General features: G+C 55.3%; 49 protein-coding genes (1 of these 49 running past the window's edge). 20 read left to right on the forward strand and 29 right to left on the reverse strand.

What is annotated here, in order from left to right:
- The 7 genes in view from LQR33_RS15335 to mltG are tightly spaced (at most 60 nt apart) and all read right to left on the reverse strand, a layout consistent with a single transcriptional unit that may run on beyond the window.
- Positions 1–328, reverse strand: the start of a protein-coding gene (locus tag LQR33_RS15335) for an MBL fold metallo-hydrolase (protein ID WP_221665400.1). Its footprint begins 449 nt before the window's first position; 328 of the gene's 777 nt are visible here — the first part of the coding sequence; its start codon is at positions 326–328; the stop codon falls past the left edge of the window.
- 16 nt (positions 329–344) lie between these two features.
- Positions 345–728, reverse strand: coding sequence for a hypothetical protein (locus LQR33_RS15340; RefSeq protein WP_231469589.1), 384 nt, complete (start codon positions 726–728; stop codon positions 345–347).
- A 13-nt stretch (positions 729–741) separates the two neighbouring features.
- Positions 742–1512 (reverse strand): TatD family hydrolase, encoded by a 771-nt coding sequence (locus LQR33_RS15345; RefSeq protein ID WP_231469591.1) that lies wholly within the window; start codon positions 1510–1512, stop codon positions 742–744.
- Positions 1513–1572: 60 nt separating this feature from the next.
- Complete coding sequence (locus LQR33_RS15350; protein WP_021478797.1) at positions 1573–1944, reverse strand: PilZ domain-containing protein; 372 nt, start codon at positions 1942–1944, stop codon at positions 1573–1575.
- Between the two features lie 15 nt (positions 1945–1959).
- A complete protein-coding gene (locus LQR33_RS15355; RefSeq protein ID WP_221668372.1) occupies positions 1960–2964 on the reverse strand; it encodes a DNA polymerase III subunit delta' in 1005 nt (334 codons plus the stop codon).
- Positions 2964–3605 carry a dTMP kinase gene (gene tmk / locus LQR33_RS15360; protein WP_166439675.1) on the reverse strand — a complete coding sequence of 214 codons (642 nt, stop codon included), beginning with the start codon at positions 3603–3605 and terminating at the stop codon, positions 2964–2966. The genes LQR33_RS15355 and tmk overlap by 1 nt, the downstream gene beginning before the upstream one ends.
- Positions 3602–4594, reverse strand: a complete 993-nt coding sequence (gene mltG, locus LQR33_RS15365) for an endolytic transglycosylase MltG (RefSeq protein WP_166439676.1) — start codon at positions 4592–4594, stop codon at positions 3602–3604. Before mltG ends, tmk begins: the two co-directional genes overlap by 4 nt.
- Before the next feature lie 231 nt (positions 4595–4825).
- On the opposite strand from mltG, the gene LQR33_RS15370 reads away from it, so the two are divergent.
- The 7 genes from LQR33_RS15370 to LQR33_RS15400 all read left to right on the forward strand — a co-directional run bounded on the left by LQR33_RS15370 (position 4826) and on the right by LQR33_RS15400 (position 10944).
- Entirely contained in the window at positions 4826–5446 is a 621-nt protein-coding gene (locus tag LQR33_RS15370) for a DUF3313 domain-containing protein (protein ID WP_231469593.1), read from the forward strand.
- A 53-nt stretch (positions 5447–5499) separates the two neighbouring features.
- The gene (modA, locus tag LQR33_RS15375) at positions 5500–6228 is read left to right on the forward strand and encodes a molybdate ABC transporter substrate-binding protein (protein ID WP_231469596.1); all 729 of its coding nucleotides are present in this window, start codon (positions 5500–5502) and stop codon (positions 6226–6228) included.
- On the forward strand, positions 6225–6899 hold the full coding sequence (gene modB, locus LQR33_RS15380) for a molybdate ABC transporter permease subunit (RefSeq protein WP_166439679.1): 675 nt from the start codon (positions 6225–6227) through the stop codon (positions 6897–6899). Before modA ends, modB begins: the two co-directional genes overlap by 4 nt.
- A gap of 41 nt (positions 6900–6940) precedes the next feature.
- Positions 6941–7195, forward strand: a complete 255-nt coding sequence (locus LQR33_RS15385; RefSeq protein WP_231469598.1) for a hypothetical protein — start codon at positions 6941–6943, stop codon at positions 7193–7195.
- A gap of 173 nt (positions 7196–7368) precedes the next feature.
- Positions 7369–8901 (forward strand): flagellar filament capping protein FliD, encoded by a 1533-nt coding sequence (gene fliD, locus LQR33_RS15390; protein WP_166439681.1) that lies wholly within the window; start codon positions 7369–7371, stop codon positions 8899–8901.
- Between the two features lie 78 nt (positions 8902–8979).
- Entirely contained in the window at positions 8980–9669 is a 690-nt protein-coding gene (locus tag LQR33_RS15395; RefSeq protein WP_166439682.1) for a FadR/GntR family transcriptional regulator, read from the forward strand.
- 12 nt (positions 9670–9681) lie between these two features.
- Entirely contained in the window at positions 9682–10944 is a 1263-nt protein-coding gene (locus LQR33_RS15400; protein ID WP_166439683.1) for a CynX/NimT family MFS transporter, read from the forward strand.
- A gap of 64 nt (positions 10945–11008) precedes the next feature.
- Here LQR33_RS15400 and LQR33_RS15405 read toward each other — a convergent pair whose 3' ends face one another.
- Genes LQR33_RS15405 through LQR33_RS15415 form a run of 3 tightly spaced genes read right to left on the reverse strand, consistent with a single transcriptional unit; the run spans position 11009 to position 14760 of the window.
- The gene (locus LQR33_RS15405) at positions 11009–11530 is read right to left on the reverse strand and encodes a DUF2946 family protein (RefSeq protein WP_166439684.1); all 522 of its coding nucleotides are present in this window, start codon (positions 11528–11530) and stop codon (positions 11009–11011) included.
- Between the two features lie 39 nt (positions 11531–11569).
- The gene (locus tag LQR33_RS15410; protein WP_231177323.1) at positions 11570–14065 is read right to left on the reverse strand and encodes an ABC transporter permease; all 2496 of its coding nucleotides are present in this window, start codon (positions 14063–14065) and stop codon (positions 11570–11572) included.
- Complete coding sequence (locus LQR33_RS15415; RefSeq protein WP_166439686.1) at positions 14062–14760, reverse strand: ABC transporter ATP-binding protein; 699 nt, start codon at positions 14758–14760, stop codon at positions 14062–14064. Before LQR33_RS15415 ends, LQR33_RS15410 begins: the two co-directional genes overlap by 4 nt.
- On the opposite strand from LQR33_RS15415, the gene LQR33_RS15420 reads away from it, so the two are divergent.
- Positions 14759–15355: an arylesterase gene (locus LQR33_RS15420; protein WP_205692518.1), complete on the forward strand. Its 597-nt coding sequence runs from the start codon at positions 14759–14761 to the stop codon at positions 15353–15355. The genes LQR33_RS15415 and LQR33_RS15420 overlap by 2 nt on opposite strands.
- Before the next feature lie 127 nt (positions 15356–15482).
- Positions 15483–16706, forward strand: coding sequence for an MFS transporter (locus LQR33_RS15425; protein WP_166439687.1), 1224 nt, complete (start codon positions 15483–15485; stop codon positions 16704–16706).
- A 122-nt stretch (positions 16707–16828) separates the two neighbouring features.
- Here the strand turns inward: LQR33_RS15425 and LQR33_RS15430 are convergent, their stop codons facing one another.
- The 4 genes from LQR33_RS15430 to LQR33_RS15445 form a co-directional block, all read right to left on the reverse strand.
- Positions 16829–17443: a peroxiredoxin gene (locus tag LQR33_RS15430; RefSeq protein ID WP_166439688.1), complete on the reverse strand. Its 615-nt coding sequence runs from the start codon at positions 17441–17443 to the stop codon at positions 16829–16831.
- Between the two features lie 293 nt (positions 17444–17736).
- Positions 17737–19530, reverse strand: coding sequence for an aspartate--tRNA ligase (gene aspS, locus LQR33_RS15435; protein WP_231469600.1), 1794 nt, complete (start codon positions 19528–19530; stop codon positions 17737–17739).
- A gap of 78 nt (positions 19531–19608) precedes the next feature.
- Positions 19609–20262: a DUF502 domain-containing protein gene (locus LQR33_RS15440; protein WP_231177330.1), complete on the reverse strand. Its 654-nt coding sequence runs from the start codon at positions 20260–20262 to the stop codon at positions 19609–19611.
- 23 nt (positions 20263–20285) lie between these two features.
- A complete protein-coding gene (locus LQR33_RS15445; protein WP_021478778.1) occupies positions 20286–20549 on the reverse strand; it encodes an FmdB family zinc ribbon protein in 264 nt (87 codons plus the stop codon).
- A gap of 235 nt (positions 20550–20784) precedes the next feature.
- On the opposite strand from LQR33_RS15445, the gene fabI reads away from it, so the two are divergent.
- From fabI to LQR33_RS15460, 3 genes are read left to right on the forward strand one after another with little or no spacing between them, the layout of a single operon-like run.
- Complete coding sequence (gene fabI, locus LQR33_RS15450) at positions 20785–21582, forward strand: enoyl-ACP reductase FabI (protein WP_231177332.1); 798 nt, start codon at positions 20785–20787, stop codon at positions 21580–21582.
- A gap of 10 nt (positions 21583–21592) precedes the next feature.
- Positions 21593–22528, forward strand: a complete 936-nt coding sequence (locus tag LQR33_RS15455; protein WP_166439691.1) for a phosphate acetyltransferase — start codon at positions 21593–21595, stop codon at positions 22526–22528.
- Positions 22525–23676 (forward strand): acetate/propionate family kinase, encoded by a 1152-nt coding sequence (locus LQR33_RS15460; RefSeq protein ID WP_166439692.1) that lies wholly within the window; start codon positions 22525–22527, stop codon positions 23674–23676. Before LQR33_RS15455 ends, LQR33_RS15460 begins: the two co-directional genes overlap by 4 nt.
- A gap of 7 nt (positions 23677–23683) precedes the next feature.
- Here LQR33_RS15460 and LQR33_RS15465 read toward each other — a convergent pair whose 3' ends face one another.
- Positions 23684–24382 carry a glutamine amidotransferase gene (locus LQR33_RS15465; protein WP_221668683.1) on the reverse strand — a complete coding sequence of 233 codons (699 nt, stop codon included), beginning with the start codon at positions 24380–24382 and terminating at the stop codon, positions 23684–23686.
- Positions 24383–24558: 176 nt separating this feature from the next.
- Positions 24559–24822, reverse strand: coding sequence for a 30S ribosomal protein S20 (gene rpsT / locus LQR33_RS15470; protein ID WP_011137294.1), 264 nt, complete (start codon positions 24820–24822; stop codon positions 24559–24561).
- A 131-nt stretch (positions 24823–24953) separates the two neighbouring features.
- Between rpsT and murJ the strand changes: the two genes are divergently transcribed.
- Together murJ and queF are read left to right on the forward strand one after the other, a co-directional pair.
- Positions 24954–26489: a murein biosynthesis integral membrane protein MurJ gene (murJ, locus tag LQR33_RS15475; protein WP_231469602.1), complete on the forward strand. Its 1536-nt coding sequence runs from the start codon at positions 24954–24956 to the stop codon at positions 26487–26489.
- A gap of 46 nt (positions 26490–26535) precedes the next feature.
- Positions 26536–27369 (forward strand): NADPH-dependent 7-cyano-7-deazaguanine reductase QueF, encoded by an 834-nt coding sequence (queF, locus tag LQR33_RS15480; RefSeq protein WP_231469604.1) that lies wholly within the window; start codon positions 26536–26538, stop codon positions 27367–27369.
- Positions 27370–27435: 66 nt separating this feature from the next.
- On the opposite strand, the gene LQR33_RS15485 is transcribed toward queF, so the two are convergent.
- Positions 27436–28113, reverse strand: coding sequence for a pseudouridine synthase (locus LQR33_RS15485; protein ID WP_021478771.1), 678 nt, complete (start codon positions 28111–28113; stop codon positions 27436–27438).
- A 150-nt stretch (positions 28114–28263) separates the two neighbouring features.
- Between LQR33_RS15485 and LQR33_RS15490 the strand changes: the two genes are divergently transcribed.
- Both LQR33_RS15490 and LQR33_RS15495 read left to right on the forward strand, forming a co-directional pair.
- The gene (locus tag LQR33_RS15490; RefSeq protein WP_231469606.1) at positions 28264–28971 is read left to right on the forward strand and encodes an alanyl-tRNA editing protein; all 708 of its coding nucleotides are present in this window, start codon (positions 28264–28266) and stop codon (positions 28969–28971) included.
- A complete protein-coding gene (locus LQR33_RS15495; protein ID WP_231469608.1) occupies positions 28968–29660 on the forward strand; it encodes an MOSC domain-containing protein in 693 nt (230 codons plus the stop codon). Before LQR33_RS15490 ends, LQR33_RS15495 begins: the two co-directional genes overlap by 4 nt.
- A 54-nt stretch (positions 29661–29714) precedes the next feature.
- Here the strand turns inward: LQR33_RS15495 and dtpA are convergent, their stop codons facing one another.
- Together dtpA and LQR33_RS15505 are read right to left on the reverse strand one after the other, a co-directional pair.
- Complete coding sequence (dtpA, locus tag LQR33_RS15500; RefSeq protein ID WP_166439698.1) at positions 29715–31202, reverse strand: dipeptide/tripeptide permease DtpA; 1488 nt, start codon at positions 31200–31202, stop codon at positions 29715–29717.
- A gap of 435 nt (positions 31203–31637) precedes the next feature.
- Positions 31638–32555, reverse strand: a complete 918-nt coding sequence (locus tag LQR33_RS15505) for a LysR family transcriptional regulator (RefSeq protein ID WP_166439699.1) — start codon at positions 32553–32555, stop codon at positions 31638–31640.
- Between the two features lie 121 nt (positions 32556–32676).
- On the opposite strand from LQR33_RS15505, the gene lysA reads away from it, so the two are divergent.
- Positions 32677–33903 (forward strand): diaminopimelate decarboxylase, encoded by a 1227-nt coding sequence (lysA, locus tag LQR33_RS15510; RefSeq protein WP_231469610.1) that lies wholly within the window; start codon positions 32677–32679, stop codon positions 33901–33903.
- Positions 33904–33978: 75 nt separating this feature from the next.
- On the opposite strand, the gene LQR33_RS15515 is transcribed toward lysA, so the two are convergent.
- Positions 33979–34293, reverse strand: coding sequence for a BON domain-containing protein (locus tag LQR33_RS15515; protein WP_166439701.1), 315 nt, complete (start codon positions 34291–34293; stop codon positions 33979–33981).
- A gap of 200 nt (positions 34294–34493) precedes the next feature.
- Between LQR33_RS15515 and mltA the strand changes: the two genes are divergently transcribed.
- Positions 34494–35753: a murein transglycosylase A gene (gene mltA, locus LQR33_RS15520; RefSeq protein ID WP_231177345.1), complete on the forward strand. Its 1260-nt coding sequence runs from the start codon at positions 34494–34496 to the stop codon at positions 35751–35753.
- 54 nt (positions 35754–35807) lie between these two features.
- Here the strand turns inward: mltA and LQR33_RS15525 are convergent, their stop codons facing one another.
- Entirely contained in the window at positions 35808–36065 is a 258-nt protein-coding gene (locus tag LQR33_RS15525) for a hypothetical protein (protein ID WP_166439703.1), read from the reverse strand.
- A gap of 714 nt (positions 36066–36779) precedes the next feature.
- On the opposite strand from LQR33_RS15525, the gene LQR33_RS15530 reads away from it, so the two are divergent.
- Together LQR33_RS15530 and LQR33_RS15535 are read left to right on the forward strand one after the other, a co-directional pair.
- A complete protein-coding gene (locus LQR33_RS15530; protein WP_166439704.1) occupies positions 36780–36935 on the forward strand; it encodes a hypothetical protein in 156 nt (51 codons plus the stop codon).
- A gap of 881 nt (positions 36936–37816) precedes the next feature.
- Positions 37817–38431 (forward strand): response regulator transcription factor, encoded by a 615-nt coding sequence (locus LQR33_RS15535; protein WP_166439705.1) that lies wholly within the window; start codon positions 37817–37819, stop codon positions 38429–38431.
- 855 nt (positions 38432–39286) lie between these two features.
- On the opposite strand, the gene LQR33_RS15540 is transcribed toward LQR33_RS15535, so the two are convergent.
- From LQR33_RS15540 to LQR33_RS15575, 8 genes are all read right to left on the reverse strand, one after another.
- Entirely contained in the window at positions 39287–40237 is a 951-nt protein-coding gene (locus LQR33_RS15540) for an acyltransferase domain-containing protein (protein WP_166439706.1), read from the reverse strand.
- Positions 40234–41103, reverse strand: a complete 870-nt coding sequence (locus LQR33_RS15545) for a hypothetical protein (protein WP_221668691.1) — start codon at positions 41101–41103, stop codon at positions 40234–40236. The genes LQR33_RS15540 and LQR33_RS15545 overlap by 4 nt, the downstream gene beginning before the upstream one ends.
- Positions 41091–41909, reverse strand: coding sequence for an acyl carrier protein (locus tag LQR33_RS15550; RefSeq protein WP_231177349.1), 819 nt, complete (start codon positions 41907–41909; stop codon positions 41091–41093). Before LQR33_RS15550 ends, LQR33_RS15545 begins: the two co-directional genes overlap by 13 nt.
- 2 nt (positions 41910–41911) lie before the next feature.
- Entirely contained in the window at positions 41912–42151 is a 240-nt protein-coding gene (locus tag LQR33_RS15555) for a hypothetical protein (protein WP_221669131.1), read from the reverse strand.
- A 58-nt stretch (positions 42152–42209) separates the two neighbouring features.
- A complete protein-coding gene (locus LQR33_RS15560; RefSeq protein ID WP_269326265.1) occupies positions 42210–43586 on the reverse strand; it encodes an MFS transporter in 1377 nt (458 codons plus the stop codon).
- A 225-nt stretch (positions 43587–43811) separates the two neighbouring features.
- Positions 43812–46205, reverse strand: coding sequence for a beta-ketoacyl synthase N-terminal-like domain-containing protein (locus LQR33_RS15565; RefSeq protein ID WP_231469614.1), 2394 nt, complete (start codon positions 46203–46205; stop codon positions 43812–43814).
- A 17-nt stretch (positions 46206–46222) separates the two neighbouring features.
- Entirely contained in the window at positions 46223–48505 is a 2283-nt protein-coding gene (locus LQR33_RS15570) for a beta-ketoacyl synthase N-terminal-like domain-containing protein (RefSeq protein WP_166439712.1), read from the reverse strand.
- Positions 48498–57506 (reverse strand): SDR family NAD(P)-dependent oxidoreductase, encoded by a 9009-nt coding sequence (locus LQR33_RS15575; RefSeq protein WP_231469616.1) that lies wholly within the window; start codon positions 57504–57506, stop codon positions 48498–48500. The genes LQR33_RS15570 and LQR33_RS15575 overlap by 8 nt, the downstream gene beginning before the upstream one ends.
- Positions 57507–57671: the final 165 nt, after the last annotated feature.

The following is a 57671-nucleotide window of genomic DNA, read 5'->3' on the forward strand; positions in this document are numbered from 1 at the left end:
AAATGGTGAAGTCGTTGCCATACAGCGAGATCGGCCCCTTCTTCAGGTAACAGAAGGCGCGCAGGTCGTCGATGCCGTTCAGGTGGTCGGCGTGCGGATGGGTGTACAGCACCGCGTCCAGCCGGCTCAAGCCTTCGCGCAGCGCCTGCTGGCGCAGATCCGGCCCGGTATCGATCAGGAAACCGAGCTCTCCCACCCGCACATAGGCGCTGGCGCGAGTACGCTTGTTGCGGACGTCGTCCGAGCGGCAAGTGGGGCAGCCGCAGCCTATCGCCGGCGTGCCGGAGCTGGAGCCGCAACCCAGGATGGTGACTTCTAGCGTATTCACGACTCTCCTTGCTTGATCACTGGCACGGCTGCGCCCGCGCCGCGGGCACGGCGACGGAACCGCCTTCGCAAACCGGCTGTCCGCCCGGGCCTATCACGCAGCTGCCGCCCGGCTGCGCCGCGCAGTTCGGCGCGCCGTCCGGCCCCAGCAAGCACAGGCCGGGCCCGGCGTAAAAACCGCCGCGGGCGCGGACCACGCCGCCGCCGGGATACGGCGAGCAGAACAGATTGCCGAATTCGTCGGACACGCAGGCGCCGGCGCCGCAGTAGGGCTGGCCCTGGTGCAATACTGCCTGGCCGCCCGGCGGCGCGCAGTAGCTGCGTCCGCCCAGGCTGACGCAATTGGCCAGCGCCGGCAGCGCGATCAAGCATCCGATCAAACCCAATGCGGGCAGCCGCATATCCTTCTCCGCTTCAGCCCGCCGCCTTGGCGAACAGGCGGAAGAAATTGTCCGTGGTGGCTTGCGCCACCTCCTCGAACGGGATGCCGCGCAGCTGGGCGATGAACTCCGCCACGTGGCGCACATAGGCCGGCTCGTTGGTCTTGCCGCGGAACGGCACCGGCGCGAGATAGGGCGAGTCGGTTTCGATCAGCATCCGCTCCAGCGGCACCTTCTGCGCCACCTCCTGCACCTGCTTGGCGTTCTTGAAGGTCACCACGCCGGAGAAGGAGATGTAGAAGCCCAGCGCCAGCGCGGCCTCGGCCACTTCCCAGGTCTCGGTGAAGCAATGCATCACGCCGCCGCATCGCTCGGCATGCTCTTCCCGCATGATGCGGATGGTGTCCTCAGCGGACTCCCGGGTATGGATCACCAGCGGCAGGCCCACGCGCCGGGCGGCGCGGATATGGGTGCGGAAGCGCTGATGCTGCCAACCAAGATCGCCCTTGCACCAGTGATAATCCAGGCCGGTCTCGCCGATGCCGACCACGCGCGGATGGGCGGCCAGCTCGACCAGCTCGTCCTCGCTGTACTCCTCGGCCTCTGGGTCATCCGGATGCACGCCGACGGTGGCGTACAGATTGGGATGCGCCTCGGCCAGGGCCAGCACCTGCGGGTACTTGGGGCGGCTGACACCGATCACCAGGGCGTGCGTCACCTGGTTCTGGCGCATATTGGCCAGCACATCGGGCATGCGCTCGGCGAGGTCGGGAAAATTGATGTGGCAGTGGGAATCGATCAACATGGTCGGTGGGCAGAAAAACGTGAATCCGGCTCACAGGATATCACGTCCTCCTTCCGGACCTCACATGGTATGGGTGGGGCGGCTGGAGTTGAGCACGCCGCCCAGCAGCGTCTCTATCTTGTCCTTGGCCTGCTTGCCCGCCTCGCCGGAAACGAACTCCACGCCGACGCCCTGCACCCGGCTGTTGTTGGCGCCGCCCGGCGTGATCCACACCACCTTGGCCTGCACCGCGATGCGCTGGGGATCCTCCATCAGCGTCAGCAGCAGGAACACCTCTTCGCCCAGCTGCATTTCCTTGTTGGTGGGAATGAAAATGCCGCCGTTGCGCAAAAAAGGCATGTAGGCGGCGAACAGCGCGCTGCGCTCCTTGATATGCAGCGACAGCACGCCGGGGCGATTGGGATTGTTCAGATCCGGCTTGGCGGCATCCATTCAGGCCCCTTTTGCTTAGCCGGCCTTGCCGCCGGCGAAGATCTTCAGGTAATCCATCAACACCGCCTCCAGTTGCAGGCGAATGTTCAAGGTATGCTGGGAGAACGGCGCCAGCGCGGTCAACGCCTGCTGGCAAGCCATCAGCAGAACGACGTCGCAGCGCGGCGCCAGCGCGGCGAGCGCCCTCTCCTGATCTGGATAATAGCGGACCCTGCCGGCCAGGCACAGCGCGGCCAGGTCGTGCAGCCATTTCTGCAGCCAGGCCAGCGGCTGCGCCAAAGACAGCTGCTTGTTCTTGTCGATCAACTCCGCCAGTTGCAGCATGCCGGCGAAACTGGGCTGGCCCAGACCGCGGACGAACTGGGCGCGCAGCGCGGCAAGATCGGGGTCGTGGTCGAACAGCGGCGCGCCGCCGTTGTGCGCCAGTTCCGCCTCGGCGCCGGCGATGCCCTGCTCCTTCAGCCAGGCAAGCGCGGCCGGCTCCGACGGACGGGTCAGCGCGAACTGGCGGCAGCGGCTGCGGATGGTGGGCAGCAGGCGTTGCGGCGCGTGCGACACCAGCAGGAACAACACGGCCTCTGGCGGCTCCTCCAGTATCTTCAGCAAGGCGTTGGCGGCGGCCAGGTTCAGGTTCTCGGCCGGCTCCACCAGGATCACCCGGCGGCCGGCGCGGTGCGCGGTCAGATGGGCGAAATCGATCACCTCGCGCACCGCCTCGATCTTGATCTGCGGCAGCTTGCGCGTGGTCTTGGCCTCCTTGCCCTCTTCCTCCTCGTCGGCGAACGGCGACAGGCGGCGGAAGTCCGGATGGGTGCCGCTGGCGAACCAGCGGCACCCCTGGCACTGGCCGCAGGGCTGGTGGCTGGCCGCGGGGCTCTCGCACAGCAGCGACAGCGACAGGTGTTCGGCGAAGGCCAGCTTGCCGATGCCGGCGCCGCCGGTGAACAGCCAAGCGCCCGGCATGCGCTCGCGCTCGGCGGAGAGCCGCGCCCAGTCATCGCCCTGCCACGGGTACAGCATCAGCCGCGCTCCAGCAAGCGTTGCAGGTGGACGGCGATGTCGGCCTGGATGTCGGCGATGCCGCGGCCGGCGTCCAGCACGACGATGCGCTGCGGCGCCTCCTCGGCCCGGCGCAGGTAGGCCGCTCGCACGCGGCGGTGGAAATCGGCGGCTTCCTGCTCGAAACGGTCAGGCACCCGGGTGCCGGCCATGCGCCCGGCGGCCACTTCAGTCGGCAGGTCGAACAGCAGGGTCAGGTCCGGCTGCAGGCCGCGCTGCACCCAGTCTTCCAGCGCGCGGATGCGTTCGAACGGCACGCCGCGGCCGCCGCCCTGGAAAGCGTAGGTGGAGTCGGTGAAGCGGTCGGACACCAGCCAGCGGCCGGCGGCCAGCGCCGGCTCTATCACTTCGGCGATGTGCTGCTGGCGCGCGGCGAAGGCCAGCAGCGCCTCGGCGTCCAGCGAAGCCACGGTGCCGGGATCCAGCAGCAGGTCGCGTATCTTTTCCGACAGCGGCGTACCGCCCGGCTCGCGGGTGAACGCGGCGCCGACATCGCGTCCGGACAGCCAGTCGCGGATGAAGGAGAGGTGGGTGCTCTTGCCCGCGCCGTCTATGCCCTCCAGCGTGATGAAACGGCCGCGTCGGACCTGCTGCGTGCTCATTGCTGGCCTTTCTTCAGAATGTATTTGCGCACCGCCTGGTTGTGCTGCTCCAGGGTGCTGGAAAACTCGGAGCTGCCGTCGCCGCGGGCGACGAAGTACAGCGCGTCGGTTTCGGCTGGCTGGGCCGCCGCGTACAGCGCGGCCTTGCCCGGCATCGAGATCGGCGTCGGCGTCAGGCCGGCGCGGGTATAGGTATTGTAAGGCGTATCGCGGCGCAGGTCGGCCTTGCCGATATTGCCCTGGTAGCTGGCGCCCATGCCGTAGATCACCGAGGGATCGGTCTGCAGCCGCATGCCCTTCTTCAAGCGATTGACGAACACCGCCGCCACCATAGACCGGTCCGCCTCGCTGGAGGTTTCCTTCTCGATCAGGCTGGCCATGGTCAACAGCTCATACGGCGAGGTATAGGGCAAGCCGGGCTTGCGCGCCGCCCAGGCGGCGTCGAGGTGCTGCCGCATCGTGGCATAGGCCTGGCGGTACAAGTCCAGATCGGAGGTGCCAGGCGTGAACAGATAGGTGCTGGGGAAGAACAGGCCCTCGGGGCTGGCGTCTCCCAGGCCGATGCGCGCCACCAGATCCACATCGCTCAGTTTCCGCGCGTCGTGGCGGATATCCGGGTTGCGCTCCACCGCCTGGCGCAGCTGGCGGAAGGTCCAGCCCTCGATCGTGGTCAGGCTCGCCTCGTCCGGATGCCCCTGCACCAGCCGATCGAGCACGTCCAGCATCGACTGGCTGCCGTCCAGACGGTACAGGCCGGCCTTCACCTTGCGGTCCGAGCCGGTGATCCTGGCCAGCGCGACCATCAGCTGGCCGTCGCGTATCGCACCATCCTTCGCCAGAGAATGGGCGATCTGCTTCATCGTGCGGTTGGGGCCGACCAGCAGCTTGTAACCACCCGCCGGCATCTCGACCGGCAGCAGCAGCGCCCAGGCCAGCCACCCCGCCGCGCACAGCAGCAGCAACAACAGAACGCGGGAAATTTTCTTCATTTAAACGCTTCGCAAATCCAGATGTGACGGCCGCCACGGCGACGAAGGCGGAATCATACCAGCAAGCGAGGCTGTCCGACATGACAGCTTGCACTGGCCACAAGCCCGGTAGTTTGCGCCAAATCAATAGTCATTTGCCGTTTTTTGCCTATTTTTCAGCCTAGACAACCGGCCTCGCGCCGGACGCTCCTTCACTTTATTCAACAAGATACGGCCAGGGTAGAACAAACGATGAAACCCTTCTTCAATCTCGGATGCGCGCTGGTCGCCTGGAACGAACTGTGCCGGGTGGCCCGCGGCGGCGACAGCGACCCGCAAACCGCCCGCCCCGGCTTCTGCCAGGGCAGGCACAACCGCCAGTTCGTCTACGCCGAGTCACCCCGGCTGCTCACTCCCTACCACGGCCTGCTGCTGGAGCCGCTGTGGCTGCTCGACACCCGCCGCGACGGGCGCTGGCAACTGGTGGCCACCGCGCTCGGACACAGCCTCAACCTTCGCCTGCAAACGCTGTTGCGCGCCTGGATGCCGGCCATTCCCCAGGTGGCGGAGCCGGCGCCCGGCATCGTCAGACTGCGGCTGGTGGTCCCCGGCATCGATGCCGGCCCGACCCCCGGCCGGCCGATAGACGGCCAGTCGCCGCTGGTCCGCGGCATCGCGCCTTACCTGGAGCAGGTGGCCAGCATCGCGCAGTTCGAGGACTCGCGCGACGGCCATCTGCTGGGCGGCGTGGTCAATCTGCAAAGCGCGGCCTCCCACCCCTCCGGCGTCCGCGGGGAAGACTGGCAGGACCTGCTAGGCTGTGACTGGCAACAGTTGCTCCAGTTCAAGATCGCCAGCCGGGCGGCTGGCTAGCCGCCGGCCTTTGGCAGCATAATGGGCGGATGATCCTGTCCCCGGAGTCCGCCATGCCGCGCCTGCGCCTTGCCCTGCTGTGCCTGATCCTCTCCCCCCTCGCTCTCGCCGACACCGTCAATGTCGCCGTCGCCAGCAATTTCCAGCAGACGCTGGACAAGATCGCCAAATCCTTCAAGGCCGCCACCGGGCACGACGTCAAGGCCAGCGCCGGCGCGTCCGGCAAGCTGGCCGCGCAAATCCGCCAGGGCGCGCCGTTCGAGGTGTTCCTGTCCGCCGACGACGAACGCCCGACCGAGTTGGCCAAGGCCGGCTTAGGCCAGGCCTCCAGCCAGTTCACCTATGCTTACGGCCAGTTGGCGCTGTGGAGCAAGCAGCGCGACGACGCCGGCGAAGCGGCGCTGCGCCAGGGAAATTTCGCCAAGCTGGCCGTCGCCAACCCGGCCACCGCGCCCTACGGCCGCGCCGCGATGGAAACGCTGGACGCGCTGAAGCTGGAAGCGGCGGTGAAACCCAAGCTGCTGACCGGCGACAATATCGGCCAGACCATGCAGTTCGCAGATGTCGGCGGCGCCGACTTCGCCTTCGTCGCCTATTCCCAATTGCTGGAGCAAGGCATACATAGCCGCTACTGGCTGGTGCCTGAAAAACTGCATCAGCCGATCCGCCAGGACGCGCTGCTGATCAAGCCCACCCCGGCGGCGACCGCGCTGATGGCCTTCCTCAAAGGCGAGCAGGCGCGCGCGCTGATGGCTCAGGCCGGCTATCGCTTCAAGCCGTGAGTCCCCAGGACTGGAGCGCGATCGCGCTGACATTGCGCCTGGCCAGCATCAGCACCCTGCTGCTGCTGGCCCTGTGCATTCCCTGCGCCTGGTGGCTGGCGCATAGCCGCTCCCGGCTGCGCCCCTTCATGGAGGCCGGCGCCATGCTGCCGCTGGTGCTACCGCCGACGGTGCTGGGCTTCTATCTGCTGCTGGCTTTCGGGCCGCACGGGCCGGTCGGAAAGCTGACCACCTCGCTGGGCCTTCCCGGCCTCGCCTTCACCTTTCCCGGCGTGGTGCTCGCCTCCATCCTGTACTCGCTGCCCTTCGTGCTGCAGCCCTTGCTGGCCAGTTTCCGCGCGGTGCGGCAGGAAGAACTGGAAAGCGCGCTGCTGCTGGGCGCGGGCCGCTGGCAGCGGATGCGCCACGTGATCCTGCCATCCTGCCGCAGCGGCCTGTTGAGCGCGGCCTGCCTGGGCTTCGCGCATACGGTCGGCGAATTCGGCGTGGTGTTGATGATAGGCGGCAACATCGACGGCGAAACGCGCGTGATATCGATCGCGCTGTACAATCAAGTAGAGCAGGCCAACTATGGCGCGGCCCACCAACTGGCGCTGATGTTGCTGCTATTTTCACTGGCGGCGTTGAGCGCCGTTTATTGGCTGAACGCCAGACAAAAACAATCGGAATGACATCCGCCCGCGCCGCGGGCCTTCACTGGAGACCAACCATCATGCGCACATCCGTGCTGATCGCCGTACTCGCCCTGTTCAGCGCCAATCTGGCGCTGGCCGACGCCGCCTGCGACGCCAAAGCCGCCGAAAAGAAACTGGCCGGCGCCGCCAAGCAAAGCTTCCTGAAAAAATGCGAAAAAGACACCGCCGCCGCCCAGAGCAGCTGTGACGCCAAGGCTGCGGAAAAGAAACTGGCCGGCGCCGCCAAGCAGAGCTTCGCCAAGAAATGCGTGAAGGACGCGATGGCCAAGTAAGCGCCCTCCCCCGCATACGGCATGCCGCCTCGCGCCATGCCGTTTTTTTGTGTCTCGCTTACGCCAAATCCCACATGCGCGCACACGGCCAAGATCGACAAAAACGCTGAATAAGCAATGACTTGAGCGATTTGATCTACACTGGAACAAGGTGTGGCTTGCGAGTGTTGGCAATGAACCCCCTGTCCGGATACAACTCCTCTTTCTCGTCTTTCGACAGCTTGCTGCCAAACTTGAGCAGTTTGTTGTCGAGCGGCTTGTTATTGGGTTCGTCCAGCGCAGCCAGCCAAAGCAGCGCCAGCAGCAGCGCAACCGATCCGATCCAGATCGAGCTGTCCACGCTGGGCCAGCTGATGTCGATTCTCGGCACCTTCCAAAGCAGCCTGCAGCAGATTTACACGCCGTCGATACGATTCGGCGGCGGCACCGCCAGCAGCAGCAATCCCGCCGTGGCCAGCGTCAGTACCTCCGCCGGAGCGCAGAACGCCAGCTACCTGCTCAATGTCTCCCAACTGGCGCAAGCGCACAGCGCGACCACCAGCTTCTCGCTGTCCGACAGCGGCACCACCGTGGTGGGCAGCGGCAGCCTGACCATCACCACCGGCAGCTATGCCTACACCAGCTCGACCTCGGCCACCAGCTTCACCGCCAACGATACGCCGGTGACCATCAGCATCAGCAACGGCACGCTGTCCAGCATCGCCAGTTCGATCAACGGCGCCGGCGCCGGAGTGGTGGCCAACGTGGTGCAGAACTCGTCCGGCGCCTATCAGTTGCAGATCAGCCAAGCCAGCACCGGCGCCAGCAACAATTTCAAGATCACGGTCAGCGACAACGATGGCAACAACACCGACCAGAACGGCCTGTCGCGGCTGGCATTCGACCAGACCCAGGCGGTGGGCAGCGGCCAGAACCTGACCCAGACCCAGGCCGCGCTGAACGCCAGCTACACCGTCAACGGCGCATCCGGCTCCAACGCCAGCAATTTCGGCATCCAGCTGGGAAGCGGCGTGTCGGCCAACCTGCTGGCGACCGGCAGCAGCAACATCTCGGTCAACGTCGACTTCGGCCAGCTCAACACCAACGCCCAGTCGCTGGCCAGCGCCTTCAATACCGCTCAGGGCGCCATCAATAGCCTGCTGGGCAACCAAGTGCGGCCGAGCAATGATCCGATCGCCGCCATGTTGCCGCGAATGCTGAACCAGCAGGCGCAAAACAGCTACAGCAACGGCAGCTCGCTGCTGACGATGCTGAGCCAAGTCGGCCTCAGCTACCAGAGTCCGGCGCAATATGGATTGGGCGGCACGCTCAGCCTCAATGTCAATTCGCTGCAGGCGGCATACAACAGCGACTCCAGCGGCGCCGCCAACCTGCTGTACACGGTGGCGCAATCGCTGAACGCGCTGGCCAACAGCTACACTTCGCAGGGCAGCGGCTCGCTGGTCAATGAAACCCGCGCGCTGCAAGCCCAGCAACGCAACCGGCAATTGGTGATCCATACGCCGCAAACACCCAATACCTTCCCCTTCAACCTGCAGAACCTGCTCAGCTACCCGTCCGGCAACAGCATGCTGTCCGCCCAGCAGATCAGCGGCCTCGCGATGTACGCTCTGGTGTACTCGATCGGCGCGCCCTACACGCTGAACGCGCTGCTGGTGGGCCAGGGGCTGGGCCTGTCCAGCAGCGGTTTTTCCGCCACCGCCTGAACCGTTCCCCTTGGTTTTGCCCTTCCCGGCGTTTATCGGTAAAATTCATCGGATGATTGGATGTTTAAGCCGGGATCTATGAATATTTCCGCAGTGAAACGCTCGCTGGTCGACATCGCCGTCGACAATCTGGGCCGCCAACTGGAACAAGGCCGCTGGCCGGTTGGCAGCCGCATCCCCACCGAGCCGGAACTTGCCGACGAGCTGGGCATCAGCCGCAACACCGTACGCGAGGCGGTGCGGGTGCTGCTGTACGCCGGCTTGCTGGAAGTGCGCCAGGGCGACGGCACCTATGTGCGGGCCATCGTCAATCCTGGCGAGGCGATGCGCGCGATCACCCGCGCCAGTCTGCGCGAGCATCTGGAAGTGCGCTGCCTGCTGGAAGAAAGCGCCGCGCGGCTGGCCGCCGAGCGCGCCGGCGGAGCCGATATCGCCCGTATCGCCGCCACGCTGGAAGGATTGCGGCCGCAGGATGGAGAAACGCCGGAAAGCTACGCCGAGCGCGACCTCGATTTTCATGTCGCCATCGCCGACGCCAGCGGCAACCAAGCGCTGGCCAGCCTCTACCACTTTTTCTCGCGCGCGGTGCGGCAGAGCGTCCAGGACTCGATCCGCGACGAAGCGCTGCCCGATCCGGGCTTCGCCGCCCATGCCGCCATCTTCGACGCGATCCGGCAAGGCCGGCCTGACGAAGCCGGCCAAGCCGCCGCCGCCATCACCCGTCCGCTGCTGGCCACGCTGGACCGGCTGCTGGACAAGCAACGATAAGAAGGAAGCACGATGCAAGAAAATACGGGTCGGCCCCAAGCGATCGCCGACGAACTGTTGATCGATGACGACACTCCCTCCGCCGTGCCGCAAACCGGCAGCCGCAAGCGCGCGCTGCTGTTGTTGCTGGGGCTGGTGCTGGTGGGGCTCAACCTGCGGCCGGCGCTGTCCAGCCTGGCGCCGGTGCTGGCCATGGTCAGCGCCGATACCGGCCTCAGCCCGGCCATGGCCGGGCTGCTGACCACGCTGCCGGTGGCCTGCCTCGGCCTCTTCGGCCCGCTGGCGCCGCATCTGGCCCGCCGCCTGGGCAGCGAGAAAACCATCGCCGTCGTCCTGCTGGCGCTGGCCGCCGGCATCCTGCTGCGCACCCAGTTGGGTTTGTTCGGCCTGTTCGTCGGCTCAGCGCTGGCCGGCGCCGCCATCGGCGTGATCGGCGTGCTGCTGCCCGGCATCGTCAAACGCGACTTCGCCAGCAGCGCCGGCCTGATGACCGGCGTCTACACCATGGCGCTGTGCCTGGGCGCGGCGCTGGCCGCGGGCTTCACCGTGCCTGTGGCCGAGCATTTCAACCACGACTGGCGGCCCGCGCTGGCCTTGTGGGCCTTGCCGGCGGCGCTGGCCCTAACCGTCTGGTGGCCGCAACTGAACACCCGCCACGCCGCCGGACGCGGCCAGTGGCGGGTCAGCGGCCTGCTGCGCGACCCGCTGGCCTGGCAGGTGACCTTGTTCATGGGCCTGCAATCCTCGCTGGCCTACATCGTGTTCGGCTGGCTGCCGTCCATCCTGATGGACCGCGGCCTGACCGCGATGCAGGGCGGACTGATGCTGTCGTTGTCCACCATGGTACAGGTGCCGGCTTCCCTGCTGGTGCCGATACTGGCCCACCGCTGCCGCAACCAACGCCCGCCGATCGCAGCCACGCTGCTGATGGTCATCGCCGGCTTGCTGGGCATGCTGTACGCGCCTACCGACAGCCTGATCCTGTGGGCAGCGCTGCTGGGCTTCGGCCAGGGCGGCCTGTTCAGCACCGCTCTGAGTCTGCTCGCGCACCGTTCTCCCGACCAGCATGTGGCAGCCAGCCTGTCCGGCATGGCTCAGGGCATAGGCTATATGCTGGCCTCGATGGGCCCGTTCGCCGTCGGACTGATCCGCGGCCACAGCCATGAGGCTTGGCCGCTGGCGCTGCTGTTCAGCATGATCGCCGCAGCCGCTTTATCCATCGGCATGCTGGCCGGCCGCAAGCGGCTGGTCGGCGTCAAGGCCGAACCGGTCTGACCCTGCCGCGCCATGAAAAAGCCCCGCCGTTTCGGCGGGGCTTTTTCTCATCCAGACAAACGACTCACCTAGGCCGGGCGATTATGCCGTAACGCGCCTGCAGCGCCGACAAGGTTTCAGTCGCCAGCGGCAGCCCGGCTTCGCCCACTTTCAACACAGCGGGCAGCGACGCCGCGTCGCCGTCCCAATCCGGCAACGCCTCCTCCAGCACAGCGGCCAGATCGCGGTCGTCCACCGCGGCCAGCTCGCCGCCGATCTCCAGCAGCAGCATGCCGTCCGGCGTCAACCAGGCCGCGCGCGCCGGCACGTCGTCGTCGTAAGGCACTGTACTCCAGCCCTTGGGCGTGCGCCGCGCCGCCAAGGGAGCGGCGTCCAGCTGCACATACACTTTTTGCGGACCGTTCTGCACATAGCAGCGGCCCTGGCCGTCGCGGCTGTAGTTGCGGTTGAAGAACTCCACCATCCCCTCATGCTGCAGCCTGGCGTCCTTGATCCACCACTGGCCCCGGGCGTCCAGCCGCAGCCAGCCGAACACCGCCGGCACGTTCGGCCACTTGGCCAGCGCCGCCAACACCATTTCGTCCATCGCCTCTCCTTCCGCGGGTTCGTCCCGCTTGTTCCGCCGCTAGCCTATCGCGCGCAGCACCGTCAGCGGCGGCGTTCTCGTCACCTTGCCCACCAGCGGCCAGCCAGCGAGCGTCACCACCAGCACCCCGCCGGCCATCCCCAGCGGCAGCAGCCACCAGTTGAGCAGCAGGGGCAAGGAAAACAGCTTCACCGCCGCCAGCACGCCGATGCCCATCGCCCCCAGCGCCGCCAGCAGGCCGGACACCGCGCCCAGCCACACCAGCTCGGCCAGCACCACGCTGCGCACCTGCCTGCGCGACGCGCCCAGCGCCCGCATCAAACCCACGTCGGCCAGCCGCTCGTCGCGGGTGGCGGTCAGCGACGCCCACAACACCAGCACCCCGGCCGCCAGCGCCAGCAGGAACATCGCCTCGATCGCGCGCGTCAGCTTGTCCACCATCGCCCTGACCTCGGCCAGAATGCTGCCGACGTCGATCACCGACAGATTGGGAAAACGCTCCACCAGCTGATTGGCGAAAGCCTCGTCCGCCGGCTCCAGGCGGAAGCTGGTGATCCAGCTGGCCGGCTGCCGGCTGAATTGGCCCGGCGTGCCGATCACGAAGAAATTGACGCGGAAGCTGTCCCAGGGCACTTCGCGCAGGCTGGTCACCTTGGCGCGGTAGGCGGTGCCGGCCAGATCGAAGGCCAGCGTGTCGCCCAGCTTGATGCCCAAGAGATTGGCCAGGCCTTTTTCCACCGAAAACTGCGGCTTCACTCGCTTGCCCTCGTCCCACCACTTGCCGGACACCACCTGGTTGCCCGGCGGCGGCTCGGCTCGCCAGGACAGGTTGAACTCGCGCTCGGCCAGGCGCCGCGCCTGCTCGTTGTCATAGCTTGCCGGACGCACCGGCTGCTCGTTGATGGCGATCAGCCGCGCGCGGACCATAGGCGCGAGCTCGGGCTGCGGCCGCCCGGCGGCGGCGAACGCGTCGCGCACGCCGTCGAGTTGATTGCCCTGGATGTTGATCACGAACTTGTTCGGCGCGTCGGCCGGCACGCTGCGCTGCCAGGCGCCGATCAGGTCGTCGCGCACCACGGTCAGCGTCAGCAGAGCCATCAGCCCCACCGACAGCGAGGCGATCTGCAGCACCGCCAGCCAGCGCCGCCGCGCCAGGTTGGCGATGCCGAAGCGCCAGCCCACCTTGCCGCCGCGCGGCAGCCGGCGCAACAACAGCACCAGGCCCAGCGCCAGCGCGCCGGACACGCCGAGGAAACCCAGCATCGCCGCCAGCAGCCAGCCGGCCAGCGACCACTCGCCCACCTGCCACGAGGCCAGACCCAGCAGCGTGACCAAGGCCAGCACCGGCGCGATCACGCCCTGGCGCGTCGGCGGCAGCTCGTTGCGCAGCACCGCCGCCGGCGACACGTCGCGGATGGCCATCAAGGGCGGCAGCGCCAGGCCGGCCAGCAGCAATTGCGCCGCCAGCGGGCCGATCAGCCACGGCTGCCAGCCCGGATCGGGCAGAATCTCGCCGACGTAGCCGCTGAACAGCCGCATCAGCCCCAGCTGCACGCCAAAGCCCGCCAGCGTGCCGAGCAGGCCGGCCAGCAGCCCCACCAGCGCGAACAAGCCGACGAACAGCCCCCACACCTCGCCGGAGCCCAGGCCCAGGCAGCGCAGCACCGCCACCTGCTGCCAATGGCGCTGCAGGTAGCGGCGCACCACCAGCGCCACCGCCGACGCGGCCAGCGCCACGGTCAGCATCGCGGTCAAGCCGAGGAAGCGCCGCGCCCGCTCCAGGCCGGTGCGGATTTCCGGCCGCATTTCCTCTACGTTTTCCAGCCGAGCGCCCTTGGGTTTGTGCGCGCGCAGCCAGACGCGGAAATCGGCGACCTGGCGGTCTTCGCCGGCGAACAACAGCCGCCAGCGGATGCGGCTGCCTTCCTGCACCAGGCCGGTGGCCGGCAGGTCGGCGCTGTTGAACATCAGCCGCGGCACGAAGTTGTAGATGTCCATGCTGCCGTCCGGCTCGCGGACGATGACGCCGGCCAGCTTCAACTGGGCGTTGCCGACGCCGATCTCGTCGCCCAGCTTCAGCTTGAGCCGGCTGATCAGCCTGGCGTCGGCCCAGGCGGTGCCCGGCGCCGGCTGCAGCCGGCCGCTTTTCTCGGCGCCGTCGGCCAGCCGCACCGTGGTCTCGCCGCGCAGCGGGTAGCCGGCGCTCACCGCCTTGTACTGGGCCAGCGTCGCCTGCCCGCCGGCGAACACCATGGACGGGAAAGTGATGTTGTCGGCGGTCTGCAGGCCGCGGCGCTTCGCCTCGGCCCGCACCGCGTCCGGAGCCGTCTCGTTGCCGGAGAGCACCAAATCGGCCGCCAGCAGCTGGGTGGCCTGGGTGGTCAGCGCCTTTTCCACCCGGTCGGAGAAGAAGGCGACGCTGCTCATCGCCGCCACCGCCACCAGCAGCGCCAGGCCGAGGATGGTGAGCTCGCCCGCCGCCAGCTCGCGGCGGATGAAGCGGATGACGAATCTGAAACGTCCAAGCAGGGTCATTCGGCGCGCGCTCCGTTCAGCTTGCCATCCACCAGCCGGTAGATGGCGTCGCAGCGGCTGGCCAGCTCGTTGTCGTGGGTGACCAGCACCAGCGCCGTGCCCTGCTCGGCGTTCAGCTGGAACAGCAGGTCTATGATCTGGCGGCCGGTGTGCGGATCGAGATTGCCGGTGGGCTCGTCGGCGAACAACAGGCCGGGATGAATGACGAAGGCGCGCGCCAGCGCCACCCGCTGCTGCTCCCCGCCGGACAGGTGGCGCGGATAATGGCCCAGCCGCGCCGCCAGCCCCACGCGCTCCAGCATCCTCTCCGCCGCTTCGCGCGCGTCGTTGCGCCCGGCCAGCTCCAGTGGCAGCATGACGTTTTCCAGCGCGGTCAATTGCGGCAGCAGCTGGAAGTTCTGGAACACGAAGCCCACCCTGTCGCGCCTGAGCAGCGCGCGGGCGTCTTCGTTGAGCCGCGACAGCGGCTTGCCGAACAGCGCCACCTCGCCGTCGCTGGGGTGGTCGAGGCCGGCCAGCAGCGACAGCAGCGTGGACTTGCCCGAACCCGAGGTGCCGACGATGGCCACGCTCTCGCCGGAATACAGGGTCAGCGACGCGCTGCGCAGGATGTGCAGCACGTCGCCGCGGAAATGCACTTGTTTCGCCAATTCGCTGGCGGCCAATACCGCCTTCTTTTTCTCAGGATGGTTCATGCGCTCTATCGTCTGCAAAATGCTGTTCCCCTTGTTGCTGCTGTGGCAGCTGCCCGCCTTCGCCGCCACGGTGCTGGTGTTCGGCGACAGCCTGTCGGCCGGCTACGGCCTGGCGCCGGGCCAGGGCTGGGCGGCGCTGCTGGCGCGCGACCTCGCGCCCCGGCACCAGGTCGTCAACGCCAGCGTCTCCGGCGAAACCAGCGCCGGCGGCCTAGCCAGGCTGCCCGACGCGCTCGTCCGACACCGACCTGACGTGCTGGTGCTGGAGCTGGGCGCCAACGACGGCCTTCGCGGCCTGCCGATGGCCGAGATGCGGCGCAACCTGCAGCAAATGATAGACATGGCCCAGGCCCGCAAGGCCAAGGTACTGCTGGTGGGCATGGCGCTGCCACCCAACTATGGCCCCCGCTACGGCGCCGAGTTCCGCGGCGTTTATGACGATTTGGCCCGGCGCAACCGCCTGGCCTACGTGCCGCTGCTGGTCGACGGCTTCGCCGGCGATCTGAGCGCCTTCCAGCCCGACGGCCTGCATCCCCGCGCGGAGAAGCAGGCCACCATGATGCGCACGGTCAAGGCAAAACTGCCAGTGAAATAATGCAACAAAGCCATTGACTGGTTATTGTTTTAAATAGAAGAATAAGCATATTGCATAACCATGCAGCGATCCGCCAATCTGCTTCCGCCGCCCAGACGGAACCAGGCCGAACGGCCGTTGCCGCGCCATGCCCCAAACCGCTTTGCTTGACCGCCTCGCCCGCCCCTACCGCGGCCTGCCGCCCAGCGTCTACATCCAAGTCGTCTGCAGCTTCATCAATAACGTAGGCGGCATCTCCAAGCTGTTCCTGCCGCTCTATCTGCGCGAGAACTACCACCTGCCCTATAGCCAGATCGGCACGCTGATGGCCTTCTACGGCGCCGGAATGCTGGCCGGCTCGCTGAAGGGCGGCAGCCTGAGCGACCGCTTCGACAGCCGGGCGCTGGGCGTGCTGGCTCTCGCCTTGTCCGGCCTGTGCATGGCCTTGCTGGCGCTGCAGATTCCGGTGTGGATGTTCATGCCGCTGCTGGTGCTGTCAGGCATGGCGGACGGCGGCTTCCGGCCGATCAACCAGCGGCTGGCGCTGGAGCCCTGCTCCCCGCAGCAACGGCCGGTCGCCCAAGGCATGATGCGAGTGGCCTTCAACCTGGGCGTGGCCATCGCCGGCGTCACCAGCGGCTTCCTCGCCGCTTACGGCTACCAGTGGGTGTACGCCGCCAACGCCGCCGGCACGCTGCTTGGCGCCTGCTGGATGGCCTGGTCCTACAGCCGCCATCGGGAAGACACCCGGCCGCAACAACATCAGGCCGGCGATGAAGGAGCGCTGGCCGGCCCCTGGCGCGACGCCAGCTTCCTGCGCGCCATCCTGGCGCTGGTGCTGGTCACGCTGGCTTTCGACCAGATGTACGTGACGCTGGCGCTGTTCCTGCGCGAGCACTACCAGCTGGAGCCGCAATGGGTGGGCTATCTGTTCACCATCAACGGCCTGATGGTGGTGGCGCTGCAGATTCCGGTCAGCCGGCGCATCCTGCGCTGGGGGCTGGCTAGCAGCACCCAGTTGGGCGTATTGCTGACCGGCTGTTCCTTCCTGTGGCTGAACGCCGGCCACGGCGCGCAGTGGGCGGTGCTGATGATGGTGACGCTGACCTTCGGCGAGCTGTTGCTGTCGCCCAGCTACGCGCAGCTGGTGATGCATCGCTCGGAGGGCCGCCTACGCGGCAGCTATCTGGGACTTTACAACGCCGCCTGGAACGGCCGGACGCTGGTGGCGCCGGCGCTGGGCACCGCGCTGTACGGCCAGCTGGGCGGCGCGGCGCTGTGGTGGCTATGCGCGCTGGCCGCCTGCCTGAGCGTGGCCATCCAGCACGGCGCGCTGAAAACCATGCTCGCCCCCGCGGCGGAAACCCGCTAGACGGCTCACGCTTCACCCTTGCGGGAGCCCCGCAGCCATCGAGGGCCGGGACAGCCGATAAAACAACACCCCGCCGGCTTGCGCGGGCGGGGTGCGGAACGAAATCCGGACGATGTCGCGGATTACAGGTCCTTGGCGTTCTCGGCCAGGTAGGAAGCCACGCCTTCGGCGGACGGCTTCATGCCCTTCTTGCCCTTGTTCCAGCCAGCCGGGCACACTTCGCCGTGCTCTTCGGTGAATTGCAGCGCGTCAACCATGCGCAGCATTTCGTCGACGTTGCGGCCCAGCGGCAGGTTGTTCACCACTTGGTGCTGCACCACGCCGGACTTGTCGATCAGGAAGGAGCCGCGGAAAGCGACGCCGCCGTCGGCTTCAACGTCGTAGGCCTTGCACAGGTCGTGCTGGATGTCGGCAACCAGGGTGTAGCCGACTTGGCCGATGCCGCCCTTGTCGACCGCGGTGTTGCGCCATGCGGCGTGGGTGAACTGGCTGTCGATCGACACGCCGATCACTTCCACGTTCTTGGCCTTGAATTCAGCTAGGCGGTGGTCGAAGGCGATCAGTTCGGACGGGCAGACGAAGGTGAAGTCCAGCGGGTAGAAAAACACCACGGCGTACTTGCCGGCAGTGGCTTGCTTGAAAGAGTAGTTGTCTACGATCTCGCCATTGCCCAGCACGGCGGAGAAAGTCTTTTCACCAGCGAAGAACGGGGCTTGCTTGCCAACGAGTACGGCCATTTTGATCTCCTTAAGGGTCTTGATATGACGGCGCGTTCCTGATCGGGCATCGGAAAACGCCGTGGATTGCGGAGCTTTATAAAACACTGCGTCCCGGCCCGGCCAATTGTAAATCGATATCGTTGCGATAAAGTTTTGCAATTGCCGGACGCGGGACCGCCCCGGCCAAGCGGGGACTATCCAATCAGATGGGGATGGCTGGCCGAAGTTTCAAGCCGACGGCCGTCGGCAGGGCCAGCGCGAAAAAAAAAACGGACAGCTAGCTGTCCGTTTTTCTACGCGCCCCCAAAGAGTCAGGCGCTCGGCTCGGCCTTCTGGCGCAAGCGCAGGTTCAGCTCGCGCAACTGCTTGTCGTCCACCGCGTTCGGCGCGTTGGTCAGCAGGCACTGGGCGCGCTGGGTCTTGGGGAAGGCGATCACGTCGCGGATGGATTCCGCGCCGCACATCAGCGTCACCAGGCGATCCAAGCCGAATGCCAGGCCGCCGTGCGGCGGGGCGCCGAACTTCAGGTTGTCCAGCAGGAAGCCGAACTTGTTCTGCTGCTCTTCCGGGCTGATCTTCAGCGCGCCGAACACCTTCTCCTGGATCTCGGCGCGGTGGATACGGATCGAGCCGCCGCCGATTTCCCAGCCGTTCAGCACCATATCGTAGGCGCGTGCCAAGCAATTGGCCGGATCGGTGGCCATCAGGTCCTCGTGGCCCGGCTTCGGGCTGGTGAACGGATGGTGGCAAGCGGTCCAGCGGTCGGCTTCCTCGTCGTGCTCGAACATCGGGAAGTCAACCACCCACAGCGGGCGCCATTCCTTGACGAAGTAGCCGTTGTCCAGGCCGTGCTCGTGGCCGATCTTGATGCGCAGCGCGCCGATCGCCTCGTTCACCACCTTGGCCTTGTCCGCGCCGAAGAAGACAATGTCGCCGTTCTGCGCGCCGGTGCGCTCGATGATCTGCTTCAGGCCGTCGGCGGACAGGAACTTGACGATCGGGGACTGCAGGCCCTCTTCGTTCAGCTTGCTCACGTCGTTGACCTTGATGTAGGCCAGGCCCTTGGCGCCGTAGATGGCGACGAACTGGGTGTAGTCGTCGATTTCCTTGCGGCTGAACGACGCGCCGTTCGGCACGCGCAGGGCCACCACGCGGCCGTTCGCCATGTCGGCGGCGCCGCGGAACACCTTGAACTCTTCCGACTTCATCACGTCGGTCAGTTCGGTGAACTTCAGCGAAACGCGCATATCCGGCTTGTCGGAGCCGTAGTAGAACATGGCGTCGCCGTAGGTCATTCGCGGGAAGGTCGGCAGCGTCACGCCCAGCACGTCGCTGAAGATCTCGCGGGTCATGGTCTCGGTGATGTCCATGATCTGGTCCTCGTTCAGGAACGAGGTCTCGATATCGATCTGGGTGAATTCAGGCTGGCGGTCGGCGCGCAGGTCTTCGTCGCGGAAGCACTTGGTGATCTGGTAGTAGCGGTCGAAGCCGGCCACCATCAGCAGCTGCTTGAACAGCTGCGGCGATTGCGGCAGCGCGAAGAACTCGCCCGGATGCACGCGGGACGGCACCAGGTAGTCGCGGGCGCCTTCCGGAGTGGAGCGGGTCAGCATCGGGGTTTCGATGTCGATGAAGCCCTGCTTGTCCAGGTGGTTGCGCACGCCCATCGCCACCTTGTAGCGCAGGCGCAGGTTCTTCTGCATCGCCGGGCGGCGCAGGTCGATCACGCGGTTGGTCAGGCGGACGTTTTCCGACAGGTTCTCGTCGTCGATCTGGAACGGCGGCGTGGCCGCGGCGTTCAGGATTTCGATTTCCTTGGCCAGGATTTCGATCTCGCCGGAGATCATCTTGCTGTTGGCGGTGCCGGCCGGGCGCTCGCGCACGATGCCGCTGATGGACAACACGTACTCGCCGCGGCTGCTGTCAGCCAGCTTGAACGCTTCCGGGGTGTCCGGATCGATCACCACCTGCACCAGGCCTTCGCGATCGCGCAGGTCGATGAAGATCACGCCGCCATGGTCGCGGCGGCGGTGGGCCCAGCCTTTGACGGTCACGGTTTGACCGAGGTATTTCTTGTCGATGAGTCCGCAATAATCGGTGCGCATTGGGTAAACCTTTTTGATTGAATTCTTCGAAGTTCCCGCTAGGGGACGACATGCTTAGGGGCTAGACAGGGTGACGGCCTAGCCCTGCCGATTATGTTCATCATTCAGCCGCGGGCGCTGAGCCTGCGGCGGCGGGTTCGGAACCACCACGCCCATGGAAATGACGTACTTGAGCGCCTCGTCGACGCTCATGTTCAGCTCGCGGGTGTCGCTGCGCGGCACCACGATGAAATAGCCCGAGGTCGGGTTCGGCGTGGTCGGCACGTAAACGCTGACCAGTTCCTCGCCATTCTCCGCGTGGCAGAGGATTTCCTGGGCCGGCGTGCCGGTCTGGAAAGCCACGGTCCAGGCATTTTGATGCGGCCAGCGCACCAGCAGCGCGTTCTTGAACGCGTTGCCGGAATCGGACAGCAGCGTGTCGCTGACCTGCTTGACGCTGTTGTAGATGGAATTGACCACCGGCGTGCGCGACAGCAGGCCGTGCCAGAACTCCACCAGGCGGCGGCCCAGCACGTTGGCGGCCAGCATGCCGGTGCCCATCACCACCAATACCGCGAACACCACCCCCAGGCCGGGGATGTGCATGCCGAACAGCTGCTCGGGGCGCCACTCGGCCGGCAGCAGCGTCAGCGTCTGGTCCAGCGAACCAATGATCAGGTTCAATACCCAAAGGGTGATCGCCAGCGGCAGCCAGATCAGCAGGCCGGCGATCAGATAGCCCTTCAGGGTCATTTTGATTTGCGGGGGAACCGACATCAGTCGCAACCGCAGCCGGCGCCGCAGCTATGGCCCCCGGAAGAGGCGGAGTCGCCGGACGAGGACGAAGACGAGGAAGCGCCACCCTTGAAGTCGGTGGCGTACCAGCCCGAGCCCTTCAACTGGAAGCCCGCGGCGGACAGCTGCTTGTTGTAGTCGGCGCTGCCGCATTCCGGACAGGCGGCCACCGGCGCGTCGCTCAGTTTCTGCAGGTGTTCCTTGGCGACGCCACAGGCGCCGCAACGATATTCATAGATCGGCATAGCTTTACTTTCCCGCCAATTGACCACAATGGCATAATACGCATGATTGCTGCACTGCACCACATCCGGAACTAAACTCAGGACAGGTCTGACTGTACAGATGCGGCCGCCAGCTTTCAAACACAAGTGCGCCGCCTGCAAACCAACCATTATATCCGACTGAAACGGCAATACAAAAACCACTTTTAATCATTCTGCTGCAACACCGCCCTGCAACGCTATCCCGGAGGTCCAAATGGTTTACCAAGAAGGTCAGATGGAAAGCATACGCAACATCCTCGCCGGCAAGAGAGGACTCATCGTCGGCATCGCCAATGAAGACAGCATCGCCTACGGCTGCGCCAGCGTGCTGCATCAACTGGGCGCGGAATGCGCGGTCACCTACCTCAACGCCAAGGCCGAGAAATACGTGCGGCCGCTGGCCGAAGCTTTGCAGGCCAAGCTGGTGCTGCCGCTGGACGTGGAGCAAGCCGGCCAGTTGGAGAGCGTGTTCGCCGAGATAGAAAAGCACTGGGGCGGACTGGACTTCATCATCCACTCCATCGCCTATTGCCCGATGGAAGACTTGCACGGCCGCGTCACCGACTGTTCGCTGGCGGGCTTCCAGCAGGCGATGCGAGTGTCGTGCTACTCGTTCATCGAAATGGCGCGGCTGGCCGAGCCGCTGATGAAACGCGGCGGCAGCCTGATCACGATGAGCTACTACGGCGCCGACAAGGTGGTGGAAAACTACAACATCATGGGCCCGGTCAAGGCGGCGCTGGAAAGCGTGTCGCGCTACCTGGCCAACGAACTCGGCCCCAAGCGCATCCGCGTGCACGCGGTGTCGCCCGGCCCGCTGAAGACGCGCGCAGCCTCCGGCATCGCGCATTTCGACCAGTTGATCGAGGACGCCATCTCCCGCGCGCCGCAGAATCGCCTGGTGGAGATCGAAGAAGTCGGCATGACCTGCGCCTTCCTGATTTCCGACGCCGCCAGCGGCCTCACCGGCCAAACCATCTATGTAGACGGCGGACACCACATCAAGGCTTGAGGAGAGCGGCATGATTCACGATACCCACGCATTCGACGACATCCTGCAACAGGCGCGCCAGCTGGGCGCGCTGCCGATGGCGGTGGCCCACCCCTGCAGCCGCGAATCCCTGTTGGGCGCGGTTGAGGCCGCCGACAACGGCATCGCCACCCCCATTCTGGTGGCGCCGCAGGCTCGGCTGCAGAAACTGGCCGACGAATTGGAAATCGACATTCGACGCTTCGAATGCATAGACGTGGAGCACAGCCACGCCGCCGCCGCCCGCGCGGTGCAACTGGCCCGCGACGGCTACGCCGACATCCTGATGAAGGGCAGCCTGCACACCGACGAATTCATGAGCGCCGCGCTGGCGCGCGACACCGGCATCCGCACCGACCGCCGCATCAGCCACGTCTGGGTGATGAAGGTGGAAAGCTATCCGCGCTACCTGTTCATCACCGACGCCGCGGTCAACATCGAGCCGGACCTAATCACCAAGCGCGACATCTGCCAGAACGCCATCGACCTGACCCACGCGCTGGGCATCCCCTGCCCCAAGGTGGCCATCCTGGCCGCGGTGGAGACCATCAACCCCGACATGCGCTCGACGCTGGACGCCGCCGCGCTATGCAAGATGGCCGACCGAGGCCAGATCACCGGCGCCATCCTGGACGGCCCGCTGGCTTTCGACAACGCCATCTCCAAAGAGGCCGCAGAGAGCAAAGGCATCGTTTCGTCGGTGGCCGGCGATCCCGACATCCTGCTGGTGCCGGACCTGGAAGCCGGCAATATGCTGGGCAAACAGCTGACCTACCTCGCCCAGGCCGCCTCCGCCGGCATCGTGATGGGCGCGCGGGTGCCGATGGTGTTGACCAGCCGCGCCGACGACGCCAGCGGCCGCCTCGCCTCCAGCGCCATCGCCAGCCTGCTGGCCCACCAGAAGCGCCGCCAGGGAGGACGTCCATGAACCGCTGCCTGCTGGCGATCAACGCCGGCTCCGCCACGCTGAAGTTCCGCGCGTTCTCGCTGGACGGCCAGACGCTGCTGGCGCGCGGCATGGTGGACCGCTTCGGCAGCCGCGAAGCCCTGTTCTCGCTGGCCGACGCCAACGGCCAGAAGCTGGCCGAGCGCGGCCTGGCCGACGCCGCGCACGACACCGCGCTGGCGGCGGCGCTGAACGGCCTGGCCGACCAGGGCCTGGAGGCGCGGGCCCTGGCCCACCGCGTGGTGCATGGAGGCAACCGCTTCCGCCAGCCGGCGCGGGTGGATGCCGACACGCGGTCGGCGCTGGACGACTACATCGCGCTGGCGCCGCTGCACCAGCCGGTCAGCCTGGCGGTGATAGACGCCTTCAGCCGGATAGATCCGCAGTTGCCGCAAATCGCCTGCTTCGACACTGCCTTCCACGCCACCCAGCCGACGGTGGCCACCCGCTTCGGCATTGCCCGCCACTGGCATGACGAGGGCGTGCGCCGCTACGGCTTCCACGGTCTGTCCTACGCCGCCATCGCGCGGCGGCTGCCGGAAATCGGCCTCGCCCACGGCAAGGTGGTGGTCTGCCACCTTGGCAGCGGCGCCAGCGCCTGCGCGATCGAATCCGGCAAGAGCGTGGCGTCCAGCATGGGGTTTTCGGCGGTGGACGGCCTGATGATGGGCAGCCGTCCCGGCTATATCGACCCGGAGGTGATCCTGTACTGGCAGGAGCATGAAGGCATGGGGGTGAAGGACGTGCGGCGCGAGCTGTACAAGAACTCCGGCCTCTTGGGCGTGTCCGGCGTGTCGGCCGACATGCGCGAGCTGCTGGCCAGCGAGTTGCCGGAGGCACGCGAGGCGGTGGAGCTGTTCTGCTACCGGGCGGCGCGGGAGGCGGCCAGCCTGGCCGCGGCGATGCGCGGCCTGGACGGGCTTGTCTTCACCGCCGGCATAGGCGAGCACTCGGCGGAGGTGAGGGCCAGGATATTGCAGCAGCTGTCCTGGCTGGGCTTCGAGCTGGACCACGCGGCCAACCTCGCCCACGCGCGCCGGCTCACCGCCGCCGGCAGCCGCCTGCCGGCCTATGTACTGCCGACCGACGAGGAAGGCGAGATGGCCCGCCAGGCGGCGCGGCTGCTGTAGGCTCTGGTCAGGCGCGGACGCCGCTCAGCCAGCGGGTGAGCATCTGGGCGGCCAGCGCGGGCAAGGCGTCGCCGTGCCGCCGGTTCTGCTCGCGCAGCTCGCGCGGATCGATGCCGGCCGCCGCCAGCTCGCCGCTGTGGCCGATCAGCCAGCGTTCCAGCTGCTCCGGCTCCACTTCCGGATGAAATTGCAAACCGAGGGCGTAATCCTCGATGGCGAAAGCCTGGTGCGGGCACAGCTCGCTGCTCGCCAGGCTCTGCGCGCCGTCGGGAATGGCAAACTGGTCGCCATGCCAGTGCAGCACCTGCGCATCTGCCAACGGCGCCAGCGGCGACTCCAGCCCGGAATCGGTCAGACGCAGCGGCGCGTAGCCGATCTCCTTATGCCCCATCGGCGCCACCCGCGCGCCCAGCGCGCTCGCCATCAATTGCGCTCCCAGACAGATGCCCAAGGTCGGCCGGCGCCGCCTCAGCCGCCGCTCCAGCAGCAGCCGCTCTTGCTGGAGAAACGGATACAGATCGTCGTCGCCGACGCCTATCGGACCGCCCAGCACCACCAGCAGGTCGGCCTGCTCCAGAGCCGGACTGTCCAGCCGGTCTACGCCGGCCTCGCGGTATTCGATGCGGTAGCCGCGCATTTCCAGCTGGCGGCGCAAGGACCCGAGATCCTCGAACGCGACATGGCGAATCGCAATGGCGGTTTTCATCGGCGGCGCTCCCGTTTCTGCGTGCGGATTCATCGAGTATGCATAAGCCCCTTGCCCTTGTCGACGCGGGAAAGGACAACGCCCCCGCCGCATCGCTGCGACGGGGGCGCGGATACACAAAAGGCCCCGCTATTGCGGAGCCTCTGCGTATTCTTGCAGCCTGGGCTGTCGATCGATTAGGCCATGGCCTTGATCTGAGCGGACAGACGGCTCTTGTGACGAGCAGCCTTGTTCTTGTGGAACACGCCCTTGTCAGCAATGCGGTCGATCACTTTTTCCGAAGCCTGGAACACCACGCGAGCGGCGGCCTTGTCGCCGGCTTCAATTGCCTTGAGCACTTTCTTCACTGCGGTACGGAACGCAGTACGCAGGCTGGCGTTATGCGCGCGCTGCTTAAGGGCTGTGCGTGCACGCTTGCGAGCTTGTGCGCTGTTAGCCATGAATCTTTCTCCTGATAGCGGAATCTGAAACCCGCGATTCTAAGCCCTAAACTCAGGTTTTGCAACAATAAACCCGCCAGCGTAAACTAGCGGGCTTGCTCAATCCGTCCAGTATCGGCCGTCAAACCAAAATGAACCTGCTCAAGGCCCTGGCTGCAGTCAGCAGCATGACCATGGTGTCCCGCGTCCTCGGCCTGGTGCGCGACACCCTGGTCGCCCGCATCTTCGGCGCCGGCATGGCCGCCGACGCCTTCAACGCCGCCTTCAAGATTCCCAACATGCTGCGCCGGCTGTTCGCCGAAGGCGCGTTCTCGCAGGCTTTCGTGCCCATCCTCGGCGAGTACAAGCAGAACAAGACCCATGAGGAAACGCGCGAGTTCGTCGCCAAGGTCACCGGCGTGCTGGGCTCGGTGCTGCTGCTGGTGACGGCGATAGGCATGCTGGCCGCGCCGGCCATCATGTGGATCTCGGCGCCCGGCTTCTACCGCGAGCCGGCCAAGGCCGCGCTGTTCGCCGACATCCTGCGCGTGTCTTTCCCTTATATATTCTTCATCTCGCTGTCGTCGATGACCGGCAGCATTCTGAACAGCTGGGGCAAGTTTTCGATCCCGGCCTTCACACCCACCTTTCTGAACCTCAGCTTCATCGTGTTCGCGCTGTGCTTCACCCATTACTTCCATCCGCCGATCATGGCGATGGCGTGGGCGGTGTTTGTCGGCGGCCTGATCCAGCTGGTGTGGCAGCTGCCCTTCCTGAAGCAGGTCGGCATGCTGGCCCGCCCTATCCTCGCCTTCCGCGATCCGGAAGTGTGGAGGGTGATCAAGCAGATGGGGCCGGCGATCTTCGGAGTTTCGGTGGCGCAGATCTCGCTGCTGATCAACTCCACCTTCGCCTCCTTCCTGCCCACCGGCAGCGTGTCGTGGATGTATTACGCCGACCGGCTGATGGAATTCCCGTCCGGCGTGCTGGGCGTGGCGCTCGGCACCATCCTGCTGCCGTCCTTGTCCAAGCACGCGGCCAGCAAGTCCGACGCCGAGTTCAGCGTGCTGCTGGATTGGGGCATCCGGCTGTCGCTGCTGCTGGCGGTGCCGGCTACCGTCGGACTGGGCCTGCTGTCCGGCCCGCTGCTGTACACTATGTTCATGTACGGCAAGTTCAGCGCCCACGACGCGCTGATGTCGCAGCAGGCGGTGATCGCCTATTCCTTCGGCCTGCTTGGGCTGATCCTGGTCAAGGTGCTGGCGCCGGGCTTTTACGCGCGCCAGGACATCAAGACGCCGGTGCGCATCGCGGTGACCACCTTGCTCATCACCCAAGTCATGAACCTGGCCTTCGTGTTTCCGCTGAAGCACGCCGGCCTGGCGCTGTCGATCGGCCTCGCTTCCTGCATCAACGCCGGCCTGTTGATGTACACGCTGCAAAAGCGCGGCATCTACCGGCCCGAGGCCGGCTGGAAATCCTTCCTCGCCAAGCTCATCGTCGCCATCGCGGCGATGGCGGCCGCGCTGCTGGCCTGCCTGCAGTGGCTGCCGATAGACTGGCACGGCCACGCCTGGCAGCGCGCGCTGTGGCTGCTGCTGCTGGTCGGCGTCGGCGCGACGGTCTACTTCGCCGCCTTGTTCGCGCAGGGCTTCCGTCCGCGCCAGTTCATGCGCCGCGAGCATTGAGCCGCCGGCCTATGATTCATCAGCATTCGGTTAGAAAGTCGCAACCATGAGCCATCTCACCCCCGAACATTCGCCGCTGGGCAAGACCGTCAGTTACCAGGACCAGTACGATCCCTCTCTGCTGTTCCCGATCGCGCGCCAGGCCAAGCGCGACGAGATCGGCGTGGACGAAGCCGCGCTGCCGTTTGCCGGCGTCGACATCTGGACCGGCTTCGAGCTGTCCTGGCTCAACGCCCGCGGCAAGCCGCAGGTGGGCATCGCCACCTTCCGCATCCCGGCGGCCAGCCCCAGGCTGATCGAGTCCAAGTCGTTCAAGCTCTACCTGAACAGCTACAACCAGACGCGGATGGACAGCGTCGACGCCCTCTCAGCCCAACTGGCGCGCGACCTGTCCGCCGCCGCCGGCGCGGAGGTTTCGGTTTCCATCGCGCTGCCGCAGGCCTTCGCCGCCGAACAGGTACGCGAGCTGGCAGGCGAGTACATCGACGAGCTGGACATCGAGGTCGACAACTACGCGCCCTGCCCCGAAGTTCTCAAGGCCGACGCCGCAGACATCGTCAGCGAAACCTTGTGCAGCAATCTGTTGAAATCCAACTGCCTGGTCACCGGCCAGCCGGACTGGGGCAGCGTGTCCATCCGCTACACCGGGCCGAAGATAGACCGAGAAGCTCTGCTGAGATATCTGATCGGCTTCCGCCAGCACAACGAATTCCACGAGCAATGCGTGGAGCGCATCTTCGTCGACGTGCTGCGCGCCTGCGCGCCGCAAAAGCTGACCGTCTACGCCCGCTACACCCGCCGCGGCGGCCTGGACATCAATCCGTGGCGCAGCAATGCGGACACCCCGCCGACAGACAACGCCCGCGCCGCGCGGCAGTAAGCGGCCCGGCCGGCCAAAACAAAAGGGATGCCGAAGAGCATCCCTTTTTGCGGACCAGGCCCGGCCTCAGAACGGCGCCGGCGCCTCGAATTCCATTTCCTCGAAGGTGACCGGATGGCGCAACACCAGCCGCGACGCGTGCAGCAACAGGCGGTCGGCCTTGGCCTGCGCCTCCGGCGGCGCGTAGATGTCGTCGCCGAGGATGGGGTGGCCGGATTCCAGGTGCAGCATGTGCATGCGCAGCTGGTGGGCGCGGCCGGTTTGCGGATCCAATTCCATCCGGCTGATGTTGCGGCCGGTGTCGCGCAGAATCACCCGGTAATGGGTGATGGCTTCCTTGCCCTCGTCGAAATCCACCTTCTGCCGCGGCCGGTTCGGCCAATCGATGATCAGCGGCAGGTCCACCGTGCCGCTATTGCTTTCCACGATGCCGTCCACCACCGCGATATAGCGCTTCTTCACCTTGCGGTCCATGAAGGCGATGGACAGCGCGCGCTGCATCTCCGGGCCGCGGCCCATCACCACCAGGCCGGAGGTATCCATGTCCAGACGGTGCACGGTCAGCGCGTCCGGGTAAACCTTCTGCGCGCGGCTGATCAGGCAATCGGCCTTGTCCTCGCCCCGCCCCGGCACCGACAACAGGCCGCTGGGCTTGTCCAGCACCAGCAGGCAGCTGTCGGCGTAGATCACGGAAAGGCCGGTGTCCGGCGGCGGATTGTAGTGTTCCAGATTGTGTCTTTGCATGGCTAACGGCTTTAAAAATCGATTGGCGGCGATTATCGGCGTTAAAGCCTTGCGCCACAAGCTGTTACCGTCTTTTCTCCGCGGCGCTGTCACTTGAAATCCCGCCCGGCAGCCGTCACCCTGTCCAGACAAGACGACAAAGGACGCATCATGACGGAACGATTCTATCAAGACCCCTACCAGACCCGCCTGGCCACCCGCGTGCTAAGCCACGACGACGCCGGCCTGACGCTGGAAGACACGCTGTGCTATCCGCTGGGCGGCGGCCAGCCCGGCGACAGCGCCACCCTGACGCTGGCCGACGGCGCGACGCTGCGCATCGCAGACACCCGCCGCGACCGCGAGACCCGCGCCATCCTGCACCAGACCGAGAGCGATGCCCGCCTCGCGCCGGGAACCGAGGTGACGCTGGAGCTGGACTGGGATCGCCGCTACCGCCACATGCGCATCCACACCTGTCTGCATTTGCTGGGCGTGGTGATCAAGGCCGGCGTCACCGGCGGCAACATGACCGCGGAATCCGGCCGGCTGGACTTCGCGCTGCCGGAAGGCATGGAGCTGGACAAGGAGCATATCGAGGCCGAGCTGAACCGGCTGGTGGCCGCCGACCTGCCCCTCGCGGTGAAAATGACCAGCGGCGAAGCGCTGAAGGCGCAGCCTGAACTGATCCGCACCATGTCGGTGACGCCGCCCTTGCATCTGCCGGAGATCCGGCTGATCGAGGTGGAGGGCGTGGATCTGCAGCCCTGCGGCGGCACCCATGTCACGCGCACCGGCGAAGTGGGCCGGGTCCGGGTGAAAAAGATAGAAAGCAAGGGCGCGCGCAACAAGCGGGTGGTGGTGGAGTTGGCGGAATGAGCCGGGAAACCGTCATCGGCAGCGTGCTGGCGGTATTGACCGGCAAAGCCGTCCCCTTCGTCCGCCCCGGCGCGGTCAGCGCCATCGCCAAGCAGCCGCTGGCTGGACGCGCTCCCCTGGGCGCGCTGGGCCTGGCTGGCGACGAGCAAGGCGATCCCCGCTACCACGGCGGCCCGCACAAGGCGGTGCATCTGTACGCCTTCGAGCATTACGCCCGCTGGCGCGACGAAATCGGCCCGCGTCCGGCGCTAGGGCACCCCGGCGGATTCGGCGAAAACCTCAGCACGCTAGGCATCGACGAGGCCACGCTGTGCCTGGGCGACCAGCTGGCTATCGGCTCCACGGTGCTGGAGATTTCCCAGGGCCGCCAACCTTGCTGGAAGCTCAATCACCGTTTCGAGCAACGCGACATGGCCAAACGCTTGCAGGACAGCGGCCGCACCGGCTGGTACTGCCGGGTGCTGCGCGAGGGCGATGTCGGCGCCGGCGACGACATCCGCCTGCTAACGCGCCCGCATCCCGAATGGACGCTGGCGCGGCTGGCCGACGTCTTCTACCGCCGCGGCTTGGAACGGGAGCTGCTGCTGGAGATCGCCCGGCTGCCGCTGGTGGAGTCCTGGCGACAGCTGATCGAGAAAAGGCTGGAAAGCGGACAACTGGAAGACTGGAGCCGCCGGCTGGACGGCTAGGCAAGCAAAACGGGGGCCGATTCGGCCCCCGTTGCTATTTGGCGGATGCCGCGCTCAGCGGGCGTCCAGCGCCATTTCGTGCTCCGGATGCTCCGGCTTCTCGTCCAGCGTCATCCGGTGCAGCCACGGCGCGATGATGATGGTCACGATCGCGATCGCGCCGGTCACCACGCCGATCTGGGTGAACACGCGGCTATAGATCTCCAGCGTGGCCAGCGGGCTGGTGACGTTGTCCGGCGCGGCGGTCAGGCCCGCCACCCAGCCGGCGATCACCGACGACGCGGCCGAAGTCAGGAACCAGGCGCCCATGATGAAGCCCATCAGACGCTGCGGCACCAGTTGCGCCACCATCGCCAGGCCCAGGCCGGAGATCAGCAGCTCGCCCACGCTCTGCAGCAGATAGCTCAGCACCATCCAGTTGGAGGACACCAGGCCCTGGGCGTTGGCGTACTTGGCGCCCAGCGGCAGCACCAGGAAGGCGCCGGCGCACAGCACCATGCCGATCGCGAACTTGTGCGGCATCGGCAGGCGGTTGCCCAGCTTGTTGTAGCAGAGAGCGAGCAGCGGACTGGCCAGCATGATCCAGAACGGATTCAGCGACTGGAACTGCTCCGGCTGCACCGGGATGCCGAACAGCGTGTGCTCGGTGTTGTGGATGGCGAAGAAGTTCAGCGACAACGGCATCTGGTTGTACAGCACGAAGAATACCGTCGCCTGCAGCATCAGGATGGCGGCCACGATCATCTTCTTGCGCTCCGCGCCCTTCAGCAGCAGCGTTTCCTTGACGTACAAGCCCACCACCCCGATGGACAGCACCGCCAGCACCACGTTGGCGATGATCTCGTGCTTCAACAGCAGCGCGGCGGCGGCGCAGGCGACCACCACGCCGGCCAGCACCGCCAGCCAGGTGGACAGCTTGGGCGTGCGGAAATCGGCGTCGGAACCGTATTCCTTCACCCAACCTTGCATCAGGATGAAGTTGGCGACGGTGATCAGCATGCCCACCACCGACAGCGCGAAGGCATGGGCGTAGCCGAACTTGTCGGCCAGCCACGGCGTGGCCAGCATCGACAGCAGCGAGCCGATGTTGATCGCCATGTAGTACATGGTGAACGCGCCGTCCAGGCGAGGATCGTTCTCCTCGTAGCACTTGGACAGCAGCGACGACGGGTTGGCCTTGAACAAGCCGTTGCCCACCGCGATGGTGCCCATGCCGAGGTACAGCAGGCCGATGTGGTCGGCCGACGCGGTGACCATCGCGTAACCTGCGGTCAACACCAGCGCGCCCAGCAGAATGGTGCGCTTGGTGCCCAGCACCTTGTCGCCCAGCCAGCCGCCGACGGCGATCAGGCCGTACACCAGCGCGATGAAGGACGAAAACAGAGTGAAGGAGTCGGCCTCGCGCAGGCCCAGGGCCTTCACCAGGTAGACGGCCAGGATGCCCTGCAGGCCGTAGAAGCCGAAACGCTCCCAGAATTCGATCGAGAAGATCAGGTAAAACGGCTTGGGCTGGCGCAAGGGATTGAGCGCAGACGACGTCATTATGGGTTCCTTGTAATCAGAACTGCCGCGGACCCGGGAAAAAATCCTGCGTGGCGGAATGACGGAAAGACAGACACTCGCGGCGCCGGCCATCGCCAGTCACGCCAGGGTGAGACAGACAGTGGTCACTACTGAAAAATAAGGCAAACTCTTGCCATCATTCGAAAAAGCACGACAAATAGCGCTTTTGCTCCATGAAAGATAGCGCTCAGGAACTATTGATGAACGAAGTAGTCGGACCTGTCAATGCAAGCGGAGGAAATCAGGCGCAAATACCCGCATGGCAAGGACGGGATTCGAGAATGCGACAGTATTTTACAAATCAGAATGCTGCCAAATCGATTATTAAAAGAATAAATACAATCCAATGTCATTAATAGGCAATATAATTGCTTTTATATCAAACCAACATCCATTCGCCGCCAACTTCAGCCCTCATCCGCACAAAGCCGCCAGCCTGCTGTCCAGCTCGCTACCCCGCCGGCGCAAGGCATCCACAAAACGCAGCGGCAACGGCGACGCCGGACGGAACTGCGGCAATACCAGCTGCACCGAAAACGGAATCGCCTCGGCCAGCGGCCTCACCGCCACCCCTCGTCCCGCCTCGGCCAGCGCCGTCAGCGGATTGACGATGGCCACGCCCAGGCCCAGCCTCACCATCTCGCACACCGAAGCCGCGCTGTGGCTGGACAGCTGCAGCCGCCGCGCCACGCCTTCGCGCGCGAACCAGGCATCCACCTGCTGCCGGTAACTGTCGCTGGCCGCCAGGCTGATGAAGGACAGGCCGACGAAATCGCGCGCCTCCAGCCGGCGTTTTTCCGCCAACGGATGCCCCTCCGGCAGCACGCACAACTCGTCCCCCTGCCATAGGGGCTGCGCCAGGCAACCGGCCGGCGCCTGCTGCTGCTCGGTCAGCCCCAGATCGAAACGCTGGGCCGCCAACCACTCCTCCAGCCACGGCGACTCCTGCGGGCTGATATCCACCCCCACGTCGGGAAAATCGGCGACAAAGTCGGCGCAGGCCGCCGGCAACAAGGCCTGCGCGAACACCGGCAGGCAGGCGATGGCCAGCTGGCCGCCGGCGAACTGGCGGATGGCATCCGCGCTGGCGACGATGCGCTCCAAGCCGACAAAGCTGCGCTCCACTTCGGCAAACAATTGCAGCGCCTGCTGGGTGGGCCGCAACCGGCCGTGGCCGCGCTCGAACAGAGCCAAGCCCAATAGCTGCTCGCAACGCGCCAGCTCGCGGCTGACCGTAGGCTGCGAAGTATGCAGCAGCCGCGCGGCGCCGCTGACGCTGCCGCTGGTCATCACCGCCCGGAATACTTCGACGTGGCGCAGATTGATCGACATCGCCGCTCCCCCTTCTGAATCCAATCCATATCATAAATGAAAGGATTGGCAACAAATTGCTATTTTATTTTTGCATCAAGCCGGTGGATCATCGAATGAAATCTCAACCGGAATGCCCGCCATGCACGCCTTCGACCACCGCCAACTCGCCGATATCGCCCGCCAATACGGCACCCCACTATGGATCTACGATGCCGGGGCCATCCGCCAGCGCATCGCTCAGCTGAAGGCCTTCGACACCATACGCTATGCGCAGAAGGCCAACTCCAACACCCACATCCTGCGGCTGATGCGCGCCGAGGGCGTGAAGGTCGACGCGGTTTCGTTGGGCGAGATCGAGCGCGCGTTGGCCGCCGGCTACGGCGGCGGCGAGGACGCCGACATCGTGTTCACCGCCGACGTACTGGACCGGCCGACGCTAGCCAGAGTGGTGGCCGAGCGCATCCCGGTCAACGCCGGCTCCATCGACATGCTCCGCCAGCTGGGCGAAGCCGCGCCCGGCCATCCGGTATGGTTGCGCATCAATCCCGGCTTCGGCCACGGCCACAGCCAGAAAACCAACACCGGCGGCGAAAACAGCAAGCACGGCATCTGGCACGGCGACCTGGACGAAGCGCTGCAGGCCATCCGCCAGTTCAAGCTGCGGCTGGTCGGGGTACACATGCACATCGGCTCCGGCGTCGACTACGGCCACCTGGAACAGGTGTGCGGCGCCATGGTGGACCTGGTGGCGAAGCTGGACTGCGATATCGAGGCCATCTCCGCCGGCGGCGGCCTGTCCATCCCCTACCGCGACGGCGAGCCGCGCATCGACACCGGGCATTATTTCCAATTATGGGACGCCGCGCGGCAGAGGATCGCCGAACGCCTCGGCCACCCGGTGCGGCTGGAAATCGAGCCTGGCCGCTTCCTGGTGGCGGAATCCGGCGCGCTGCTCGCCGAAGTGCGCGCGGTGAAGAATATGGGGAGCCGCCGCTTCGCGCTGGTGGACGCCGGCTTCAACGACCTGATGCGGCCCTCGCTGTACGGCAGCTACCACCACATCACCGTGCTAGACGCCGACGGCAATGAGAAAACCGGAGCCGTCGACACCGTGGTGGCCGGGCCGCTGTGCGAATCTGGCGATGTATTCACCCAACAGGAAGGCGGCACCGTGGAAACCCGGCCGCTGCCGCCGGCAACGGTCGGCGACCTGATGGTATTCCACGATGCCGGCGCTTACGGTGCCTCGATGTCGTCCAACTACAACAGTCGGCCGCTGCTGGCCGAGGTGCTGATGGATGGCGGCGAACCCAAGCTGATCCGCCGTCGGCAGACCATGGCCGAGCTGCTGGCGCTGGAAGCCTGAGCAGCCCAACGCAGAACGCAAAAAAGCCGGACCTAGTCCGGCTTTTTCGCACATTCCGTCAACCCAAGGCCGGAATCAGCCCTTCTGTTCCATCTTGTTGATGACGAACTTGACGCCCGGCACCTTCTCGGCCGCCTGGCCGGCCTGGAACATCTGCTGATCGTCGGTCATCGTGCCCTCGATCGTCACTTCGCCCTTCTTGCTCGACACCTTCAGGTCCAACGGCTTCAATGCCGGCTCGGCGTCCAGCGCCTGCTTGACGCTGGCGGCCAGTTGCTCGTCGGTCGGCGCGGCGACGGCCGCGTCATCGGCGTAAACGGCGTGGGTGGCGAAAGCGCCGGAGCAGGCCAGAGCGGCCAACAGCAGGGAACGGCTTGCGATTCGTTTCATCGTTTTCTCCAAATTTCTCGCGACGATGGCCGTTCGGCATCCGCGCCGACGACCATATCCATGGGACCCGTCCATGTTAACGATGAAACTTTTCGGTTTTGTTTCAGCTCCATGACTTCACATCTGACCGGCATCACGCCGGGTCGTCCATCAGGTTACAATCCAGACCATCTACCACGGGAAGGCCATCGGCCCCAAGCATGAAGCAGACACTGTTCAAGAAAAGCTGGCCGCTATGGCTGGCCTTGCTGGCGCTGGCCGGCTGCACCACCACCCCGTCCGTCACGCCAGGACGTCCCGCGCCCGCCATCCCTTCCGGCGCCGACAGCGCCAGCCCGGCCGCCCTTCCCGCCTGGAACGACCAGGCCGTAGGCGATACGATCCAAGGCCTGCGCCAAAGCTGCCGGACCCTGCAGAAGAAACCAGCCTGGAGCGGCGTCTGCCGCGAGGCCGGCGCGCTGGCGGAAAACGACGCCGACGCCGCTCGCCGCTTCTTCGAAAACCGATTCACCGCCTGGAGGCTGCGCGACGGCAGCCGCGACAGCGGCCTGATCACCGGTTACTACGAGCCGCTGCTCAACGGCAGCCTCAACCGCTCCGAACGCACGCCGTGGCCGATCTACGGCGCGCCGCGCGACATGGTCAGCGTCGACGTCCCGATGAGCCAGCGCAATCGCGGCGTGCTGCGCGCCAAACAGACCGGCCCCGGCCGGCTGGCGCTGGCAGCAGGCGGCAATATCGAAATCAACCCGGCCGACTTCCCAGCCGACCCGCGCGGCATCCGCATGAAGGGCAGACTGTCCGGCTCCCGCCTGCTGCCCTACTTCACCCGCGGCCAGATCAACCAGGGCAGCATCGCCGGCAGCGCGCCGGTGATCGCCTGGGTAGAAGACCCGGTGGAGCTGTTCTTCCTGCAGGTGCAGGGTTCCGGCCGTATCCAGCTAGACGACGGCAGCTTCCTGCACGTCGGCTTCGCCGACCAGAACGGCTATCCCTACCAGTCGATAGGCAAATGGCTGGTGGACAAGGGAGAAATGACGCTGGGGCAGGCATCGATGCAGGGGATCAAGGATTGGCTGGCGAAAAACCCACAGCGACGTGACGAACTGCTAGCGGTCAACCAGAGCTACATTTTCTTCAAGCAATTGCCCGGCGACAACGGCGGGCCGATCGGCGCGCTGGGCGTGCCGCTGACCGGCGGCTACAGCATCGCGGTGGACCCGCGCTACATCCCGCTGGGTGCGCCGGTCTACTTGTCCACCACCTGGCCCCACTCCAGCGAGCCGCTGACCCGGCTGGTGCATGCCCAGGATACCGGCAGCGCGATCAAGGGCGCGCTGCGCGCCGACCTGTTCTGGGGCTACGGCACCGAGGCCGGCATGTACGCCGGCCGGATGAAGCAACAAGGCAGCCTGTGGCTGCTGCTGCCCAAGGGCGTGTCGCCCGGCGCCGCGTTATAGCGCGGGCATTGTCTAACGGAGCCTCAGCGCTCCGTTTTTTGTTTTCAATCGGACTCAGGCTGCCAGCGCTCGCGCGCGGCGCCGGCTGGCAGCGACAACAGACGACACAAACGCTGCCGGCGCGGCTTCGCCATTCTCCCGCTCCTCATCGCCGCGCAGGGCGGCTTCCAACGCCCGGCTGGCCAGGAATAGCGCGCGCACCACTTCCGGCTGCCGGAGAACGGCGTGTTGTGACAATAGCTCGCCACTGAGCGGGTCCACTCCAATGGCGAGGGCTTCCACTATGCTGCGGGCTTCGGCTGGCGACATCATGCAGGCTCCTCGGACTAATAGGACGACAATCCAGGCCGCGAATATCAGCGGCTGGACCCTGCATAGGATCGGCATTCCAGGCGGAAAGCGCACCTGTCTGTTCAGCCACCTAGAGAATGAGCGGCCCGCGCCTGATACCTGCGCCTCTGCCCATCGTCTAGCGAAGTCGCCGCACAACCAGTTGCTATCGGTGAATTCCTGATGCCATTTAAGCGTTGCCTTGGTGTCCCTCAACGGAAAACCCGCAGCATCAACCGCGTCACACAGCAACGGCCCTCCACCATTCGCGCCAAGGCTCATCCGACTTTGCACGCCATCCTGGAGCAACACCGCATCAGCCGCAGACGCGCCCCCCGCAGCCAGAAACTCCTCCACGCCGCGACGATCATGCCTGGGTTAAGCGCCCACATTGGCGCTACGAATGACCTGGCCCCGCGAATCGCGGTCCTTTTGGCTCGAACTACCTTAGTAATCGAAGCGGCACCATCTGCTTCGCCCGGTCACGACGAACCAGGACGACTAGACCCCAGCCGACGGACAGCTACTGCAGCTTCCCGAGACGTACCATTCCAGCCACTATGCTAAGCGACTTGCATCCTGCAGGCCGTCAATAGCGCAAACCGCAGCCATCTGCGCCGACTACACGCCACCAATAGATCCCACACCCCAAAAAAGAACGCTCCAAACGCGCCATGACACTCTCCCAGACCGAATGTGAATTCGGTCGCAAGCCTGGCAGGTTTTATGCAATGGATGAAGAAAATAGCCACCAAACAAAGCAAGCCGCTCACCCAAAGAAATGGTGCACTGGAGGCTATTTGCGAGAAAAAGACAAAACAAAATGTGCAACAAAATCAATCAAGTGATTGATTTTAAAAGAAATATAGCAAAAGACACTTTCAGCATGTCAACAAATGAACACGCTAGCAAAACTAGATTCAAAAAATATCGACACGACGCTCGCAATGACATGCAAATTTCCATATGATAGAAAATATGCAAACTACGACAAACCTCACGGGATGCAAGAATTAGTGATAAACCAAACCATCTCATGCCAGCCGTCAGCCGGACAAGTTGGTGCATCCCATGCCGTTTTACCACTAGCGTCAGAGATTCTCAGCAACCAACGCGGGTGACAAACACAAATCAAGAAACACTTCCCGAGCTCAGTTTCCCATCTTTCACACCCAATGGGTACCAATAACTGGGCCAAGCTTTACAGGTAATTTAAACAAGAAAGCTCAAATGCCTGTTCTGCAGATGAGGTTTGGCGCAAAACTGCTGTTAGCCATGTCAAGACTCACAGAGACAATTACAAGAGGCCAACTCGGACGATTGCCTGCACAAGCAGTGCAGCGTATCAAGCAAAGACTGCGTCCCGTGTGGATGAGCTAACACCAAGAGCGTGGAAAATGCTACTTCACAGCCCTCGCCTTTACATCATGCTGCAATTTTTGTATCGGACCTCGTTCTAAACATGTAGATGCGTTCAAATTTGGGCGCTAAGCGCGCAAGCTTCGAATCAGAGTAATTATCATAAAACGCTTTACTCTATTTGATGCGCGTGACAAACAGCGACTATGTCATAGCCCTTTCCAAGATAAATGGAAATTCATTCATTAGCTGACTTATACAACAAATTCAACTTGCCTCACAAAACTGAACGGCCTTGCTTCATTTTTACCACGCAACAGAAAATTGGGAGCAATTTTAAATTGCTAGCTTAACTTTATAATGTGGAGGTGTTAATGCACTGCAACCTTGAAGAAAAGCATGTCCTGATTATCGAAAATCACCCGGTTTTTGCGTTTGCGATTAAATTTCATCTATCCAAAATGGATAGCAAAATTAACGTCACGATTTGCAGTTGTGCAGAGACCGCACGCGAAGAATTCTTACGCCACGTCAACTGGTTTCGCGTTTTTGTTGACCTTGATGTTCCTAAGGCCTATGGCTTGTCCCTGGTACGATATTTTGCACAACAAGGCGCACATGAGCGCTGCGTCATAGTAACAGGTGCCACCAATCCAGATTGGATTGCCGCAGCAAAAGAGATGGGCATACTTGGCTATATCGCAAAAACAACACCATATACAGACTTCATGTCAGCGCTGCGCGATGTTGTCGATGGCCACAAGGCCTTTCCTTCTGGAAATTGCGCGAGGATGCCATCAGGAATTACACGACGCCAATATGACGTTCTATGCCTTCTTCAACGTGGATATTCTTCCAAACAGATTGCTGAGCAACTCAAACTCAATAGTGGAACCATTAATAATCATGTCGCCAGCTTGCTGCGAACATTAAATGTATCCAGCCGGACACATGCTGTCGCCAAGGCAATGGAACTAGGCTATATATAGTGAAATCAATCACATTCAATCCACAATGGCCATGGTCGCATCAACTGTCCAATACTTTGACGGCACACTTGCCTAATAAAAAATCTCCGCGAGGCTCGAAGCTAATCGTCAGAGCCGGAACTCTCTGCCCATCCACTAGCAATGAACAACAAAATCGATTAATTCATGCAGATCAATAAAATTGATTATGGTAAAACTGAACAGAAGTCAATTTTTATTTTCACCACCGGCACACGCGCTGAGATAGCACAGTCCCGCCACGGAAATGGCTTACTTACAGGTCTTATCATTTAAGTATTACTTACAACGGCAGAACCAAAGATCATTCCTGCTTAGACAAATCCTCTAAGGCGTTGCCCTAGTCACGCATCAGGACCAGGCACCGGCTAACAACAGAAGAGCTAACATGTGGCCATTATCAACTCAAAAGACAATCACTTGTTCATCCGAACTGCCTACCTTCTTCATACAGCCACAAGCCAAGTTCGCACTTCCCAACACCAACGCTAGCATTTCGATGTCGAAAGTCTGATTGATAACCAAGCTTCTCAGCCTAATATTTTCTCCATGAGGTCTTTCAATGGCAAGACTTCCAATACTATTATGCAGTCAAACTTGCTTCGCCAGTCATACCAAACCAGGCCATACTAGAGATAGGATACTGACAACAGCGCACTGCGACAGCGAAACCATCTACCACCACCTTTAAGAATCGAAATGATTCATGTCCGACAATCACACTTCTAGATTAGAATCTCTTTGAGTCTCATATCAATTTATATTTAACATTCCCAGCAGGCCACAGTAACATTCCCAGTAACTATGCTGCATTTTGAGAAACATCTATCAATTCGGTCATCTACAGTGCTTAATCACATTTTCAAGATTTTTTGATGCCCTCCTCTGCTGGTTAAGAATTGTATAAATTTCTGACTTGGAAGATTTGGGTAGAACATATTTCAAATTTGTCGCCATCATACCAGAAGGACCTATATCTATATAACACGCTGCCATTTCTTTTTCAGCCTTCGCAATAGTATCCGAAAAGAGCAAAGGTCTTCTAACAGCATTCCAAAAATCAGACATTCCAATAGTCAGCAACTCATCTGTTCTTGCACAACAAATCAAAGGAATCGATGGCTTATTAGATAAAAAATTTAAATCCATTCTCATAAACTCATTTTTCAAATGATCCATCCAATGTGAGTGATAAGCTCTAGAAACCGGCAAACGGTGAAAAGCAGCCCCTATGTCATTTAAATAATTCTCAACATCCATCAAATCACATAACTGCAAAGAAATAGCAAAACTCAACCCATCATCTCGTGAAGCTAAGACAGTCTTCTCTTTCAACATAGAACTTCTGTAATACATTGTTGGATCAGCTAACACTATAATCATACATCCTTCATCACAACGCCTATTTAATAACGACATCATAGAGTATATGGTATCCAACGCCTGGCTCGAATCAAGGCATCTTGAAATCACACTTGATATAAATATCCCCAGGCTTGACGCAATGATTTTAGTTGGTTGTACACCATATTTCTCAAGCGTAGATACAAGCGCATATTCTATTATATAAATTCCCAAACTTGATAAAATTGGATCACTAAAAATTTCTGAGCCATCCCGTTTATCATCATAGATAATATCCACAATGGAAATGCCAAAGCGGTTTTCAATGATTAAACCTACCGTATTAATTTTCTCATAGAAGTATTCATTTTCATTATAAAGATCCACTCCCATTTGAAAATATTGGGATCCCTGCCCAGAAGCCATAAATATAACAGGCTTCATACTCCACCTCTTTTAGACCTTATCGTCACCCAAATCGCAATAAAAACCACCAGTACCATGGATACACTATATAGAGGGATTGGATCCACCAGCCAAATAGAGCACATCCAAAAAAAACTCAAAATTGACGATATCACAATGCTTTGCACAACACCTATTGCTATATAAACAAACCAACAAATTAAAAAACCAGATATAACAACACCAGAAAACCAAATTATGTCTTTCGCTGGAGAAAGTTTCACACTTTCTCCAGCCTCTGCCCTAGCTTTAATTCCCATTAAAAGCCTTCTTTCCATAATAAAATGAAAAGGAATTTCTAAGTAACTTGAAATACTCATCCAAATATTTTTTTTATTAGCAACTTCCTGACTTCTAACAATCAAACGGGTTTGCTCATCAGATATACTCTTCAACAAAAATGTTCCCCACTTATCAAGCACAATACTTTCCTCTGGCTTAACATAAAGAACTTTAAAGCTGTATGGAACAATGCTATGTTTTTCATTGATTGACCCACGAACCAAGTCTCCTACCTTTATTTCTTTAAACTCGGGGGTAATAGCATTCTGATAACGAGTTTCATATCCAAGCGCTTCTTCAATAAAGGAATAGCTATAAAACCCTCCTCTATCTGCCCCAAGTTGTATCAACCACTTCCACACTTCAGCTTTCGAAGTGTTAATTGTTATAGCTCTGGTCGCAGTAACCAGTAAATCTTTATTATCGCCAGCCATTGGCATGGAAATTTCTTTTTCTGTTGCCCCCCACGTTGTAATACTAGGTCTCACAAAAAAACCATATATCGACAACTGAAACAAAGCAATAAAAATAACGATCAATATAGATTTAGCTAAATTAAGCATGTCAGCTTTTCCATTATTCCAGTCTTATTATCAACGTGCCTGCTCTCACCCAAAACCATATGCCAGTCAATATCGACTCCGAGCGACCAAAGGCCAGCAATTTTTTTCAATCCATTATCACAAATACTATCTCGTAAAAATTTTTTTGCATTGTTACATGAAGAAAAAATATCAATATTGCCAACCACTTCATTTAAATTTTCGGCATAAATATAGTTACTACTTTGTTCAGCAATAAAATAGTTAATTTCCTCCAACAATTCTTTACGATCATTAGCAATAATTGCCAAACGAGCCTTGCCGGGTCTACATAAGGAAATAAACTCAAACTCCAAAGCTTTAATTAAGTTTGGGTCATCCGAGGAATTATTTAAAAAATCGACAACACCATGCAGGATTTTCTTCAGTTGCCCATTGTCACTTGCAGAAAAAAATATTAGACGAGGTCGATCAGCAAAGACATCAGAAACAACAATCGGATAGTCACTAACATTTTCATAAGCCGATTTAATTGATTGCAAACTTATCCTTGCAGTATCAATCTCTATTCGAAACCGATCATACAAATCGCTAGCAACATCGCGAACATTTTTATGACCATACACGGTCACAGGTGAAAGCTTCAATTTAAAAAAATTATTTATCATGGACACAATATTCGTGACCATAATAGAATCCAAACCAAACTGACTAAGTGGTGAGTCTAAATAAAGAGTTTGCGATTCCTTATTCAATGTTTTCTTTACAATAAAGAGAATTTGCTCCAAAAAAATATCATAGCCAGTTCTTTTTTTTAATTGTTCCATATTTATTTCCCGGCCTTTATATTTGCAATTAATTTCTTCAAAACAGTCCCAGGTCCAATCTCTTCAAATTTTACATCGCCGATGGATTTTAAATAACGAATCGAAGCCAACCATTGCACAGAACTTGATAACTGCTTTCTAAGATTTAAAATAATCTCACTATCCTTATAAGGCCTAGCTGATAGCCCCTGCCCCATTCCAATATTCTGTGAGCCTTGCCCAGGGAAGACATATACCTTCATACATGCTCCTAAATAATGTTGTGTCAAGCCTTATTTATTAAAATCAATTTCTCAAACACTAATTTTTTACTAGTCCCATATTTTTAAATTTTGGAAAACCAACGATAGGAAAAAGTAGCAAAAAGATAGCCAATAGATATGCCAATATCCCGACGTATAATGTGTAACGTATTCCATGCATGAAATTTGTTGTACTGGCAATAATACTGCCAAAAACGCCAACGCCGATTAAACTACCTAGTTGTCTGCTGGCATTAAAAGCTCCTGAAGCCAAACCAACGGAATCACATGTTATAGAGTGCATAGTAATACTCGTTAATGCTGGCATCGCAGTTGAAATACCAAACCCTAAAAACATCAACGGCAAAATAAAATAATAGTAATCAGAGAAATTATCTATCACGAACAACAAACTAATGAATCCCAATGCCGCCAAACATAGCCCCACAAGAGCTGTCCTTGTAGCGTTGATGCTGCTAATCAGTCTTCCAGAAAAAAAAGCTGCCAATGGCATGACCAGTGTTAAAGGCGTTAAAGATAAGCCTGTTTCTAACACACCATAACCACGTACCTGTTGAAAATATAAAGGCAGGATAAAAAATTCTCCATAAACTCCAAAATTCAGCAACAATCCATTTACAATACCTATACTAAAACCATTCACTTTAAAAAACTTTAGCGGCAACATGGGATTTTTACAGCGAGACTCTACAAAAATAAACAGTAATGTTGAGAAAACAAAGAGTAAAAAACCTATCAGCACCAATGGATTTTTCCAACCAAGATGGCCTAGTTCTATAATTACCAAAGCAAGTGAAGTAATGCTGAGGATGGCAAAAATTTGCCCTAGCCAATCGAAATATTTACGCTTAGATATAGATTGAATATTTTGTTTAAAATTGCCCGAGGTTAACAGCAAGCAAAGAATAGCAATCGGTACATTAACGAAGAATACGGCTCTCCAGCCCAATGAGCTGGTCAAGATAGCTCCCGCCATAGGGCCAATGGCAGCAGCAATGCCGCCGATTGCAGCCCAGATGCCAATCGCTTTGGAGCGAGCAGTATGCTCATCAAAGCCCATATGAATCAACGCTAGCGAACTTGGTACTATAAGTGCAGCAGCAATGCCCTGAAAAACGCGGAATATCGTCAGTAGCGTAGGAGAGCTAACTAATCCACAAAACAATGAGGTTATCGCAAAAGATGCAATACCTAAACGAAACAAGTGTTTACTATTAAATTGATCGCTTAAATAGCCCGCACTTAATAAAAGACCTGCAAAACTCAGGGTATAACCGTCAACAATCCATTGTAGCCAAGAAACACTCGTATGCAACTGTGTAGCTAACGTAGGTAAGGCAACATTAACGATGGTGACATCCATGATAACCATGAAAAAACCAAGGCATAACGCAATTAGTGTTATTGATTTCATGTCATGTATATTCGAAGTGGCAGAGAGAGGATAAAATGCATTTCTATTATGTCAAACCACAAGTTAGTTGAATATATGCAAAATATCATGGTTTATTTAATACAAGGCAATATTAAACTCTACTAATACTTCTTTTGCGACTATGGAAAATCATTCACAACGACCAGCTATTCGGTGGATGCTTTTCATAGTCGATAGGATAAAATATTTAAATAACCATATATATCAGAACTTACCATACCATTTAGAAAATAAATTTTTATCCTCATTGGTATTCAATTTATTTACATCAAGCGCTCCGGACACAAGTTGATCAAATTTTTTATTTATCCAGTAATCACTTTCGCTAAACTGATGTTTCGCGAGGGGGGCACGTTTCACATCTGCACGGTCATTTAAATACTCCTCCAATATTATGTGCGCATTCACCCCACTCAATCCAAATGAACTTATACCTGCCCGACGTGGCAATGATGCACCGAATTTATCTTTAATCATATTCCATCGTTGGTTTTCTCGAACGACAAAAAATGGGCTTTCATCTAAATTGAGATCTGGATTAATCGAATCACAATGAATAGTTTTCACTAACATCTCATTTTTCATTTGATAAACAACTTTGATGAGGCTAGCCATTCCAGAGGCCAACTCTGTATGTCCAATATTTGATTTTACAGATCCAATAGCACAATTTTTTGTGCTCTGACCAGAAGCTTTCTCATAACCCAATGTTCTAAATGCTGATTTTAACCCCTCAATTTCAACCGCATCACCTAGTTCAGTCCCCGTACCGTGAGTTTCTATATAATTGACCGTATTAATATCTATCCCAGCGCGTTTGTAAACACTTTCCAACAAAGCAGCTTGAGCTTTTGGGTTAGGAGCGGTAAGGAAATTCCCCCTACCATTATGATTTACCCCGCTCCCTCGAATAACCGCATAAATTTGATCATTATCTTTTTCTGCTATGCTCAAGCGTTTTAAGACAATAACGCCAATTCCCTCAGCACGGACAAATCCATCAGCATTGGATGAAAATGGCTTACATTTACCCTCATTGCTCAACAAACCTGCTTTATTCAAGCTCGCATGCCCATATGGCGTTACTATCAAATTAACACCACCAACAATAGCAATATCACAGACGCCATTATTAATCTCATTAATTGCCCGATGAATGGCAACCAAAGAACTAGCACAAGCCGTCTCAACCGGCTCGCTCGGTCCATGTAAGTCGAAGAAGAAACTAACTCGATTTGCACCCACCGAAGGCATATATCCTGTCAAAAATTTTGCATCTAATTCTCTCCCAGAGTTTGCGACAATGGCATCATAGCCATTATTCCCAATAGCTACGAACACCCCTGCATTGATATTACTCAATGTCTTGCAATTATATCCTGCATCTTCAATAGCCTTATACGCGTAAGTCAACAGCAAGCGTTGCTGCGGATCCATGATTTCAGCTTCATTATCAGAAAGGCCGAAAAATCCCGGGTCAAATTTTTGTAGTCCTTCAATGAATCCACCCCACATTATATTTTTTTCCTCTGGAGCTTCATCAATATAAGCCATCCAACCTTTACGCTCATACGGAACTCCAGATATACAGTCTTTTCCTAATAGCAGGTTGTCCCAATACTCCTCAAGATCATTGGATTTTGGAAACTTTCCACTCATACCGATAATTGCGACCGACTCATTTCCTTTATTAGCGTTAGGATTAAAATCAATTCCAACAGAAGTAATACTAATATTCTCTTCAACCACACCTAACTCATCAAGCAATTCAATTGCACTATAAAATTTACAAAGCTCTTTATGATACTCTTCATGCATATAACTGGTTAACGCACCAATCGTCAAATTTGAGAACAATTGGGCAGGCGTAATCTGAAAATTAAAATGATTTGATATACCTCTAGCACACTTAACTAAACTAACTGAGTCAAGACCGAAATCTGATAGGTTAGTATTAACATCCAATTTTTCAAGCGGTACTTTTAATATTTGGTGAGCAATTTTTATTAAATCATTTTCTGTTTTTTTCCGCAGATTCAATTCATCAATACTCCTCGATTCCGATGAGAGTTCCTTATAACCACCTGATGAGTGATTCTGAATTGAAAAAGACTCCGTACAATTTGGCCAGTACCGTTCTCTCTCAAAAGAATAAGAAGGCAAGCTTATTTTATTTGGCATGACACCACTATACAAAAACATCCAATTTAGCTTATTACCAGAAATCCAATGCTCAACAATTTTTACCAAATTCCCCTGAGAATGCCAATCCTTAATAATATCTTTATGAACTTCTTTCATTTTCTCACGATTTTTATTTTCCTGTATTTCACCAATAAAAATATCGTCTAAAAATTCAAGCTTGCCATTATCATTCAGAATAATATTAAGCTTTTTAATAAGCTCTGGTACTGTTTCAACAATAAATGCCATTCTAAATTTCATGGCATCGCGGCCAACTTGTAACGTATATGCAATATTTTCTATACTAGTTTTGTCAGATAAATTTTCGTCATCGCTAAGAAAATGAAACAAATTAAAGGCATTTCGTTTAAGCGCAGCAGTAGACTTTGCAGAAAAGGGAATAATATATTTCATATCAAAACTCTTTTAGGTTAATTAACATATTCTTCAATAACGATATGCGCATTACTGCCACTAAAACCAAAAGAACTAACTGCCGCCAATCGCTTATTTCCTTCAGTCGTCCTCCAGGGTCTATTTTCTTTATTTACAATAAATGGCGAGTTAGTGAAATCAATATTCTTATTTACATTGCTATAATTGATTGAAGGTACAAACTCCTGGTACTTAAGGCATAAAAGCACCTTGATTATCCCAGCGACTCCAGCGGAATAAACAGCATGGCCTATATTTGATTTCAATGAGCCGATTACGCAGTATTCTTTTTTATCAGTAAATTTTTCAAAAGCCCCTTTTAGTCCTTGTATTTCTATAGGGTCCCCCAAAACAGTACCTGTACCATGCGCCTCCACATAACCAATTTTTTCTGGGTTAAGGTTGTATTTTTTATAAACATCCCTGAGGAGATTCTCCTGTGAAATCGCACTTGGTGCCGTTATCCCGTTTGTTTTACCATCTTGGTTAATACCACTTCCTTTTATAACACCCCAAATATTGTCACCTGCCTCGATTGCATGAGATAATTTCTTCAGCAAAATTACACCACACCCCTCTGAGAAAACAGTGCCATTTGCTCGCTGATCAAACGTATGGCAACGACCGTCTTTTGACTGCATACCTATCTGTGAAGTTAATATCTGCTTTAATGGGCTGGAAAATATATTTATGCCACCGGCAATTGCCAAATCATTTTCACCACTTCTAATGCTCTCAGCAGCTAAGTGAATTGCTGTTAATGATGATGAGCAAGAAGTATCAACAGCAAGGGATGGGCCCTTCAAGTTCAAAAAATAAGATATTCTGGCAGCCAACACAGCAGAAGAGGTGCCCGGAAAAGATTGAGCCTCCCAATGTTTATTCGCTTTAGTTAAAACCTGTAAATAATCTCCTTCCGCACAACCAACATATACACCGCATTTTGTATTCTCCAGCGAGCTTGGTGCATATCCTGCATTTTCTATCGCACTCCACGCTTCTTCCAAGAATATCCGCTGTTGCGGATCCATCAATTCTGCTTCGGCAGGAGATATATTAAAAAATAATGGATCAAAACAATCATAACTCTCAATAAATCCACCAAATTTGGAGCTAGCCGTTCCATAATTTTCAACTTCAGGATGATACCAATCACCAAATTCAGCCCATCTTCCAGCAGGGACTTCTTCTATACAATCTTTCCCAGTTTTAAGAAGTCTCCAAAAATCTATGAAATTATTACTCTTTGGAAATCGACATGCTATGCCAATAATGGCAATATCTTCATTTACTGTCTCTAAATTCGACACATTCTCTATTTCACCAGTAATCTTATTTTTATAATTAATTATCTTTTGAGCATTAACTTTTTGTAGCTTAAAGTTAGTAATCTCAAACACAAGATCGCCATTGACGTTTGTTATTTGCAGACAACATTCTGTAATATTTTTAGTAGCCCTCACAAGTTTAACTATGCATCGATATTCTTTCTCCGTAAAGGACGTATACAATTTGAGACCATCAATGCTATATGGTAAAAAATAATTCTCACCAGCATAAAAAGGCTCATTCACACAATGAGATGAAAAGGTGATTGCACTGCCTATTGCTGCATTGATGATCCGTGGACTCATTGAAAACTGTTGATCATGTTCTAAAATCGAAATTTCACCAATTGCATACCCATTAAAAAAATTCAAACTTCGTAACGAACGATAGAAACTCCCCAAATAAATATTTGCATCTCTTTGATAAAAATATTCAACATCAAAATTCTCAATAATAGACTCTTCTGGAAAACTCATGCCTTTCTTTATCAAACCATTCACAACATTAGAAGCAATACCTCTTACATGTATTTTTTCTTTTTTTGATACATCGTCATTAGAAACTAATTTAAATATGTAATCACCGTTGCTTTGTTTGATATACAATCGTACAAAAACATCTGTTCTCTTATTTTCAACAATCGGATTTGACATGATGACGTTACTCATCGCAATACAGTCCAATCCCAAATAAGCCTGGAAGGCGACATAAACTAATTCTAAATAAACATCCGCAGAAATGCAGGGTGTATCATTTACAATATGATCACGAAAACAGACATTATTTTTCGTACTCAACCTATAACCAATAACTAATTCACCCTCCGGAGAGCTATCATCGCTAATTTTTTCTCCGAGTAATAACTTATTCTTGAATAAAGCACCGGCATCAATTTGCAACGACGCGGGTCTATTTTGACCAATGACTCTTCTTACTCCCTTATTAGGCATACAATGACTCCAATGACTGTTTATCGGAAGCTTTATTTCCTCTTATTTCATTAATTAAAAACTTAGAAAACTCTACAAGGTTCGGGTAATCATAAACTTTTGTTTCATTAATAGCGCAATCATAGTTTGTATTGATAGCATCTATCCAAACTACAGCGCTAATTGAATCCAACCCCATCTCAACAAATGCTTTATCAATTTCGATATCAACAATTGGCACTCCCAATGCAGAAGCTACACTTTCAACTAAAAAATCCAACAAAGAGTCATAGTCATGGCTTGATGAGTGCCCCTCATTAACTTCTTCAACGTTTGAAATTTGATCGTCAGATTTAATAAATTCCAGATTACTAATTTTCTCTTCATCTACAATTGAGATAATATACCGAGAAAATTCATTTATATTTGGGTAATCGTAAATTTTTGTCTCATTAATAGTAATACCGTAATTTTCATTAATCGCTTCGATCCAAGTAAGCGCACCAATTGAATCCAATCCCATTTCAATAAAAGGTTTATCTATTTCAATATCTGTAACTCTGCTTCCCAATACAGATGCAAGACTATCTATCAAAAATTCACTCACACAGTCATCACAAATAAGGGATTTATTATTTTCCACCGCAGGTGAGCACGTAATTTCCGGTCCGTTATAAAATTTTTTATCGTCAACAACAAGACCAGTTAGCTTTATATTGACATTTCCATCTCTATCCAAAATATAGATGTTGAATATACTTTCCACTTCGGGTCTGACGTGGGCATAAATATAGGAAGGGCTATTTAATTTTCTAAAAACTTCTACATTTTTAATTGACTTTATATTTACAAATTCACTAGGGCTTTGACCTACTTTTATCATCACAAATTTGATAATTTCCATAACGGAAAGCAGCAGCTCGGGATGTATCGAAAAATTTTCAACTTGTACATATTTTTGTGTATTAATTTTTGCTAGGATCCGATCATTGCCAAACTTTATCTCGCTCAGTCTACTTTTCTCTTCACCACACTCAATTCCACATTCTTTTAGATCTTGATAATAACTTTGCATCTCAATTATTCCAAAATCATTTTCTTTTTCCAATCGCGGAATATCAACCTTTTCTACACAAATGTTTTTGATTGATTTGATTGTGCCTGAACTGTGAATTAGCTTTTCGACGACATCGCTTTCCAATATTGAATATTGCTCAAAATAAACCTCGCTTACATTCTCTCCATCATCTTCAATAACAGAAAGATTAGTATGTACTTCTTGAGCATCATCAACAATTAATATCGGGCTACGCCAATGCACATTTTCAATACTCCAGATGTTCTCTCTATTACTAGTAGCCAGGAGAATCGCCTCATGAAACATTTCTATAGTGATCAGATTTGGTAAAACATATTTTTCTTTATCATTATATTTAACTAAGATTGGATCTCCAATCTTAAAAATAGAACTGTATTTTTGGCCAAAAAAGTCCGATGTATTTTGGTGGAGTAGTGGGTGAAGTTTTGACTGTTTACTTTCAGAATGAGTAACTGCCTGGGATGTCATTTGTTTCATCCAATAACTTTCCCTCTTGAATGGATAAGTTGGAGCATCAATACGCTTGACTTGCTTCTCTTTGTATAGAAGGCTCCAATTCACATCCATTCCACTAAGCCACAGTCCGGCAATTTTCGTGTGATTTTTACCTTTCACCCAAGCATCAAATATTTGATTCAACTGAGTATCGGCAAATAAAAGCCTGAAAGCAGGCTGCTCAGTTTTTACGTTTGCCGTGTAGACTCCATCTACTTTCTGATCAGGCGCTAGTAAATACTTTCTGATACTCTCCTTCAACTCATCAAAGTTCTTCACAATTACTATCAGTCGCTCATTCTGCTGGCTACGGGCTACCTGAAATGTGTATGCTAAGTCTCTTAGATAGAGCGAATCATTCGCATATTTTTTACAACGGATTTCTTCAACTGAATAATTCTCGATAAAGTATAATATTTTTTCTGCATAAGCTTGCAAACGGTCTTTATTAACGGCAGAAATTGGAAAAATAAAATAACTCTCTTCAGCATTTGAGTGCTCAGTATCGAGCTTAGGTATATATTCTTCAATGATCGCATGCGCATTACTTCCACCAGCACCAAAAGAAGATAGCATTGCACAATGTGGTTTGACTCTCCCCAATTCATCTCTTTTTCGTGTCCACATAGACAGTTCTCTCTGGACAGCCAAAAATGAATTTTCGAAATCAATATTTGGGTTAAATGCATCCGCATGTAATGATGGCACCAACATATCATGTTTCATCTGAAGCAATATTTTTGTTAACCCAGCAATACCTGCTGCTGCCTCCAAATGCCCAATATTAGATTTTACAGAACCGATAGCGCAACGATTCTCTTTTCCTGGATACTTAGAAAATGCTTTTTTAATTCCTGCTACTTCAATTGGATCACCAAGCGATGTGCCTGTACCATGAGCCTCAATATAATCAATTTGATCAGGCGATATATTGCTCTTATTGAGAGCGTTAAAAATCAAATCGGCTTGCCTATTAGGGTTAGGTACGGTATACCCATTTGTTTTCCCCCCATGATTGACTGCAGTCGCTTTTATCACCCCACAAATACTATCGCCATCTCTAATCGCATCACTCATTTTTTTTATAAAGACTGCACCTACCCCCTCTCCTGGCACATAACCATCGCCATCGGCACCAAAGCTTCTACATTTTCCATCAGACGACAAAAAATTATTCTTAGCGAGCCAAAAATACTTATCTGAAGAAAAAGAAAGATTGACTCCCCCAACCAATGCCGCTTCACAATCTCCTTGCCGAAGACTTTCACAGGCAAAATGTAAAGCTGACAATGAACTTGAACATGCAGTGTCGATTACCAAACTAGGTCCAGACCAATCAAAAAAGAATGAGACACGATTTGGAATATTGTAAAGCAGTCCATCCGCTGCTTGTGGATTCCCATTAATAGTTTGCTCTATTGCCAACGCGGTATAAGGTTGCCACAATGCACCAACAAATACGCCAATTGAACGACCACGTAATGACTCATGATTGTAACCAGCACTCTCGACTGTTTCCCAAGCAACCTCAAGGAATAATCGTTCTTGCGGGTCAATTAAATCCGCACGTTTTGGTGAAATATTGAAGAATTGTGGATCAAATTTATCAATATCATCAAGAAACCCACCCCATTTCGCAGAGAGCATGGAGGAATCATTTGTATCACGATAGAATTTCTCATAGTCAAAGCGCCATTTCGGCATATCTGTAACACAATCTTTTCCCAGCTTTAGATTTTCCCAAAATTGAGATAAATTAGCAGCTTGCGGATATTTTCCTCCAACTCCAATGATGGCTATATCCTCATTTTGCGTATAAGTCTGCGCATTATTTGGCTCATGAATAAACACATCCTGAATTACATCTGATCGCACATCATGATATGTACTATCTGTATCGTTCGAAGATTCTATTTCCATATTTTTTGACAACAAGTCAGATAAAATATTCTGATGACTCTCAATAAAGTATCCCGCTAGTTCTTTGATATTTTTATATTCAAAAAATAAAGTCTTAGACAGATTTCCAAATATTTTACCTAATGCTTTATTTAACTCCACAATCATTACAGAGTTGATTCCATAGGCTTCTAAATCTACATTGGAATCAATATCTGAAACGGGCAAGCCAATTGAATCTCTTAGCGTTTCTTTTAGCAAATTCTCTACTTGGCGATTAGAATCATCACTACTAAATATATTTCTTGAACCATTTTTTTGTTCTGCACTTGGTTGCATCGGAAAATTTTTCATAGCGGTTAAATTACGCAGCGTCAATCCCTGAATACTAACAATAACCTTACCTTCCAAATTTACGATTTTCGCATCAAATTTTGCAATTCCATTATTTAATTTATTTGTCTTTTTTGTTTGAGTGTAGACATAACATTCCGACGGGATTTTATCTACAAAAACTATTTCATCAATGGCAATCGGTATAAAGTGCGTATCCTCAATACCATTTGGCTTATTATTTAGTAATGCGGTTTGCAAAACCCCGGTTAATAAGCTCGGATGGAAAATATAATCTACAGCAGTTTCCGATATTAAATCTGGTAATTTCAAATGAGATAATGCTTCTTCTTCATTCAATGCAATATTTAGCATTGGCATAAAACTAGGACCGACATGCAAACCTTCTGCATGTATAAATTGATAAATCTCCTGAGGCCTTCTATGTATATGATACTTTGACTTCAATTCGGCAAGATTAATGTATCCAAGATCAATTTGACTATTATTACTGACATATAGCTGACCTACCGCATGAAGTACGCTTTCATCATTAGACATACTTGATATTTCATACTCATAAAACTCACCTTTATCCAGAAGCTTTAATCTCGCTTCTACTATGCCTCCCGTAGTCGATAATTGCTTAGCCCAATAATTATTTGCTAATCTAAATACCTTACCATTTCCTGGTATCATCTCGCCACATTCCACAGCCATTTCGATGTAACAAGCACCTGGCACATTGTATTTTCCGTCGACAATATGGTCTTTCATGAAGTATTCTTTTTGTGAAAAACCTTTGGAAAACTCTAAATTAACAAGGTCTGATCGTTCCAAATCAATCAAAGATCTGCCGCATAAAAAGTTGCTAGAAAGCGGTAAAGGAGGGGGGTTTAGAATTGAGGCTTTATTTACAGATAAATTCTGTAAATAATTAGAAAGCTTAAAAATAGAATCATACTCAAATAAAATAGTAGGCTTTAGTTCAAGATCAAATAGCTTGTTAACTGTCGAAGTAAATTTTAGTACTCCAATAGAATCCAAGCCTAACTCAGAAAAACTCTCAACATTATTAATAACCTTTTTTTGATTTAATATTGCATGAATTACTTTTTTTAATTTTTCACTGACGGTTTGATTTTTTAATTCACCAGTATCATTAAATACTTGAAGATGTTTATTAATCTTCTCTTCATCCCCCTTAATTGCAATAACTTGACCATCTAGTGTTTTTTCATTGTTTTCAACCAATGCTTCAAGGAAAATCTCAATTCCCGATTCAGTTTCTAGAGGAAACATTCCAAAAAAATTCTTCAAATGCTCTTCTTCATCATTATTAACACCAATTCCCCCATCTCTCCAAAGAGGCCAATTGATGCCAATACTTTTACCATAACGTTCCCCCTTTTGACTCAGTGAATTTCTGTAATTAGTAAACTCATCTAAAAACGCATTAGCAGAGGCATAATCTGACTGCCCCTGATTAGGCATGATCGATGCTATGGATGAAAAAACGACAAACAAATCAAGCTTGTGTTTTTTTGTAATATCATCCAAATTGATGGTTCCCAGCACTTTTGCAGCGATTACTTTATCAAAAGATTCCGATGTTTTTTTTATAATAAAAGCATCGTCAATCATTCCTGCACAATGGATGACTCCATTCAATTCGATATTTTTTAATTGCAAAGCCGCCGATAGTTTTTTAATAGACTCACCATCACCGACATCTGACTGGATATATTGAGCATGACTACCAAGCTTAATCAACTCTTCTATTTTTCTCTCGTGTGACAAGCTAAACGTTGTACGCCCAACGAGAATGAGATTTGCCTGATATTCCTTTGCTAAGTATGTAGCAAAAATAAAACCTAAACCACCAGCCCCCCCAGTAATTAAATAAGTGCCGTTTTTCCTCAGCAAAACACCATCGTTCTTGTCACTTTTTTTTCTTGCTGTAATTACTTTGGCTTCACGGATAGCTTTTTGATAACGAATTTCATAAAGAGGGGCATTGTTGTAATAAGTAAGTTCTTGACATGCTATTGCTGCCACATCGATATCATCAGCGGAGTCATAGCCAATTGACTCCAATATAATGTTTGGGTTTTCATAGGCTAATGTTCTCGAAAATCCACCAATCATTGAATGTATTGTTGTTTCTACTGTTGAATGATTTTGATAGAAATAAAGAATACGAGTACTAAAGTTATTTTTCGCTAAAATTAGCGTTTTTATTATGAAAAATACAGCCTTAATACCCAGATTCAGAACGTTTCTTACATTACCCTGGCCATTTATATTCCACGCGTAAATGACTCCTTCAACTTGAATATTGTCTTCTTTTAGTGAATTCCAAAGTTTACTGAATGAATCGGCATCCTGCGCATTAACAATATATGATTTATTGCTAATTTTTTTAAACGACCGCCCACTTTTCACCTGTATAATGAAAGCGTTTTTAAAACTGTCTTTGGCTTTGTCTAAGAAAGTCCTACCATTTTCAAATACAATAACCGCTGATAAATTTTCACAGTGCATCCCTAACGATCTGGTGACCCATCTCGACGTATACGTTAATAGTGGCAACGATGTAATATTGTCAACATCCTTGCTCTTTTCATACTTTCGTTTTATAAATTCCTTGAACTCTGCAATTAATTCTCCCGAATCATTACATAGATACATATTGTATGATTCAATATTTTCTTTACCAGAATTTTCATTGCGATGTGCATAGACAATGCATTTATCAGGCATCGCAGCGTATACCTTCATTTCCTTCAAATAATATGGCAACAGCTGTTCTTCTTGATGCAAATTATTCAATAAATATAAAGCAGCGACTGTTTGAAAGACACCATCAGCAATAGAGGGTTCAATTATTTTCTCCGTAGGAGATTGCGTGTGACGATGCAACTCACAAATAATTTCATCATTATTGAAATTGCAATTTTTTATTACTCTGAACGTATCGCCATACATTAAACCATTTTTAATAAACAATTCGTAAAGCGATTCCGAAGAAGCATTTTCATTGCAGCGTTTTTTTACCTCTGCTATGTTTAATTTTGCTTCTGCTATCGGACGTTTACCAAGCTTTGTTTTGCCTGTGCAATAAATCGCATCATTAATCTTTACAGATAGCTCAGCAGTATCAACATTTCTATTCAATTCGATTTTAGGAGAAATATCATGGCGCACTTTTATCGGTTTCACCCAGAAAACATCATTGATTTCACTAACTTCAGACGACACACCTCTCTCAGACTCAGTTAAAAAAATATCTAAATACTTGACCCCAGGAACAATATTTTCACCTTTTACAACATGGTCGCGTATGTAATAGTCATTAATTGTAAATGTGTTTTTCTCATTGATATTTTTTGTTAAATTAGCCTGATCCAGCTTATTTTTTTCTTCGGCAAAACTATTCTTGATGGTACTGCCTTGGAACCAGCATCGTATCTTTTTAAAAGGATATACAGGTAGATGAATTCGTCTTTTTTCCATCTTTGTTGTTTTGTAAATTTCACTCCAATCTACCAATTCTCTAGAAATCCAATCTTGTGCAGTAACTTCTAATTTTGTTTTTTCTTTTTTTAGATTTTTGTTAGTGTTGACGATGCATGGGTGAGGCTTTTCATCAAGAAAATCTTGCATAGCCTCTTGTAAAGTTTCTATATTATCAGCAATAAATGCTACTCTAGAATCCATCGCCTCTCGGCCAAACATCAACGTATATGACAAATCGTTTAAATTAATGTCCACATTGGACTTGATGTGCTTTAAAATGGAATCTACATAGTCTTTTAATTGGCCATCCGTTTGAGCTGAAATGAGAATCGCTGTTTTCTCTATCTTATTTTTAATAGGCTTTCTTTCGAGTGGTTTATCTTCAAATACTGCATGTGCATTCACCCCTCCCATACCAAATGAACTTAATCCTGCTCTCAATGGGATCTCATTTCCAGCATTATTCAAGTTATGCCATTCGGTATTTTTTTCAACAATGTAGAAAGGGCTTCCCTGAAGCTCGATATATGGATTGAGTTTATTGAAATTAAGCATACTCGGTAGCAACTTATGCTTAAATGCTAGCAATATTTTGATTAACCCTGCAACGCCTGCCGCACTTTCTAGGTGTCCAATATTGGTTTTTACTGCACCAATAGCACAATTATTATCAGTTTTAACCTCAGCATAAGCGATTTTTAAAGCTTCAATTTCAATTGGATCACCAAGCGGTGTGCCTGTTCCATGTGCTTCAATATAAGTAATAGTCTCTGGAGGTATACCTGATTTTTTGATAGCGTCATCAACAACTGCAGCTTGTGAAGAAGCTCTTGGAGCCGTTAAAGAAGTGGATTTCCCTCCATGTGCAACAGCAATCCCTTTTATTACTCCCCAAATGTCATCTCCATCCCTTTTCGCCTCATCTAATGGCTTTAAAAAGACAACTCCCACTCCCTCACCTCTTACATAACCATTTGCTTTCTCATCAAACGAACGACAAACTCCGTCATGAGATAGCATTCCCGATTTGCTATGCGAAATATACATCGTCGGAGTGAGAATGGCATTTACACCACCTACAACAGCAGATTCACATATTCCCAACTGAATATCTCTAACCGCATTATTTAATGCGACCATAAAACTTGAACAAGCAGTATCAACTACTTCACTTTTACCGGTGAAATCCAATAAATATGAAACACGGTTTGCAATAATCGAGTGCACCGTCCCAGTAGAAACAAACGAAATGATTGACTCTTTAGTCTCACGCATCAATTCAGCATAATCGTTTTTTGATACACCAACATAAACACCAATCTTCTTACCTGCTAAACTCCTAGGGTTATATCCTGCATCTTCAATAGCATGCCAGATAGACTCAAGAATAAGTCTATGCTGCGGATCCATATAATTAGCTTCTTTAGGTGATATTTTAAAAAAAAGCGGATCAAACTTATCAACATCCTGAATAAATCCACCCCATTTTATTTTAGTTGTATTTTTATTTCCTTCCAATTCTTCATAATAATCTTGCCATGACCATCTGTCCGCAGGAATTTCACTTATACTATTAGTATTTTTTAATAAATTTTCCCAATATTCATTATAGTTTTTGGCGCCAGGGAACCGGCAAGACATACCCACAATTGCAATATCAACAGTTTCTTTTTTCATTTAGGTTACTCTCTAATCCGTTACAAGACGATTTAGTCAGGGTGAATGAAGTCAAGGTCCATTTAATAATGAGAAAGCGTCATCAAAAAACTTCTAAAACTTTTACCTATTATTCATCCAACCTGACCTCCTTGTTTTTAATCAATAATTACAAAACTATTAAGC

This window comes from Chromobacterium piscinae (genome assembly GCF_021129175.1).
Taxonomy (GTDB): Bacteria; Pseudomonadota; Gammaproteobacteria; order Burkholderiales; family Chromobacteriaceae; genus Chromobacterium; species Chromobacterium piscinae.

Bases quoted from the DNA above. Each gene is read 5' to 3' on its own strand.
- LQR33_RS15345 (WP_231469591.1), bottom strand. From the start codon at position 1,512: ATGTTGATCGATTCCCACTGCCACATCAATTTTCCCGACCTCGCCGAG.
- fabI (WP_231177332.1), top strand. From the start codon at position 20,785: ATGGTTTACCAAGAAGGTCAGATGGAAAGCATACGCAACATCCTCGCC.
- LQR33_RS15525 (WP_166439703.1), bottom strand. From the start codon at position 36,065: ATGATGTCGCCAGCCGAAGCCCGCAGCATAGTGGAAGCCCTCGCCATT.
- dtpA (WP_166439698.1), bottom strand. From the start codon at position 31,202: ATGACGTCGTCTGCGCTCAATCCCTTGCGCCAGCCCAAGCCGTTTTAC.
- LQR33_RS15400 (WP_166439683.1), top strand. From the start codon at position 9,682: ATGCAAGAAAATACGGGTCGGCCCCAAGCGATCGCCGACGAACTGTTG.
- LQR33_RS15385 (WP_231469598.1), top strand. From the start codon at position 6,941: ATGCGCACATCCGTGCTGATCGCCGTACTCGCCCTGTTCAGCGCCAAT.
- mltA (WP_231177345.1), top strand. From the start codon at position 34,494: ATGAAGCAGACACTGTTCAAGAAAAGCTGGCCGCTATGGCTGGCCTTG.
- murJ (WP_231469602.1), top strand. From the start codon at position 24,954: ATGAACCTGCTCAAGGCCCTGGCTGCAGTCAGCAGCATGACCATGGTG.
- LQR33_RS15420 (WP_205692518.1), top strand. From the start codon at position 14,759: ATGCGCTCTATCGTCTGCAAAATGCTGTTCCCCTTGTTGCTGCTGTGG.
- LQR33_RS15540 (WP_166439706.1), bottom strand. From the start codon at position 40,237: ATGAAGCCTGTTATATTTATGGCTTCTGGGCAGGGATCCCAATATTTT.
- LQR33_RS15495 (WP_231469608.1), top strand. From the start codon at position 28,968: ATGAGCCGGGAAACCGTCATCGGCAGCGTGCTGGCGGTATTGACCGGC.
- LQR33_RS15465 (WP_221668683.1), bottom strand. From the start codon at position 24,382: ATGAAAACCGCCATTGCGATTCGCCATGTCGCGTTCGAGGATCTCGGG.
- LQR33_RS15440 (WP_231177330.1), bottom strand. From the start codon at position 20,262: ATGACCCTGAAGGGCTATCTGATCGCCGGCCTGCTGATCTGGCTGCCG.
- modA (WP_231469596.1), top strand. From the start codon at position 5,500: ATGCCGCGCCTGCGCCTTGCCCTGCTGTGCCTGATCCTCTCCCCCCTC.
- fliD (WP_166439681.1), top strand. From the start codon at position 7,369: ATGAACCCCCTGTCCGGATACAACTCCTCTTTCTCGTCTTTCGACAGC.
- mltG (WP_166439676.1), bottom strand. From the start codon at position 4,594: ATGAAGAAAATTTCCCGCGTTCTGTTGTTGCTGCTGCTGTGCGCGGCG.
- LQR33_RS15445 (WP_021478778.1), bottom strand. From the start codon at position 20,549: ATGCCGATCTATGAATATCGTTGCGGCGCCTGTGGCGTCGCCAAGGAA.
- LQR33_RS15550 (WP_231177349.1), bottom strand. From the start codon at position 41,909: ATGGAACAATTAAAAAAAAGAACTGGCTATGATATTTTTTTGGAGCAA.
- LQR33_RS15460 (WP_166439692.1), top strand. From the start codon at position 22,525: ATGAACCGCTGCCTGCTGGCGATCAACGCCGGCTCCGCCACGCTGAAG.
- LQR33_RS15485 (WP_021478771.1), bottom strand. From the start codon at position 28,113: ATGCAAAGACACAATCTGGAACACTACAATCCGCCGCCGGACACCGGC.
- LQR33_RS15555 (WP_221669131.1), bottom strand. From the start codon at position 42,151: ATGAAGGTATATGTCTTCCCTGGGCAAGGCTCACAGAATATTGGAATG.
- LQR33_RS15355 (WP_221668372.1), bottom strand. From the start codon at position 2,964: ATGCTGTACCCGTGGCAGGGCGATGACTGGGCGCGGCTCTCCGCCGAG.
- LQR33_RS15535 (WP_166439705.1), top strand. From the start codon at position 37,817: ATGCACTGCAACCTTGAAGAAAAGCATGTCCTGATTATCGAAAATCAC.
- LQR33_RS15560 (WP_269326265.1), bottom strand. From the start codon at position 43,586: ATGAAATCAATAACACTAATTGCGTTATGCCTTGGTTTTTTCATGGTT.
- aspS (WP_231469600.1), bottom strand. From the start codon at position 19,530: ATGCGCACCGATTATTGCGGACTCATCGACAAGAAATACCTCGGTCAA.
- queF (WP_231469604.1), top strand. From the start codon at position 26,536: ATGAGCCATCTCACCCCCGAACATTCGCCGCTGGGCAAGACCGTCAGT.
- LQR33_RS15565 (WP_231469614.1), bottom strand. From the start codon at position 46,205: ATGAAATATATTATTCCCTTTTCTGCAAAGTCTACTGCTGCGCTTAAA.
- LQR33_RS15340 (WP_231469589.1), bottom strand. From the start codon at position 728: ATGCGGCTGCCCGCATTGGGTTTGATCGGATGCTTGATCGCGCTGCCG.
- LQR33_RS15455 (WP_166439691.1), top strand. From the start codon at position 21,593: ATGATTCACGATACCCACGCATTCGACGACATCCTGCAACAGGCGCGC.
- tmk (WP_166439675.1), bottom strand. From the start codon at position 3,605: ATGAGCACGCAGCAGGTCCGACGCGGCCGTTTCATCACGCTGGAGGGC.
- LQR33_RS15505 (WP_166439699.1), bottom strand. From the start codon at position 32,555: ATGTCGATCAATCTGCGCCACGTCGAAGTATTCCGGGCGGTGATGACC.
- LQR33_RS15350 (WP_021478797.1), bottom strand. From the start codon at position 1,944: ATGGATGCCGCCAAGCCGGATCTGAACAATCCCAATCGCCCCGGCGTG.
- LQR33_RS15425 (WP_166439687.1), top strand. From the start codon at position 15,483: ATGCCCCAAACCGCTTTGCTTGACCGCCTCGCCCGCCCCTACCGCGGC.
- LQR33_RS15410 (WP_231177323.1), bottom strand. From the start codon at position 14,065: ATGACCCTGCTTGGACGTTTCAGATTCGTCATCCGCTTCATCCGCCGC.
- LQR33_RS15515 (WP_166439701.1), bottom strand. From the start codon at position 34,293: ATGAAACGAATCGCAAGCCGTTCCCTGCTGTTGGCCGCTCTGGCCTGC.
- LQR33_RS15545 (WP_221668691.1), bottom strand. From the start codon at position 41,103: ATGCTTAATTTAGCTAAATCTATATTGATCGTTATTTTTATTGCTTTG.
- LQR33_RS15370 (WP_231469593.1), top strand. From the start codon at position 4,826: ATGAAACCCTTCTTCAATCTCGGATGCGCGCTGGTCGCCTGGAACGAA.
- LQR33_RS15430 (WP_166439688.1), bottom strand. From the start codon at position 17,443: ATGGCCGTACTCGTTGGCAAGCAAGCCCCGTTCTTCGCTGGTGAAAAG.
- LQR33_RS15575 (WP_231469616.1), bottom strand. From the start codon at position 57,506: ATGAAAAAAGAAACTGTTGATATTGCAATTGTGGGTATGTCTTGCCGG.
- LQR33_RS15570 (WP_166439712.1), bottom strand. From the start codon at position 48,505: ATGCCTAATAAGGGAGTAAGAAGAGTCATTGGTCAAAATAGACCCGCG.
- LQR33_RS15415 (WP_166439686.1), bottom strand. From the start codon at position 14,760: ATGAACCATCCTGAGAAAAAGAAGGCGGTATTGGCCGCCAGCGAATTG.
- LQR33_RS15405 (WP_166439684.1), bottom strand. From the start codon at position 11,530: ATGGACGAAATGGTGTTGGCGGCGCTGGCCAAGTGGCCGAACGTGCCG.
- LQR33_RS15490 (WP_231469606.1), top strand. From the start codon at position 28,264: ATGACGGAACGATTCTATCAAGACCCCTACCAGACCCGCCTGGCCACC.
- lysA (WP_231469610.1), top strand. From the start codon at position 32,677: ATGCACGCCTTCGACCACCGCCAACTCGCCGATATCGCCCGCCAATAC.
- rpsT (WP_011137294.1), bottom strand. From the start codon at position 24,822: ATGGCTAACAGCGCACAAGCTCGCAAGCGTGCACGCACAGCCCTTAAG.
- LQR33_RS15395 (WP_166439682.1), top strand. From the start codon at position 8,980: ATGAATATTTCCGCAGTGAAACGCTCGCTGGTCGACATCGCCGTCGAC.